Genomic DNA, 57,671 nt, shown 5'->3' with positions numbered 1-57,671 from the left:
ATTGGTATTGTGTGAAAAATGGGGTTTTCCTCCATTTTTTGATGTTATAGAAATCGACTGTAAAATTAGAGATTAATGTAAAAAATTTGCGGAGTTGTTGGATTTTTGAGAATATAATAGAGTAGTAATTATTTTGAGAGGGGATGGGGAGCATGAAACCAATATATAATTCAGCAAAAGATGCCGTTGCAGGTATTGAAGATGGCATGACGTTAATGGTAGGTGGTTTTGGACTTGTTGGTATTCCAGAACAGTTAATTTTAGCGTTAGTTGAAAAAGGGGTAAAGGATTTAACCGTAATTTCTAATAACTGTGGAGTAGATGACTGGGGTCTAGGCCTTTTACTTAAAAATAAACAGATAAAAAAAATGATAGGCTCTTATGTAGGGGAAAATAAAGAGTTTGAAAGACAAGTAATTTCAGGAGAGATTGAAGTAGAGTTGACTCCTCAAGGTACTTTAGCAGAAAAAATTCGTGCTGGTGGAGCAGGAATACCTGCGTTCTTTACTCCTGCAGGTGTAGGGACGGTTGTTGCAGAGGGGAAAGAGGTACGAATGTATGACGGCAAGGAATACGTTCTAGAAGAAGCACTTAGAGCAGATTTTGCGTTGATTCGCGCAGCTAAGGCAGATAAATTTGGTAACCTAATCTATAACAAAACAGCTCAAAATTTCAATCCAATGATGGCTGCTGCAGGGAAAATTACAATTGCTGAGGTAGAAGAAATCGTTGAGACAGGCGATTTAGATCCAGCTCAAATACATACGCCAAGTATTTATGTCCAAGGTCTGTTCCAAGCAGAACAGGAAAAAAGAATCGAACGTCTAACGACACGTTCATAAGGGGGAGATTCGGATGAATACACGAGAAAAAATTGCGAGAAGAGCAGAAAAAGAAATTGAAAATGGGAACTACGTGAATTTAGGAATAGGTATTCCAACCTTAGTTGCCAACTTTATATCTCCAGATAAAACAGTTGTGCTTCAATCAGAAAATGGTCTTTTAGGTATCGGACCATATCCAACTGAGCAAGAAGTCGATCCAGATCTTATCAACGCCGGGAAGGAAACAGTTACTACCATTCCGGGTTCTTCCTTCTTTTCAAGTGCTGAGTCATTTGCCATGATACGCGGGGGGCACGTAGACGTGGCGATTTTAGGGGCGATGGAGGTTTCTGAAAAGGGAGACTTAGCTAACTGGATGATTCCAGGTAAGATGATTAAAGGAATGGGCGGCGCAATGGATTTAGTGCATGGTGCCAAAAAAATTATCGTAATTATGGACCACTGCGCGAAGGACGGTTCTGCAAAAATTAAAAAACAATGCGAACTTCCTTTAACAGGTAAAGCCGTTGTGAATAAAATCATAACAGAACGAGCAATGATTGAAGTAACAGAAGATGGACTAGAATTAAAAGAAGTATTTGAGGGATATTCTGTGCAGGATATTATAGATGCTACGGAAGCGGATTTAATCATTAAAGACGTAAAAGAGAATGTAACTATTTAATTTACTAATTTCTACGATATTTGATGAGAGTGCATCTTGTGTTTTCTTTTCATTTCAATTAGAATTAATGCAATAACCATAAATAATTTTCGACTAAGACAAGGAATAGTAAATAACACTCGTTTCTAAAGAGAGCTAACGCATGGTGTAAGTTAGTGTTACGAATTATTGAACTCGCCTTTGAGTCTGTATAAGTGAACGATTAGTAGCTTATACCGTTTTCCGCGTTAAGGAGACAAGTTGAGTGGAATTTTCCACTAATTTGGGTGGTACCGCGTGAGTATATCTCTCGTCCCTTAAGTTTTTTAAGGGGCGAGTTTTTTTATTTGGTGTTGTTTTTATTGGTGAAATGACGGTTTAGACAACATCATTACTTGAAGGAGGAAGAAAAATGAGCTTTAATCATGAAGCAATTGAGCAAAAGTGGCAAAGGTATTGGAAAGAAAATAAAACATATAAAATGATTGACGACCCTTCCAAACCAAAATTTTATGCATTAGATATGTTCCCATATCCATCTGGAGTTGGACTACATGTTGGACATCCGCTTGGATATATAGCAACAGATATTTTAAGTGCATATAAACGCAAACAAGGATATAACGTACTTCACCCAATGGGCTGGGATGCTTTTGGTCTTCCTGCTGAGCAATATGCAATTGACACTGGTAATGATCCAGCGGAATTCACTGCAAAAAATATTGCAACATTCAAACGTCAAATGATGGATCTTGGATTCTCCTATGATTGGGATCGAGAAATTAATACGACAGATCCTTCATACTACAGATGGACTCAATGGATCTTTATCCAGCTTTATAAAAAGGGCTTAGCGTATGTAGATGAAGTGCCAGTAAACTGGTGTCCTGCGTTAGGTACAGTGCTAGCAAACGAGGAAGTAATAGATGGGTTATCTGAACGTGGGGGACATCCAGTAGAACGTCGTCCAATGCGTCAATGGGTGCTTCGTATTACTGCTTATGCAGATAGATTATTAGAGGACTTAGATGACCTTGATTGGCCGGAGAGCTTGAAAGAAATGCAGCGTAACTGGATTGGCCGTTCAGAAGGTGCAGAGCTTACATTTGAAGTTGCGGATACTGATCAATCATTCCAAGCATTTACAACTCGTCCCGACACGATTTTTGGTGCAACGTATGCGGTATTGGCACCTGAGCATAAATTAGTGGATACTATTACAACTCCAGAGCAAATGGAGGCAGTTCAAGCATATAAAGATCAAGTTAAATTGAAAAGTGATTTAGAGCGTACCGATCTTGCTAAGCATAAAACAGGTGTATTCACTGGTGCTTATGCAATTAATCCAGTTAGTGGTGAAAAAATGCCAATCTGGATTGCTGATTACGTTTTAGCGACATATGGAACTGGTGCTATTATGGCAGTTCCAGCACATGATGAGCGTGATTATGAGTTCGCAAAACAATTCGATCTTCCAATTGTAGAAGTAGTTTCTGGTGGAAATGTTGAAGAAGCTGCCTACACAGAGGATGGCGTACTTGTTAATTCGGATTTCTTAAATGGACTTAATAAACAAGACGCAATCGCTAAAGCAATTGAATGGTTTGAAGCAAATGGAAAAGGTGAGAAGAAAATTACTTACCGTCTACGTGACTGGTTATTTAGCCGTCAGCGTTATTGGGGAGAGCCAATTCCAATCATTCATTGGGAAGATGGAACATCCACTCCAGTAGACGAATCAGAGCTTCCACTTATGCTTCCTGTTACTACAGACATTAAGCCAAGTGGAACAGGAGAGTCTCCATTAGCTAATATTGAGGAATGGGTAAATGTAGTAGATCCAGTCACTGGTAAAAAAGGACGTCGTGAAACCAATACAATGCCTCAATGGGCAGGTAGCTGCTGGTATTATATTCGCTATATCGATCCACATAATGACGAAGCGCTTATTGACCCTGAGCTAGTAAAACGCTGGTTGCCAGTGGATCTTTATGTAGGTGGAGCAGAGCATGCTGTACTTCACTTGCTATATGCACGTTTCTGGCATAAATTCCTTTATGATATCGGTGTTGTAGCAACTAAAGAGCCATTCCAAAAGTTATTCAATCAAGGGATGATCTTAGGTGAAAATCACGAGAAAATGTCCAAGTCAAAAGGAAATGTAGTAAATCCTGATGATATTGTGAAAAGCCATGGAGCAGATTCACTTCGTTTATATGAAATGTTCATGGGACCACTGGACTCTTCTAAGCCATGGTCCACAAACGGCTTAGACGGCTCACGTCGATTCCTAGATCGTATTTGGAGACTATTCGTAACAGAGGAAGGAACGCTAAGCCCTAAAGTAAGCGATACTTCATCTGACAACATGGAAAAGGTATATCACCAAACGGTTAAAAAGGTAACAGAGGATTACGAAGGAATGCACTATAATACAGCAATCTCTCAAATGATGGTATTCATCAATGAAGGGTATAAAGCTGAGAAAATTTCTAAAGAATATGTAGAGGGCTTCATTAAGCTTATTTCTCCTATCGTACCTCATATTTCTGAAGAGCTTTGGAGCATACTAGGTCATGAGGGGTCTGTCGCTTATGAATCTTGGCCGACGTTTGATGAGTCGAAGCTAGTGGACAATGAAGTTGAAATCCCTGTCCAAATTAAAGGGAAGGTTCGTGCGAAGCTTGTCGTTTCAAAAGATGCTACGAAGGATGAGCTAGAAGCATTAGCCTTAGCATCTGAACAGGTTCAACAATGGATTGATGGCAATGAGATCAAAAAAATCATCGCAATACCTGGTAAAATGGTGAACATCGTAATTTAATAAATAATAAAGCTGCTTAGTCTCCTTGTGAGATAAGCAGCTTTTTTGTATTGGCTTGATAAACTAATTATCAATTACAATTTCTCCTTCACCTATTGGTACTTCGAATCCATTAAGGTAGGAAGTTAAAATTTCTTCTGTAATAGGAAAAGCATTAGCATCAAAGCGATTGTTTCGAATTTTAAGCCGTTGACGCAAATCATCAGCATGAACTTTTAAATAAATAAGCTTCCATTTACCACCGGACTTTTCAATTAGTTGCTTATATTCGTTCCTTCTTGCACGATCCCAAAAACTGAAGTCAATTACTACCTGCTGTTTATCGTGAATTAACTTAATTAAATAATTTCGCAGCTTCCTTTCAGCATCTTTCTTGTATTCTTCAATCTTTTCCATCGGGAAATCGATCCCATACCGACCATTAGTGGCCCATATTTCCTCATCAATAGAAAGACGCACAAAGCCTTCTTTTTCTAATTGTTGTGAGAATGTAGTTTTGCCGGAACCAGCTACACCACACATCATGACCACTAGAGGAGTGAAATCATCGCGTTCACTATAAATTAAATCGAAATTAAACTTCTCAAATATTTGAATGGTCCCCCTAACTTTTAGATATAGTTCAATAAGAAAAAGAGCTGTCTAAGCAACCAAGAGTTCAATAATTTTTATGCCTTTTTATTTTTATTGAGTTATTAGTAGCGAAGCTTTCTAAGTATTCAACAAAATTATCTGGTTGAAAACGAAAAACTTTCCATGTAAATCCTTTTTTTAACCTAACAAACACTGACTTTTGGTGCCAGCCTATTCTTTTAAATTCAATTAGCTTTATATTTTCTTTATTCACCTTTCTTTTGGAAAAATCTAAGCCAAATAGAGAAACTATAAAAGACAAGTTATGATCATTTATAACAAATTGGTATTTTATCTTTGTAAAAATAAGAAACATTAAAGCTAAAACCAAGAAAATCAACCATTTGGATATTATAAAAACAACTAACATGATAAAAAAATAAAAAAGTAATGGCACTTTTGAATCCACTGCATTAAATCGCATTATATATAAACCCCTTAAATATTATGGTTGTCCATCGTTTCTGTTTTATATATACGAATTACTTTCAAACAGACTTAGAAATATGAATAGATGCTATGAAATATTAAATGCTTTTATATAAAGGAAGTAGAATTGATTTTCGCTCTCGTCGGACGCTTTCCGCGGGGGGAGCGATAAGCCACCACCCATCGCTAACGCGCGTGGCTGTGATGTCTTATCTGTCTCCCTCCTCCCGCTGGAGCATTCCTGTATTATAACTTTAAAGGCACTTGAAAAAAAAAGAACCCTCTTATATGATGCTAGAGTAACAACCAATGAATACTCAAAACATATATAGGAGGGCCCCTTATGAATAATAGTACGAATCATAAAATTAATCAAGTGACTGAAAAGACGTTGGTCATCGGAATCGATATCGCCAAACGCAAACATTACGCATGTGCTGTAGACGACCGTGGACGAGTATTGCATAAGTCCTTTCCCATCAGACAGTCGGCAGAAGGATTTACGACCTTCTATGAACAGCTACTTGTATTACAAAACAAACATGAGAAATCAGAAATCCTTGTTGGGTTCGAACCAACAGGACACTACTGGATGAACCTAGCGGCCCATTTAACCGCGCATGACATCCGCTATGTGTTCGTGAATCCTAGTCACGTGAAGAAATCCAAAGAATTGGATGACAATCTGCAGACAAAGAACGATGTGAAGGATGCGATGGTCATCGCCAAGTTGATCCGCGATGGACGGTTCAGCTTCCCACGCATTTTAGAAGGCATCGAAGCGGAACTGCGCAATGGTGCATCCCATCGCGCCTCGCTTCAGAAAGAGCTTGGCATCATTACAAATCGAATCATTCGATGGACAGATCGGTTCTTCCCAGAATTCCAACATGTCTTTAAAGACATCGGGAAAACCGCCCTGGCTGTGCTGGAGAAAACACCATTACCAGAGGACCTTCGAGAAAAAGAAGTGGCGGAGCTACTCCCTTTCTACAAAGAGGTTGAAGGGTTAAAGTGTGTCTCTTCTCCCAAAATAATAAAACTCAAGGAAGCTGCCGAAATCTCGATTGGGTTGACCGAAGGCCTGGAAATGGCTCGATTTGAGATTCATTCCTTGGTGATGCAATATAGGCTCGTGGAACAACAGTATGAATTACTGGCAGAACGGTTACAAGAAATCGCTCAAGATATGCCCGATTATATATTTTTGTTATCTATCGAGGGGATCGGCTCCAATACAGCCATCGAGCTGTTATCAGAGGTAGGGCCCTTCACAAACTTTCGTAGTCCACGCCAAATCATCAAACTAGCGGGACTAACATTACGTGAAAACTCCTCGGGTGAGCAAAAAGGACAAAAGAAGATTTCTAAACGAGGTCGCAAAAGATTGCGTGCAGCCCTCTTCCGAGCCATCTTGCCTATGATTCGTTACAACCCTGCCTTTAAGGCACTATATCATTATTATATTGAACGCCCAGTAAACCCTTTAAGAAAGAAAGAAGCCATGATGGTCTTATGTGGAAAACTATTAAAAATCGCACATGGCCTCTGTACAAAAAAACAGATGTTTCAATCAGAACGCATGATACAAGACCTGACCGTTCTTCAAACGGCAGCGTGAACACTTTCATTAGCTTTTAACTTAGTTGGATGACATAGAGAGCTGGCACAACCGCGACATTCGACTTCAAGTCCCTGCTGGAGCATAGCCGGCCTCTGCCTTATGACTAGACCGAACGAAGGAATGTATGCGCGCGACGCAAAGAGATATGGGAGGGTACGTCATCATAAGTTCTGCAGAGAAACAGAGTGCATCCAAGAATAACATATTTATGGGATTTTTAACCAAATTATTTAGCGGAGCACAGCCTTTGTTTCCAATATTTTTAATAAGTGGTTTATTGAGGTATCGAAAGTCAATTAGATGAACTCAGAAAAAATTTTTTCACTTTAAAAATACGTAATGAACCATTGGTATGACTACATTTTAAGAGGGAGTCGCCGACTGCCGCTACAATCAATAATTAGAAAATGTGCGTTTTTAATCAGTAAATCGAAATTCCTATAAAATATTAGGACGCGCCTTCTTCATTTCGAAACATGAATTTCAATGAAAGTAAACCAACAACATGAACAATAATAATACCAATCGCAGCTACCATGAAAATCTCCCTTCGAAGGTTAATTTAACGTATCTATAAAACCTTTCATCAGTAGAGTCCCTTGCTCAGTTCCGATAGATTCTGGATGAAATTGAAATCCATACAGGGGGTAGTCACTGTGTTTAATAGCCATTATTTCCAGGTCGTCCTCAGCTCTAGCCAGTACCTCAAAGCAATCTAGTAAGCTGTTCTCTTCAATTACTAGAGAGTGATAACGCATGACGGAGATAGGTCCATCAAAGACGGAAAATAATTCATTTTGTGTATGCGATATAGTGGAGGTTTTACCGTGCATAATTGTTTTAGCCTGCACTATATTTGCTCCAAATGCAGCCCCAATAGATTGGTGACCTAGGCAGATTCCAAGGATAGGATACTTCTTATATAATGCTTGAATCACTTCAATAGAAACACCTGCATCTAATGGATTACCTGGACCAGGAGAGATGACAATTGCTTCTGGATGAAGCTCATCTATATCTGAAATGGTAATAGCGTCGTTTCTGACAACCATAACATCTTTCCCAAGCATTCCTAATTGTTGATAAAGGTTGTACGTAAAGGAATCATAATTATCTATTAGAAGGATCATCGAATTACCTCCAACAGTGCTTTTGCTTTGTTTAAGGTTTCCTCATATTCATTTTCCGGAATGGAATCATATACTATTCCTGCACCTGCCTGAACATGAGCCATCTGGTCTTTTACAATCATTGTTCGGATGGCCAAGGCGAGGTCCATATCTCCTGTAACGGAAATATAACCAACTGCTCCTGCATATACTCCGCGCTTTATAGTTTCTAATTCGTTTATAATTTGCATGGCACGGATTTTAGGAGCTCCTGAAACGGTACCAGCGGGTAAACAAGCAGCCAAAACGTCTAACGCATGAGTGTCTTTTCTTAAACGACCAGTTACTTCTGAAACTATATGCATGACGTACTTGTACAATTCAATCTGCATATACTTGTTTACTTGGACCGTACCAATTTCTGATATTTTACCTATATCATTTCTTCCCAAGTCAACAAGCATCCGATGCTCTGCTACTTCCTTTTCGTCTATCAATAAACTAGCAACATTTTGCTGATCTTCTTCGGGAGATTTTCCACGAGGCTTTGTACCAGCAATAGGGTTTGTCGTGACATATCCATTCTTTACTTTTACAAGACTTTCGGGAGAGGTGCCGAAAACGACGTACGTTCCGAAATCCATATAAAACATGTAAGGTGACGGATTAGAAGTTCTAAGCTGTCGATAAAGAGAGAAAGGATTTCCAGTGAAAGGGGAGCTAAAACGCTGGGAAATCACTACTTGAAATATGTCGCCTTGTACAATATGTTGCTTAGCTTTCTCTACCATTTGTTTAAATTCTTCTTTCTGAATCGAAGGCTTAAAAGAAAGCTTCTGTGCTAACTCCTCCTCTTGGTGGGAAGCACTTGCTTGAAGATCCTCATATATTTCATTAATCGAATCCATCATATTTTTAGAAGTGCGACCGTTCTGGAACAAATCGATTGCTGCAATAGTTATGGTTTGTTTCAAATGATCGTAAACAAGAAAGGTATCATAAAACAAAGCATGTATATCAGGCATATTTAAATCATCGGGTAGATACTCTCCAATCTGTTCACTGTAAAATGCGGTTTCATAACCAAAAAAACCTAGCATTCCACCAAAAAAAGAGAAGGGGTATTGCTCCTTGTGTTCAGGGAGAATGGTTTTTAGTTTTTCTAAAATACCATGTCCTGTGTGTTCCTTTCTGTGTTCATCTGTAAAGACATAGTGATACTGGTTACCTATTATTTCTGCAACCGGATTAAGTACGATAAACGAATACCGACCGCTCTCCTCATGCTTAGCAGAGGATTCAAATAGCATTTTCTTTTTTCCTTTTAGTGCATGGTAAATGGAGATGGGAGTCATCATATCTCCTTGGATTTCTTTCATTTCATAGCTTCTCGTCTCAACTGTCATTCTCTACACTCTCCTCTTTCTCAGCTCGGCTCATTTACAACAGAATACAAAAAGGCTCTCTATCCAAAAAGGACGGAGAGCCGTGGTGCCACCTTCATTGATTACTATTGTAATCCACTTGTTTGCAGCGATTAGCTGCTAGTCCTATAACGTAGACAAACGCCAAGGCCTACTGCCATTTCGGCCTTGGAACTCAGAAGCCCATTCATCATATGCGTTGCACTGACTTGCACCAATCGTCAGCTCTCTATGGCGTCACATATGATTACTACTCTTCGTCATCGCTCATTAAAGACCATTGTATTATAAATAATTTAAAAATTCAATGCATTCTTATAAAAGAATCCAAATTTTATCCAATTAATTTAGAAGGCTTTTTGCAGCACTCATCCCGGCTAGCTTCCCAGTAACAAGGGCAGAGGTGATATTGTAGCCACCAGTATATCCATGTATGTCTAATATTTCTCCACAGAAATATAATCCTTCTTTTTTCTTAGATGCCATTGTTTTTGGCTCAATTTCCTTGATGGAAACTCCACCGCCTGTAACAAAAGCTTTCTCTAGTGGCTGGGTGCCGTGAACGTTAACGATAAATTGTTTAAAAAGATGGGCAAGAGATCTTATCTTCTCGTGAGAAAGATTTTGGCCATCCTCACTTTCTTGAATTTTCGCTTGCTCTAACAAAAACAATAGCCACCTTTCAGGAACTAATCCTTTCCACACGTTTTTAACTGCTTTTTTAGGCTCGTCTTTAATAGAAGACAGAAGTGTTTGGAATGTTTCTTCCTCGTTCAAGTGGGGAAGGCTATCAATTCTTACAGAAACCGGGCCACCATTTTTCTTTATTTCCTTTACAACAAATTGGCTGCAACGTAGAATAGCAGGTCCGCTTAAGCCGAAATGTGTAAAGAGCATGTCCATTTGATGGGTAATGATTACTTTTCCTTTTTTATTTAGAACAGAAACAGCTACATCTCTTAAGGCTAAGCCTTGGAGCTCCTTCGATTTGATGAAGGTCTCACTAGATAAAAGAGGCACCTCCGTTGGATATAAATCAGTTACCGTATGACCAGCCTTCTCTGCCCACGGGTATCCATCTCCTGTAGAGCCGGTTTGAGGAACAGCTTTACCGCCGACAGCCACTACAACTGCTCCAGCAGTAATTTCTTCGCCTGTTGCCAATCGAATTCCGATTATCTTTTCTTCGTTCATTAATAATTTAGCAACGGGAGCGTTTAGCTTAATATCTACCTTCAATCTTTTTAATTCGTCCAGAAGGGCATTCACAACGTCCATTGCCTTGTTAGAGACCGGGAACATTCTACCATGGTCTTCCTCTTTTAATGGGACACCTAAATTCTCAAAGAATGCGATAATATCCTCATTATTAAAAACGGAAAACGGGGAAAATAAAAAACGACCGTTTCCGGGAATGTTCTTTACAATTTCCTCCTGAGGAAGCCTATTTGTAACATTGCATCGTCCTCCGCCAGATATTGCTAATTTCTTTCCTAGCTTGTTGCCTTTTTCAATCAATAAAACCTTTTTGTTTTCAGCACCTGCTGCAGCAGCGGCCATAAGTCCTGAGGGACCCCCACCAATTATTATTACGTCATACATAGTATATTCACACTTTCACTTTTTTCTTTATTATACATGATTGTAGTTTTGATGAGACAGTTGTAAACTGTAATATAGACATTTTAAAGGATTGGACGGGTTAGATGGCATCGAATTTACTAAAAGGGACAATGATTTTAACGGTTGGTCTCTTATTATCCAGGATTTTAGGAGTTCTTTATGTAATTCCTTTTTATCAGATAATCGGCGAAGAGTACATTGCCCTTTATCAATACGCTTATACTCCCTATTCAATCATGCTAGCAATAGCAGTTTCAGGGGTACCGGTTGCGGTTTCCAAGTTTGTATCGAAATACAATGCATTAGGGGACTATGCGACAGGTAGGAAGCTAATGAAATCCAGCATGCTTTTAATGAGTATCACTGGTATTTTAGGATTTCTACTGCTTTTCTTTTTAGCAGATCCTATTGCACATATGATTATTAAGGATGATGAAGCTGATTTTTCTGTAGGTGACGTAGCTTCTGTGATAAAATATGTCAGCTTTGCGGTTATAGTTGTTCCACTTATGAGTTTAATAAGAGGTTTCTTCCAAGGCTATCAGCGTATGACACCTACTGCGATTTCTCAGCTTTGGGAACAAATTGTACGTATTCTGTTTGTGTTAGCTGGAGGATTTTTTGTAGTATACATAATGAAGGGCACAGAAAAGACAGCTGTTTCCTTTGCGGTATTTGCAGCCTTCCTTGGTGCATTGGCGAGTATGGTAGTTCTATATTGGTATTGGAAGAAGCTGAAGCCCGAATTTAATGTGATGATGAATAATTCTGGTAAAACGAGCTCGGATGTTTCTCTTAGAAATATTTACAAGGAAATCTTAGTTTATACGGTTCCATTTGCTCTGGTTGGGGTTATTAACCCTCTTTTCCAATTCATCGATATGATCACCTTTAACAGTGCTATGTCTATTATCGGTATAAGCGGGGATATTTCCAATATTTTATTAGGAATGTTGAATTTCTCTGCACATAAATTGGTAATGATTCCCGTGATGTTGGCTACTGGATTTAGCATGGCTTTAATACCTTACATTACGAGTTATTATGCAAAACGAGATTTTCTTCAAGTGAGAAAATCGCTCGATCAGTCATTTCAAATATTATTATTTCTTACTGTTCCAGCAGCCCTGGGAATTGCTGTATTATCAGGGGAGTTTTATCATTTATTTTATGAACAGAGTGAAACCGGTTCAACGGTGTTAGCACACTATGCTCCGGTAGCCATTTTATTTGCCTTGTATCCAGTGACTACTGCAATCCTACAAGGTATTGATCGTCAAAAGCTGATCATTTTAAATCTTTTATTAGGTATTTTGACAAAGCTGTTGTTAAACACACCTTTCATCAAAGCATTTGAAACAGATGGTGCAATTATGGCGACTGCATGTGGTTATTTAGTAGCTATAGGATTGAACTTGTTTGCGATACGAAAAACGTTGCATTATAAGTCTACGATGGTAGCAAGAAGAATTCTTCTCATCCTCATCATCAATGCTGTTATGCTTGTACTTGTGTATGTAGTAAAGTCAGGGTTACAAAACCTATTTGTAATCGATAGTAAAATGGAGGCGCTGCTAGTTATTATAGTTTGTGCTGGTGTGGGAGCAGCCTTTTATGGCTATGTGACGCTTCGTCTTGGATTAGCTCAGAAATTACTAGGTGAGAAAGTTACACGTATTGCGAAAAAATTAGGCTTTAAGGAGAAATAAATGCGATTAGATAAATTTCTATCTCATATGGGATACGGTACAAGAAGTGAAGTAAAGGTTCTTATTAAATCAAAGGCAATTGAAGTAAACGATGTAGTTGCTAAAAATGGATCTAATCACGTCAATGAATTAGAGGATAAAGTAACAGTTTATGGAGAGATAGTGGAATATAGAGAGTTTATCTACTTAATGATGAACAAGCCACCAGGAGTAGTTTCTGCAACGGAGGATTCTAGAGATCAAACTGTAATTGACCTATTGGATGATGATGTTAAGCATTTTGAGCCGTATCCTGTCGGAAGACTTGATAAGGATACGGTTGGACTGCTGCTTTTAACTAATGATGGAGCGCTAACACATCGTTTGTTGTCTCCTAAGAAGGATGTCCCTAAAGTATATTATGCGAAAGTAGCAGGTAGAGTAACAGAAGAAGATATAGTGGCATTCAAAGAAGGAGTCATTTTGGATGATGGGTATCACACGAAGCCAGGCTACCTGACTATTTTAAAGAGTGATCAAATTTCTGAAATTGAGTTAACCATCACAGAAGGTAAATTCCATCAAGTGAAAAGAATGTTCCAGGCAGTAGATAAGGAAGTCGTATATTTAAAACGGTTGTCTATGGGGGCTTTGAAGCTAGATGAGTCATTGGAAGAAGGATCCTACAGAGAGCTAACGGAAGAGGAATTGTTAAGTCTATAACAAAAGAATGACCATGCCTAGGCGTGGTCATTCTTTTTCATATGGTGTATCTAAGATGTCATTTTAACTCGTTTGTTCGTCGTGGTCCATTTGCCTCTTGTTGGGCTAATGATTAAATCATTAAACGCAAGTACATTCAAATCTCTCTGAATAGTTCGAGGAGTGATGCCAAATTCATCGACCAGATCTTGTGTAGTAACAGTTCCGTTGTTTCGGATGAACATATACATATCTTTGATTCGAGTGAGCATCCGATCAGTAGTAGGTTTCAAAAATAACCACTCCTTCATCTTGATATCTCGTGGCAAGACTAGCGGACGACTTGGGCGAAAAGCAACAGTAGTATTGCAAATGACAGCCCCTTTACAATTTTGGTAGTCAGAATTATATTGTCTGACAATTTTATTATAGTAGAATTACAAAGAAATTTCTATAAAAATTACTGATTATTTACAAAAAAATACATGAAATTTATATGAAACTAGTAGAAAAAGCCGTTATAACTGAATTTTCTACATAACAAAATAAAATTATATTGATAAATGAATAACCACAAATAGGTGGAGTATTGAATGGTTCTATTGGTTAATGAGAACAAATAATGTAGTAACTAAACCGCAGTCAAAAAAACCTTCTTTTTACTGTGTGTTTGAATAAAATAAGTGTAAAATAAGAAATATGCAATAGTACATAGGAGGATTACAATGAACTGGTTAGATATAGCAGAACAAAGAAAGACGGATATTATAAAAGAGCTTCAAGCCTTAATTCAAATACCTAGTGTTTTAGATGAAAAAGAGGCTACAGAGCAAGCTCCCTTCGGTGTAAAACCACTAGAGGCACTACAATATATGTTAAACGAAGGGGAAAAAGAAGGTTTTGTTACAAAAAATATAGACAATATGGCTGGTCACATTGAAATGGGCAGTGGCGAAGAATTGTTAGGAATACTTTGTCATGTGGATGTAGTACCTGAAGGGACAGGGTGGACTTACCCTCCATTTGAAGGTGTTGTTGCAGATGATCGCATTTACGGTCGAGGAGCAATTGATGATAAAGGTCCTACGATTGCGGCGTGGATGGCGATGAAGCTAGTAAAAGAATCTGGGATTGAGCTTTCGAAACGTGTAAGGCTGATCATAGGTTCAGACGAAGAAAGTGGATTTAGATGTGTGACTCGTTATTTTGAGAAAGAAGAGATGCCTGACCTAGGCTTTGCTCCGGATGCGGACTTTCCGATTATCAATGCAGAAAAAGGAATTGCTAATTTAATCTTTTCTCAGACAGGTTCTTCTGAGACCGAAACAATCCAGTTTTTCCAGGCTGGTAAGCGTACAAATATGGTTCCAGATGAAGCATTCGCTTATATTTTTGGAGGGGTTCATTCTATTAAAGAAAAATTTAATAACTTTGCAAGTGAAAACGGAATTACTGGCGAAGTCCTTCCAGAAGGCCCAGTTGTTAAGGTGCCAGTTCGTGGTAAATCAGCTCATGCTATGGAGCCAGACCATGGAGTAAATGCTGGAATCCTCCTTGCTAAATTTTTGTTATCATTGCCTTTAACCGAACATTCTAAAGCATTCTGTGAGTTCCTTGTAATGGCTTTCGGGAAAGAAAGCAGAGGTCATGCATTAGGCTTAAACTATGCAGATGAAGTGTCTGGTGAAACTACATTAAATGCGGGAGTTATTCATTATGCACCTGCCCAAGGCTCTTGTACTCAAGTAAGTCTACGTTATTCAGTTAGCTATCCATTTGAGGAAAAACTAAGTGCTTGTAGAGAAAAGTTACAAAATACAGGTATGACACTTGATTTAGGCTCTAACTCTACGCCACATTATGTCGATAAAGAGGATATACTGATTCAAACCCTTCAAAAGGTATATGAGCGTCAAACAGGAGAAAAGGCAGAACTATTATCTATCGGTGGTGGAACATACGCGCGAGTGCTAAAAAAAGGCGTTGCGTTTGGGATGCTGTTCCCAGGCAGACCAGATATAGCTCACCAGGTAGATGAGTATGTGGACATTGAGGATTTGATAAAAGCCACTGCGATTTATGCAGATGCAATAGTGGAGCTTGCTGGTAAAAAATAAGGAGAGGATGAATAATTATGACAAAAATTTTGTGGAACGACCAAATCGTAGAAAAAAATGAAGTGAAGATTGGGTTTGAAGACCGAGGCTATCAATTTGGCGATGGTATTTATGAAGTTATTAAAATTTATAACGGAGATTTATTTACTGCGACTGAGCATATTGATCGTCTGTATTCCAGTGCTGATAAAATTAACTTAGTCATTCCTTATACGAAAGACAAACTTCATCAAATGATACATGAGCTAATTGAAACGAATGAAGTTCAAAATGGTCAAATCTATTTACAAGTAACACGTGGGGATAGCCCTCGTATTCATAATTTTCCTAATCCAGCAGTTAGCTCCGTGCTGACAGCTTATACGAAAGAAACAACACGTCCACTTGCTCAGCTTGAAAGTGGGATTAAGGCTTGTTTTGTAGAGGATGTTCGTTGGTTAAGATGTGATATTAAATCATTAAACCTACTTGGCAATGTACTCGCTAAACAGGAAGCTGTTACGAAAGATTGCTTTGAGGCTATTTTACATCGTGGTGATACGGTAACAGAGGGTTCTTCCTCAAACATGTACGGCATTAAAGATGGTGTTTTGTATACACATCCAGTGAGCAACCTGATTTTAAATGGTATTACTAGAAAAGTATTGTTAGATTGCTGTGAAGAGATTGGATTAAAGGTAGTGGAAGAGGCGTTTACTAAAGAAGAAGCACTGAAAATGGATGAATTCATCATGTCCTCAACTAGTGCAGAGGTGATGCCAGTTATCTCAATCGATGGGAATGTTATTGGAAACGGAAAACCTGGAGAGTTAACAAGAAAGCTTCAGAAAGCCTTTGAACAAAAAATTCCTACGACATTAAATGTATGAGCAACCATTATTTCGTAGGTATTAAAGTTCCCGAGGTAATAGGAAGGTCTATTATAGAGGCTAGAAAGGCAACCAATATGCATGAAACACATAAAACGTTGCCTCTTCTTGAGGACCTTCATATTACGCTGGCATACTTAGCTGCAGTAGATGAATCTATATTAGCTGACTTAATCGAATCCTTGAAAGAGATAAAGTGGGAAGCATTTACTTTAACAACAGCGGGACTAGCCCATTTTGGGAGTGCTAAAACCCCTAGAGTAGTTTATGTCGCTGTCGATGAAAATGAGGAATTGCAAAGACTTCAGCATGCAGTTGTGCAAAAAGTTCTGGGGTATATAGAGTTAAACGTTTCAAAGGACTTCCATGCCCATGTAACCGTTGCGAAAAAATGGAAGTCAACTGAGACCTGTATGTACGATTCGTTTAACCTGGAGAAACAGTCCTTTGAAGTTCGCGATTTTATCATTTACAAAATAAATCCTGCAAGCACTCCACGTTACGAGCAATTTGCCAGTATAAACGTGTGAGAGGGAGGTAATGGAATGGCTCAGTTAGTCAAATTACAGGATTATATATCCCGCTATCAAATTGATTTAAAGCGGTATCCTACTCAATTTGTTCGTTTAAAAAAACAACAATGGGAGCGAGTCAACGCTTCTTATGAAAGAGGAGCTCTAGATACATCGTGGATGGAGAAGGAGCAGGAGGAGGATTTAGAGGTAGAGGAAAAAAAATCCTTTATCTCTAAATTGTTTTCTCGAAACAAAGAAGAAACCTCTACAGAGATATTGGATGAAAAGGAGGTAGAGGATCAAGAAGTTCCAGAAGAATCTACTACTCTTTTTTTCGAACCTAATATTGTTTATAACCCGAGTTCTAAAGAAGAACTACGACGAATGTATTTAGACCAATTATTTCATTTTCAATTAAAATGGGCTAGCTCTACTTTAATGGAAAAATCCTATGTAGATCCAAAGTATATGAGAGATAGCTTGTTACGACTTCTCACACTACAATTACCTGATAATTATTTTCTGTTTTATTACCCAATCCTTAAACTGAAAAAAGCCCCTGTGGAATTAGATGTTATTATCGTTTTGCCTACTGAAATTATATGTATAGTCATGTTAGAAGGCAGAGACTTGGATGCATTTATCGGAAGTGGGGATCGTTTTTGGGTGAAAAAAAGTGGAAAGAGCGAAAGTAAGGTATTAAGTCCGATGATCAGTCTTAATAGAATGGAATCTATTCTATTGCAGGTTTTTAAAAAGGAAGATATTGATTTGCCTATCCGAAAAGTAGTTCTATCCAGAAATGGTTACATCGATTATCCAGGCTCTGCCTATCAGACTCAATTAGTAGATACTAGAAGCTTTCCTGCATGGTTTCAAGCTTTAAAATCGTCTCCATCTCCGATGAAGCATATGCAGTTTAAGGCAGCGCAGGCATTACTTAATCTGGTTCAGACAACCTCCTATTCTAGGGCAAGCTGGGAGCTGGAAAGCGAGATAGAAAATGAATGATGTACTAATTGTTGTTAATGAAATAGCAGGTCAGGGGAGAGCTAAAAAGCTTTGGGAGTCATGGCAAGACCATCTCCCTTTCGCTTTTACGCTTCTTAAAACTGAATATAGTGGGCATGCAACCGATATAGCGAAAAAATATGCAGAAGCTAGCCAAGACCCTCTTCTTATTATAGCAATCGGTGGAGACGGTACCGCGCACGAAATCCTCTCAGGTACTATAGGGTATAATCATGTTCGAGTTGGAGTTGTTTCTGCTGGAAGTGGAAATGATTTTGCTCGAGCTTTTTTTGTGTTTCAAACACTCGAGCAGCTAACAGAATATGTTTTAGAGTATCAGACAGCAGAACAGATGGACATCGGTGTATTACACACTAATTCAGATACGTTTCATTTCATAAATAATGCGGGCTTTGGCTTTGATGCACATGTTGTATACGCAGCCAATCAATCTAAATGGAAAAAGTGGTTAAATAGACTAGGATTAGGTAAATTAGTGTACATTCTGTATCTTGTGAAAGAGTTATTTAAGTTTAAAAAATTCTCTTTCTCTTTACTAAATCAAGGAGATACGATAAAGTTTGAAGATGTTTGGTTTATTACTGTGTGTAATCAACCCTATTTTGGAGGAGGCATGAAAATCTCTCCTTCCTCTATACCAAACGATGCTTTAATTGAACTAACCGTTGTGCATCATTTGAAGCGGGCTAAGCTGTTATTTATATTTGGCACAGTGTTTTATGGCAAACATACGGCTTATAAAGAAGTTAAACAAATTCAGGCAAGCGAGTTTGCCATTCAAATGAATGATCAAGTGTATGGGCACGTTGACGGAGAATTTTCCTGCATGACAATTCCGGGCAGCATCTATACATTTAGAGTAGAGCATCATTCATGGAAATTAGCAAAACCACCAAGTAAAAGGAGTTAAGGTAATGAGATTAAGAAACAAACCTTGGGCTGAGGATTTTATAAATTCTCATCCAGAAATAGTGATTCCAAATCCGGAAGAGCAAAAAGGAAAATGGAATTTAGTGTTCGATAACGAAAATCCACTTCATATAGAAGTAGGAACTGGGAAAGGCCAATTTGTAACTGGAATGGCAAAACAAAATCCCGACATCAATTATATAGGAATCGAGCTTTATGACAGTGTCATTGTCTCTGCATTAGAAAATGCATTAGAAGCTCAGCCATTACCAAATTTACGCCTATTAAAGGTAAATGGCGCTGATTTAGCAAAATATTTTCAAAAAAATGATGTCCATCGCGTCTATTTAAACTTCTCTGATCCATGGCCAAAAATTAGACATGCAAAGCGACGTTTAACTCATGAAGGCTTTTTAAAGCTTTATGAATCTATTTTAGTAGACAATGCAGAGATTCATTTTAAAACAGATAATAGAGGATTATTTGAATACTCACTTACAAGCATGTCTGCCTATGGAATGCTGTTAACATATGTATCACTTGATTTACATGCGAATATGCCAGAAGATAATATTATGACTGAATATGAAGAGAAATTCTCTGCAAAAGGTCAACCAATCTATCGTCTAGAGGCTAGATTTATTAGCCAAAAATAAAAGATCAATACTATTCAAAGGGGATGAAAGTATGGATACGTATAAATTTCACGAGATGACATTAACTTGGTTAAAAGGTGGTACGACACATATGGACGGGGGAGCCATGTTTGGAGTAGTGCCAAAGCCTTTATGGGAAAAGAAATATCCGGTCAATGAAAAAAATCAAATTGAACTTCCTTCCGATCCAATATTGATTCAACATAAAGGGAAGAACATTTTGCTAGAAGCGGGCCTAGGATTTGGAAAGTTCTCAGACAAGCAAATCAGAAATTATGGCATTACAGATGAGTCAGTGGTAGATGACAATCTGGTCGAGCTAGGTCTGCTTGCAGAGGATGTCGACATCATTTTAATGACTCATTTACATTTCGATCATGCTTGTGGACTAACTAAATGGGTAAATGGAGAATTAGTTTCCAGTTTTCCGAATGCTTCCATCTATGTTTCAGAGGTAGAGTGGAATGAAATGAAGAACCCAAATGTCCGTTCAAGCAATACATATTGGAAGGAAAACTGGGAGCCCATTCAATCACAGGTCATTACATTCAAGGATTCTATTAAGCTTTTAGAAGATATTGAGATGATTCATACAGGTGGTCATAGTGATGGTCATAGTATTGTGCTATTAAAGCAAAAGGATGAAACAATCATCCATATGGCAGACCTTATGCCAACACATGCACATCAAAATCCATTATGGGTATTGGCTTACGATGACTACCCAATGACCTCGGTATTTGCTAAGCAAAAATGGGTCCACGAAGCATTACAAAACAATTATTGGTTCAGCTTCTACCATGATGCCTATCACCGTATGATTAAATGGTCCACGGATGGCAAGGAAGTTCTAGAAAAATTAGAGAGAACGCGTTCCTAAAAATACACCAGCTATAAATGTCTATTGGCATTTATAGCTGGTTTTTTTGAGTGAAGATCTTATTCTCCTACAACTGTTTTTTCAGAAAATAGTTTTCCAAACAAAGAAACGGCAGAGAGAGTCAAACCAATTATAATGAACCCTGTGATTAAATTTGTTGTGTTTAAACCATAATGAGCAAATGCTGATGATAAAATGTAACTGATCACAAAACTCAGAAGGACTACAAAAATTATACTTGTACTTTTACCCATTTTGATAAATTCACCTCGCTTTCTAATAAGGGATACGTTATGAAGAGAAGGAATGTTTCAATTATTTGGATAATAATTCCCGGCGTAATAGCGTGCACTCCTCATAGAGGACCCTGCAACACTTCTTGCAATTAGCGCAACACTTTGTAGTAAAAGTGCAACACTTTTCGTATGTGCAACACTACATGTAATTAGCGCAACACTTGAAGCAATACTCGCAACACTTACCCAAATTAGCGCAACACTTCACTCATTTCTCGCAACACTTCACCCAATTCCCGCAATACTTCGCCTCATAGGCGCAACACTTCCACAATTAAAAAAAGGTGAGTTATTAAACTCACCTTTGCATTATTTATTCGATTCTTTTGTAATATGCTTTGTCACCTTATTTTTAGAGACTTCGGCAAAGTCTATCCCGAGTTCTGTGTCGGGGTTAACTGTAGGATTTTTGTATAGCTCCTGGCTGTTATGTGTTCTTTTATTCATGGTTTTTTTGTTGTTCTTACTACTCATGAAACATCACCTCCTACGGGTAATTTACACCTAATAAGAGGTTTTATGCTTTATTGCTAAAAGGACATGATTAAACCTTTGCTATGTCTACTACAGAACCTGTTTTAGAGTCAGCTGCAAATTCAAATTGCTCTAGTTCTCCATTTTTAATTCTAGATATTCCGCCCTTATACACTTCAAAACGGATAGCTTCTTTTTGGAACGGCTCTGGACTCATATAAATCCAGGACCCATCGATTGGACCTTCTTCTTTAAAGGAGTTCTTTATATTATTAAGCACTAGATCTGCTGGTTTGTTTGGATTTATTTTAGTGGCAGCCTGACTTGCAACAATACCTAATACAACTCCTGTACCTAATCCCATCATATAGTCTCTTAATTTCATTCTAATTCCTCCCTTGTGTTTATTTTAGTTTATCATATAAATGGAATTCGTAAAATTTTTCGTATGTCGAAATTTATTAGTAGTAAACCCTTCAATCTTTTATTACAATAGAGAGGGAATGTATTTAAAGAGTGAATATTAACTTTACGAGGCTTTAGGAGGCTTTAATAATGAATGAAGAAACACGCGCGTTATTTAAAACGTTAACTGAGTTACCAGGAGCGCCAGGAAATGAGCATGCGGTTCGTGCCTTTATGCGAAGTGAACTAACTAAATATTCAGATGAAATTGTACAGGATAATTTAGGTGGAATATTCGGGGTAAAAAAAGGTGACGAAAATGGACCGAAGATTTTAGTTGCTGGACACATGGATGAGGTAGGATTTATGGTTTCCGGTATTACGGATAACGGTATGATTCGTTTTCAGCCACTGGGAGGCTGGTGGAACCAAGTTTTACTTGCTCAACGTGTAGAAATCATTGCGTATAACCAAGCAATTCCAGGAGTAATAGGCTCCATTCCACCTCATTTGTTGAGTGATGAGGTTCGTAATAGACCAATGGATATTAAAAATATGCTAATTGATGTGGGTGCAGATGACAAAGAGGATGTTAAACGTATGGGTATCAAGCCTGGCGATCAAATTGTCCCTGTCTGCCCATTCACTCCAATGGCAAATGATAAGAAAATAATGGCGAAGGCTTGGGACAACCGTTATGGATGTGGTCTGGCAATCGAATTATTAAAAGAAGTTCAAAATGAACAATTATCGAACATGCTATACTCCGGTGCAAACGTAATGGAAGAGGTTGGACTTCGCGGTGCACAAGCATCGACAAATATGATTAAGCCGGATCTATTCTTTGCTTTAGACGCTAGTCCAGCTAATGATGCTTCTGGCAATAAAAATGAGTTTGGTCAATTAGGAAAAGGTACACTTCTACGTATTTTTGACCGATCTATGATTACTCATCGCGGCATGAGAGAATTTGTATTAGATATGGCTGAAACGAATAACATACCTTATCAGTACTTTATCTCTCAAGGTGGTACAGACGCAGGACGTGTTCATACTTCACTAGAAGGCGTTCCGAGCGCAGTTATTGGTATTTGTTCCCGTTATATTCATACATCATCGTCTATCATTCATACTGATGACTACGCTGCAGCGAAAGAATTAATCGTGAAGCTAGTTAAGGCGTGTGACCGCACGACTCTAGAAACGATTAAAGCAAACGTATAAAAAAATGCCCTCGTGGCATTTTTTTTTTAGAGTTATGGCCAAGACAGTTTCTGTTTTAAAGAAGGAGAAATGAAATGATGCATAAAATACTGATTGCAACTAATAATAGAGCTAAAACTAAGGCAGTAGAAACAGTAGGGAGATTATATTATCCCAATGCTATTTTTATAAATCAGGACGTGCCCTCTTTAGTGTCCGACCAACCAATGAGTAATGAGGAGACTAGACAAGGTGCTATCAACCGAGCCAAACATGCAATGGATATTTTAGATGGAACATTCAGTATTGGATTAGAGGGTGGAGTACAAGAAATCGATGGAACTATGTACATTTGCAACTGGGGAGCACTAGCAATCAAAACAGGGGAAGTGTTTACTGCTACTGGAGCTGGTGTACCATTACCCGTGGAAATTGCAGAGCAGCTGAGAGCTGGAGGGGAACTAGGTCCTATAATGGACGTCTATACCAACAAGCAGGGGATTCGTCACAACGAAGGAGCTATTGGCGTATTTACTAATGGTATAATAAAAAGAAATGATATGTTTGAGCACATCATGTTATTACTTATAGGTCAATATGAACTCTTTTTAAAGCTAAAACATGATAAAATAGATTTATATGAATGAAATCCTATCTAGAACAATAAGCTATACTAGTTGCAAGTAAATTAAATCATCGATAAAATATATAGCAGTTATGCTTTGAATGGAGGAACGAAATTGACGAGAAAATGGATGCGAGGAATTCTCGCGTCACTAGTTGTCATTTTATGTGCAGGCTGTGCATCTTTAGATGAACAAGCTGTTAAAGGCCTAGAAAAAGCAGAGAAGGCTTTTACGGAGGATGCTGAAGATCCTAACAAAGAAGTAAATGACATTAAACTATTTTTACCAAGTGGATATTCTGTTGAAGAAGATTCCGATGAAACTAATATTCTACTATCAAAAGGAAAAGACTCTTATATCTTGTTTATAAACCCAAATGAATTGTCTACGAGTAAATTGTATTACGACTTAATGATGTCTAATAAGAATATAAATATTATTAAGGAAGAGACCTTTGAAGCGGACAATCGTTTTGGTTATGCAGCGATTCTGAAGAATAGTGAAGATAGATATGAGTTGGTATCCAGTATAGGTGGAACTAAGTTAACTACGATTTCCAAAGAGAAAGACGTATCAGATAATCTAGAACAGATGATGACGATTGTAAGATCTATTCAAACGAAGTAGGAGGGCTAACATGGAAAATCTAAATTCTATAGAACAATTTAAACAATTGAGAGACAATGAAAGAGTTGTATTTAAATTTACAGCTGACTGGTGTCCTGATTGTCATTTTATTGATCCTTTTATGGGGGAAATAGAAGAACAATTTTCTGAATTTCAATTTATTTCAGTTGATCGGGACAAGTTTATAGATTTATGCGTGGAGTTAGATATTCTAGGTATTCCGAGCTTTGTCGCCTATGACCGTGGTAAAGAGGTAGGTCGTTTTGTAAGCAAGGATCGCAAAACAAGAGAAGAAATTGAATCATTTCTTCAATCTATTTAATAGAAAACGGTTCACATTTGTGAACCGTTTTTACATTTTGTAAATAGGAGTAGTACTTAGTACATAATAGTTGTTTTTATATGCTCCCCAAAGATAGAATGCACATAGGTAGCGAAAGAATTGTGAAAGGAAGGATACTTTGAAAGCTCTTGAGTTAATAAACATATTTAAAACAAAAATTTCAGAAGATAAATATACGTATGATTACAATCGTGAAACAAACAAACTGCGCCTAACGCATAAGGAACTAGGAAAAGGAATAGATCTATCCATTCCTCCGATTTTGGCAAGATATGAGACCAAAAAAGAAAAGGCAATAGATGAGGTAGTTTACACGATATTAGAAACGTTTTTAGCGATGGAAAAGGAGATGGAGGGACTGCTGGACCCGAATTTTGCTGTGTACCCAGTTATTCGTTCAACATCCTTTCCTTTAAAATCAAATGAGGGCAATCGTTTTGTTACGAAGGATCATACAGCAGAAACAAGAATCTATTATGTATTAGATTTAGGTAACACGTATCGTTTAATAGATGAGAAAATGTTATCAGGCTGGGGCTTGCGTGAGACTGAAATACGTGAGAGAGCTCTTTTCCAAGTCAGAAACTTAAAAACAAATTATAAGACAGATGAAGTTGCCGGTAATACTTTTTACTTTTTTAACAATAATGATGGCTATGATGCAAGCAGAATATTGAACGAATCGCTTCTAAAAGATATGAAAAAACAGATTTCTGGAGATATGACTGTTTCTGTACCCCATCAAGATGTTATGATTATTGGTGATATAAGAAATGAGACAGGCTACGATGTATTAGCTCAAATGACTATGCATTTCTTTACAGTAGGAACTGTGCCGATCACCTCATTATCTTTTATATACGAAAAGGGAGATTTAGAGCCTATTTTTATCTTGGCTAAAAATCGAGTAACAAAGGAGAAAGAAGACAAATGAATATTTTTTACAACGCAGCTGGTGTAGGTGACGTTTTGTTAATCCAAATCACGCCTGAAAAAACAGAAAAGGTTACTACTGACATTATTGGAGATGTGACGCTTGTCAAGGACGCGCAAACTTCTGAGATTCTTGCCATTAACATATTTGGCTTCAGTAAATATGCACGTTTAGAAGCAAACGGACAAGTTGATCTAAATGAAGCGCTTGTGGCTAAAATTCAAGAGGTATTGAATACTAATAATGTAAACTACCAATTAGAGGTCGATTTATCTCCTAAGTTTGTAGTTGGTTTAGTCGAATCATTAGAACAACATCCAAACGCCGATAAACTAAAGGTGTGTCAAGTAAACGTGGGCAATGAAACGCTACAAATTGTATGTGGAGCTCCAAACGTGGATGCTGGACAAAAGGTAGTAGTAGCTAAAGTAGGAGCAGTCATGCCGTCTGGTATGGTGATCAAAGATGCAGAGCTTCGTGGCATCGCTTCTAGTGGTATGCTTTGCTCTGCAAGAGAGCTAGCTTTACCGAACGCTCCAGAAGTAAAAGGGATTCTTGTTTTGGAAGATAACAATGAAATAGGAAGTGCCTTTGTATCATAAAAGTAAGAAGAAGTTCTTAAGCATGCCTAATAGGTATGCTTTTTTTCTACTATCTTTTATTTTTTAACAGACGTATACCTTAATTATTGGTAAAATAGAGGTATCGAGTAGAAAGAGTGATGTAAATGAATTGGTTTAAAAAGTTATTTTCTAATAATGAGGAAGAACATATAGAAGAACAGGAAGTAGAGGAGATATCTCCAAGAGAACCACGTACTCCTTTCCGTTTTCCATTAATATCGGACAGCGAAAAAAATGAATTTTTGTACGGGTCAAAGGAAGAAAAGGAAATTATAGAGCCTGAGCCGATAAAGCCTGAGAAGAAAATATATGAAGCACCTCCCATTTATGAGGGATGGCAGCAACGAAAATTACAACCAACTACTAAAAGAGTGGAAAAAGTAATAGTGGACGAGCCTATTATAGAAAAGAAAAAACGGCCTTTCACTCCTACGCAGGTGCCTTCTCCTGTGTACGGCTATAATAAGCCAAAAGGTAATCTTCGTAACAGCTACCAGCAGGAACAAGTTGATAAAGAAGAAGTTACTATTTTAACGAATAAAAAAGTAGAACCAGTTGTTCCTATTTTGAAAGAAGAAAAACCGGAACAATTAGTAACGACTACAGAATTATACGAGCCAAAAGGTGATGTGATCGTAGAGCCAGAAGTTCCTATTTTAAACGAACTTACTATAAAAGAAGAACCAACGTCAACGAGTATAGAAGTAGAAAGTTATGTACCTACACCAAAAGAAAAAGAGCAAGCGGTGGAAATGATAACAACATCAGACGAAATATTGGAGAAGGAAACCGACAATATAGAAGAATATGCTGTTTCTGATCTAGAGCAGCAAGGTAAAAAAGAAGAACTGGAGCCGATGAATAACGAAATAGAAAGCTATGTTCCTAGCTTAAAAGAAGAACAAACGGTGGAACTGATAGTAGCTACAGAAGTATTAGAGAAAGAGGACGCTGTTGAAATACTAGATTCTTCTCCTTCATCGGTTATAGAAGGTCCATTAGAGGAAGTGCGAGAACAAGCAGTTGAAGTAGAGGACCTGAAAGAACAGGTATTAGAGGACGAAAATCAGCCACAATATATGGAAGTAGAGAAACTGCAACCACAACAAGAAGACGTTAAAGTCACTGAAACTAAGTCAAAAGAAAAAATTAGACCTTTTAACGTATTGATGCTGAAGTCAGATAAGGAAAAGTTGAATAAACTAGAAAATAAAATAATCCCTCTTTATCAAAGTCCAACATCTAACCGTTCTGTCGTGGAAGAAAAACCAATGGAAGCTCCTACACAGGAGAAAGTAGTCATTGAGGAAACAATTGCTGTTAATCCACCATTAGAGGAGGAACCTCAATCTACGTATGAAAAACCTTCCTTTAGTTACCTGTTACCACCCGAAATTAAGGATGAGGATAAAGAATGGATGGAAAATCAAGCTTTTACATTAGTAGAAGCACTTTCGTACTTTCAAGTAAGTGGAGAGATTGTCCAAATGGTCCAAGGTCCAGCAGTTACACAGTTTGAAATCACAGTTGGACATGGTACGAAGGTTAGTAAAATCCGTAATCTGGCAGATGATTTAAAGCTTGCACTAGCTGCTAAGGATATTCGTATACAAGCTCCTATTCCGGGGAAGCGTTCTATTGGTATTGAAATACCTAATAGAAAATCACGTGCTGTTCGAATCTCGGAGGTACTTAATACAGATGTCTTTAAGGAATCAGATTCTCCTTTAGAATCAGCGCTTGGTTTAGATTTGACTGGTAAACCAGTGACTATTGATTTAAGAAAAATGCCACATGGTTTAATTGCAGGTGCAACAGGATCAGGGAAATCTGTATTTATTAATTCCTTACTTGTAAGCCTCCTTTATAAAGCAACACCTAATGAGCTTAAGTTATTGTTAATTGATCCAAAAATGGTAGAGCTTGCTCCATTTAACCATATTCCTCATTTAGTGAGCCCTGTTATTACAGATGTTAAGGCAGCAACAGCAGCACTTAAATGGGCAGTCGAGGAGATGGAACGACGTTATCAGTTATTTGCTCATATTGGTGTGCGTGACATTAGCAGATATAATACTTTGGCGACTGAAAAAAGACAGTTTGCTCAAAAACTGCCATACCTAGTAATTGTTATAGATGAGTTGGCTGATTTAATGATGATGGCGCCAACAGAAGTCGAGGATGCTATATGCCGTATTGCACAGAAAGCTAGAGCCTGTGGTATTCATCTCGTTTTGGCAACTCAACGTCCTTCCGTGGATGTCATTACAGGTCTGATCAAAGCGAATATACCGACTCGAATTGCTTTTTCGGTATCTTCTCAAATTGATTCACGTACTATTTTAGATCAACAGGGTGCCGAACGATTGCTTGGTCGCGGGGATATGCTATATCAAGGAAATGGTATGTCAAGTCCAGTCCGTATTCAAGGTACCTATGTAACGGATGAGGAAATTGAAAGTGTTATTGAATTTGCTAGAAGTCAAGGTACTCCTGAATATATATTTGAGCAGGATGAGTTAATTCAAAAGTCTGAGGTTGCAGCTGAGCAAGATGATTTATTTGAGGAAGCCTGCCGATTTGTTGTAGAACAGGGCACTGCTTCGACGTCCTTGCTTCAAAGAAAATTCCATTTAGGCTATAACCGAGCTGCTAGACTAATCGATGCTATGCATGAGGCTGGATTCATTTCGGAGCAAAGAGGCAGTAAGGCGAGAGAAGTGTTACTGAAAAACGACACTTTAGACCAAATTTTTAGTTAAATATATTTATTAATATTACGTACTAAAAAGTGATATAATGGGGAATACGTCTAATAGACGAACGTTTAGACAATGTATATAAGTGGGAATAATCCCAGGAGGTTTACAACGTATGACAAAGTATCATTTTACAGGGATTAAAGGATCGGGTATGAGCCCGTTGGCACAAATCCTTCATGATGAAGGTCATGAAGTGCAAGGATCAGATATTGAAAAGTACTTTTTTACAGAAAAACCATTACATGAACGCAATATAAATGTGTTGCTTTTTGATGAGAATAACATTTCAGAAGATATGACAATCATCGCTGGGAACGCATTCCCTGATACTCACCCAGAAATCGTCAAAGCGAAGGAATTAGGATTGGAAGTAGTCCGTTATCATAAATTCTTAGGGGAATATATGAACCAGTTTACATCCATAGCTGTCACTGGTGCTCATGGGAAAACATCAACTACAGGGCTTTTGGCGCATGTTTTAAGTGGATATAGTCCAACAGCGTATCTAATTGGTGATGGTACAGGTAAAGGGATTGAAAACGCCTCTAATTTTGTATTTGAAGCTTGTGAGTATCGCAGACATTTCTTGGCATATAGCCCAGACTATGCCATTATGACCAATATCGATTTTGATCATCCAGATTATTTTAGCGATATTGAAGACGTATTTAATGCTTTTCAGGAAATGGCTATGCAGGTTAAAAAATGTATTATAGCGTGTGGGGATGATGCTCATCTTCAACGTATTAAAGCATCTGTGCCAGTAGTCTACTACGGATTTGGCGAACACAATGATTTTGCTGCTCGTAATATTGAAAAGACGACAGAGGGAACTTCCTTTGACGTATTTGTAAGAAACGAGTTCTATCATCGCTTCACCATCCCAATGTACGGAGATCATGTTATTTTAAATACACTATCAGTTATTTCTCTATGTCATTATGAAGGAGTACCTGCAGAGGTAATTCAGAGCGGCTTGGAGTCATTTGAAGGTGTAAAACGCCGTTTCACTGAGACTGTTATAGAAAATCGTGTGATAATTGATGACTATGCTCATCATCCTACAGAAATTTCAGTAACGATCCAAGGAGCTCGTCAAAAGTATCCAGACCGAGAGCTTGTAGTAATATTCCAGCCTCATACGTACACTAGAACACAAAAGTTCTTAAATGAATTTAAGGAAAGCTTAAGCCTGGCTGATGAAGTATACCTATGTGACATATTTGGCTCTGCTAGAGAAAATACTGGTACATTAACGATTGAAACGCTGGGTGATCTTATAGAAGGTAGTCATATCCTTCAGGAAGACAACGTGGAGCAATTACTTAATCATGAAAATGCGGTGTATATGTTTATGGGCGCAGGAGATGTCCAAAAATATCAACAAGCATTTGAAAAAAAACTAAATAATTAATAAAAATGCTTAATCTCTTATGTAGATTAAGCATTTTTTAGAGGAGTTTTCAAAAAAAAGTAGTATAGTATATAGAGTAAGAAGTTTAGTTTGATTCATTTGGGGTAAAAATATTACATAACAAGAAATGGGGAGTGTCCACATGGAAAATCTTTTATACATAGCGGCAATTGTAGCAGCCATTGCTTTTTTAATCTTATGTATAAGCCTGGCGGTAACTTTGTCTTCCGTGAAAAAGACCTTAAACAATGTTGCAGAAACATTGGATGGCTTAGAAACGCATTTACAAAATGTGACAAAAGAAACAGCAGAGCTTTTGCATAAAACGAATGAATTAGCTGTAGATATTCAAGATAAATCTGAAAAGCTAAATACTGTGGTAGACGCAGTTAAGAACGTAGGAGTATCTGTTAATGGCTTCAACAATTCGATTCAACGTTTATCTACTTCTGTTACAACAGAGGTAGAAAAAAACGAAGATAAAATCGCTCAGGTTGTTCAGTGGAGTAGTATTTTCTTAGGTATCCGCGACAAATGGAAAGAGCGAAAAGCAATGGAGCAAGCAGGCTTTTATACATTTGAAAAAGATAATGTAAAATAATCTTACTGGAGGAATGGAATATGACAAATTACGAATCAAACAAACCGAATTACAATGATGCAAAATTTAATCAAGAGTACTATGCAAACCAATCTTCATATGATCGACAAGGACAGCCTAGCTATCCACCAATGCCTTCCTATAACGAGAGTCGTCACAATGTTTATAAGGACGAAGAAGTAAACGGTAAAGACTTTATCATGGGTGTAGTAATTGGTGGTATTATCGGTGCTACAACTGCTCTATTATTAGCACCAAAGACTGGGACTGAGCTTCGTGGTACGTTAAGCACACAAGCAGGTCAGTTGAAGGATAAAACAATGGATCTTTCTTCTACTGCTAAAGAGAAAACAACTCAGCTATCTAAACAGCTACAGGAGCAATCTGGACAGCTTGTAGAAAAAGTGAAAAATATTAAAGGTGCTCCTGCTTCTCCACTAGATGATGGTACTGCTTCTTCCGAGGGTGAAGAGCCAATGGAATTCATGGAAACCATTTCTAAAACGACAGAAGAGCTAACAGATGAAGAAGAAAATGCGACAGCTGTAGCGGAAGCTATTAAAGAAGCAATTGCAGAAGAAACTTCCGATTCTAAAACTAATACAACAAAATAAAGATAGGCCGGAGATTTTTATCTCATGCCATACAAAAAGTGAAATTGCATATTGCAGTTTCACTTTTGTGTTTTTATAGGGTTTATGCCATCCATTATATTTCTTCTTTAATTAAAGCGTATTTCTAAATGATCCCCACCGAAGATTTCTTCATCAAATCGAGAGTGCTGTCCATTTCTTAAGATTTGAAAAGAACCGGCATTCTCGGGAAGGGTCCACTCCGAGAATCGAAAAACGTCCTGGAAAATCCATGGTGTAGTATTTATTTCTTCCCATACAAGTATTGAACCCGTACGCACAACCTCATTTGCATGAATTGTGACTTCACCGATCTTAACAATTGAGCACTCCTTATAAAGTTTTACTTTTTCGTTTTGAAAGGTGATTTCTATTTGAGCATCTAATTTTTTATCTAATGCATTAGCAAGCATTTCTAAAGTCGGAGCTTCACTAGAGCTAATTGTGATTACATCATTGTCCTTTATGGGACTTTCCAGTTTTCCTTTTACTCCGTTAATGAGAAGTGTAGGAGTTAAAGTAGGGATATAATGATTCTTTTCATTTATCGTTATGGTGTATGGTTTTAACTTATGAATATACATTTCTTTGCCAATAGAATGTAAAAGCTGTTCGACTGTTTGAACAGTCTCTATAGTAATTTTGTCTCTTTCCTTCAATTCAGTGTCAGCGGAAGATGGTACCCCGTTGATAAAAATCCTTGGCTCTACTATATGAGTTTCACCTTCAAAGCTAAAGGATTGAGCTACTGCCTCATCCAGTAGGTCTCGTACCGTTGCAGTTCCTGGAGTTCCATCCTTACCTTCCATTAGTTCTATGATGTCCAAATTTTTAATAATTGTTTTCGTATTAGCTTCCATGCCATTCACTTTGACTATTGCAGCCTGACCATGACCACCAGGAATATGGATTGTTTGGTTGTTCAGCTGAATGGATAAGGCCACCCCTGGTCTCCCATAAAGCTTTCTCGTAGAGATATTAGCGGCTAAAAGTGCATCACCCACTGTCATTTCCTTTAGTTCAAATAAACGAACAACCTGCTCGTTCACTTTTACTGACATATACTGAATAGGAGACTTTTTGGCAGCAATAGCAATTCCAATAGGTGTAACTAGCTCAGGAGAGACAGGGATATGTTCTTCCTTCGTTAAATTTTGTATCGCATCAATACCTCTTACAGCAACTCGGTTAGTTGGCAGACTCAAAGCCTGTTCCAGCGAAGTGGTAATGGTAGGTGTTAAGCTACCACCCCCTACAAGCATGACAGCCTTTGGTGATCGATTATTATTTAACCTTAAAATTTCTTTTGATATTTCACTAGCAAGTTCTGTGATCGTTGGTTTTAAGGCTGCAATTACCTCATCTTTTGCTACGTCCTGTTCAAAACCAAGTATGTCCTGAATTTGTATGTATTCATTATTATTAATCGCTCGTTTAGCTTTTTCAGCAAGAGGGAAGTCTAACAAATAATGCTCACTTAATGCTTCCGTGATTTCATCTCCAGCATACGGAACCATGCCGTAAGCAACGACAGTTCCAAAATCAGTTATAGCGATATCTGATGTTCCTGCCCCAATATCCACTAGTGCTACGTTCAGTCGTCGCATAGAAGGGGGGATTAAAACATTAATAGCAGCAATTGGCTCGAGTGTTAATGCTTCCATCTCAAGATTTGCACGCTTTAAAGCTGATATAAGGGACTCTACAACTACTCTGGGTAGGAAGGTAGCAATTACTTCTACTGAAGCCTCATCGCCTTGCTGGTCTACGAGGCTGCCAATTTCATCACCATCTAACCTGTAATAAAGTACACTGTAGCCAACACAATAGTAATGGCTGGATTGTTTATCGATATCAGGATGAACCAAACTATTCTGTGCATGCTGCACTGCAGAGAGTTCCAGCCTGCTCACGTCCTCTTCAGAGAAAATTGGACGATTTTTTATATCCATTTTCACTTCAGCTTGTTCTGTTTTTAGAGCACGTCCAGCAGCGGCCACACTTACCTTCTCTAGAGGACCATGCTTTTCTTCTAGCTTTTCTTTTATAGATTGTATAACTTCAGCAACTTTGAGCACATTATGTATTTGACCATCCAGCATCGCACGATCCTTATGTTCTTCTACGAGGATGTCTACCACATGGAAAGACCCATCTCGTTCCTCTAAAATAATACCTACTACCGAACGGGTTCCAATATCTAATGCAAATAGGGTTGATGACAAGTTCTCACTTCCTTTGTTGGATAAAACACTTTAGCGAGTTGAATCGCTAAAATAAAAAGCGTGACATTCTTAGATTAATTGATTATAATATATTTTATATCTTAAAATGTATCACAATTTTCAGGCGATAGAAAGAGTCGTAGCTGAAACGAAAGGAGAAATATCTATGAATCAAATGGATTTAGAGGCTTTACGAAGCCGAGTTGATGAGGTCAATGTAGAAATTTTACGTTTGATCAATGAAAGAGCTGGAGTAGTACAAGAAATAGGTAGAGTAAAAGAAAAGCAAGGTGTTAATAGATATGATCCTCTTCGTGAAAGACATATGCTAGATCATCTTAAAGAACATAATGATGGTCCTTTACCACAATCTACTGTGGAGCATATTTTTAAAGAAATTTTTAAAACGGCTCTAGAATTACAAGTCGATGATCAGAAAAAAGCGCTTCTTGTTTCTCGTAAAAAGAAATCAGAGGACACGATCGTAACGATTAACGGTGAACAAATTGGTACAGGAGCACCATCATTTGTATTTGGTCCATGTGCTGTAGAATCATATACACAGGTTGCAGAGGTTGCTGCTGCAATCCAATCTAAAGGTCTTAAGCTAATTCGCGGTGGAGCATACAAACCACGTACATCTCCTTACGACTTCCAAGGGCTTGGATTAGAAGGATTAAAGATCTTAAAACAAATTTCTGAAGAATTTGGTTTAGCGGTTGTTTCTGAAATTGTGACTCCAAGTCATTTAGATGAGGCACTTGACTATGTAGATGTCGTACAGGTCGGAGCACGTAATATGCAAAACTTTGAACTATTAAAGGCAGTTGGACAAATTAATAAGCCAATCCTTTTAAAACGAGGAATTGCAGCTACGTTAGATGAGTTTATCCATGCTGCAGAATATATTATGTCACAAGGAAACGATCAAATCATCCTATGTGAACGTGGTATCCGCACATATGAAAGAGCTACTAGAAACACCTTAGATATCTCAGCAGTGCCAATCTTAAAACAAGAAACGCACTTGCCAGTATTTGTAGATGTAACACATTCCACTGGACGTCGTGATATTCTTTTACCAGCCGCTAAAGCAGCAATTGCCATTGGTGCAGACGGGGTAATGGCTGAAGTACATCCAGATCCAGCGGTAGCATTATCTGATGCTGCTCAACAGATGAACTTAAAACAATTTGATGAGTTTTACGATTCCATCCAAAAATTCATGAAAAATCATGAGATTCATGCATAAATTGACACAAAACCGACTCTAAATAAGAGTCGGTTTTATTATATAATTGAAAGTTATTAAGGATATAAAGTATTATTTACATATATACTATAAATTAGATAAGTAAAGGAGGGAATACAATGACTATCACTATTTATGATGTAGCCAGAGAAGCAAACGTATCGATGGCCACTGTTTCCCGTGTAGTTAATGGCAATCAAAACGTAAAACCAGCAACTCGACAAAAGGTGTTGGCTGTGATTGAACGATTAGATTACCGACCAAACGCAGTGGCAAGAGGCTTGGCAAGTAAAAAAACAAAAACGGTAGGGGTTATTATTCCTGATATATCAAACGTGTTCTATGCCGAGCTTGTTCGAGGGATAGAGGATATTGCTACGATGTATCGCTATAATATTATCTTAACCAATTCGGATCAACAGGAAGAAAAAGAAGTTCAGTTATTGACGACCCTCTTAAGTAAACAGGTAGATGGTGTCGTTATGATGAGTGACTATATTTCAGAGGAAATGCTACATGAGATGAACCGTTCCAATGTGCCAGTTGTTTTGGCAGGCACCGTGGAGCATTCTAATTCTTTCCCTTCTGTAAATATAGAGTATCGTGAGGCAGCTATCGATGCAGTAAACCGACTAATACAAAATGGACACAATAGAATCGCTTTTATATCGGGTTCCATTTCTTCTCCTATTAATCGTGACTTTAAGCTAGCAGGTTATGAAGAGGCGTTAGAAAATGCAGGTATCGATGTAGATGAGGATTTAATAGTAGGTGTCGATAACACGTATGACGATGGTTTAATAGCGTGGGAGCAACTAAGGAAATTAGAGAATCCACCAACAGCATTTTTTGCTGGAAGTGACGAACTCGCAATCGGGCTTATTCACGGAGCGCAGGATAGTGGGTTTAATGTTCCTAATGATATCGAAATTATTAGCTTTGAGAATTCTAAGCTTGCTCGAATGGTTCGTCCACAACTAACTAGCGTTGTGCTTCCTTTGTATGATATAGGAGCAGTTTCTATGAGACTCCTTACGAAGTTTATGAATAAGGAAAAAATCGAGGAACAAAATGTAGTGCTTCCTTATCGGATTGAAGAAAGAAAAACAGTAAAATAAATATAAGGAGGAAGAGTCATGAATTTCATGGCTCTTTTTTGTGGGAAAAAATAGGTTGTTTTTTTGAAAAGTGATACACTAAAGGTAAAATAATACTAGTTGAGAATAATATATTTTAAGTTAAAAGCTTTGTTAAAGGAAGAGCAGTTATATACGGACTGTTTTGGAAAAAGGAATAATATTTTTTGTATTAATCTTAAACAATTAATGGAGAGAAATGAGGTATTGGCAAATGAATATTAAAGAAATAACGATAGAAAATAGAGAAAAGGTTGTCTCATTTTTTAAGGAAAATTGGGGAAGTACTGAGATGGTAGTTTCAACAGGTGTCTATCTATGTGATCAATTGGATGGCTTCATTTTCGAGGACAATAATCAGATTGTTGGTTTAGTTACCTATGTTTTGAAAGATAATGAAATTGAGGTTATTTCATTAGATAGTCTCCAAGAAGGAAAGGGCATTGGCTCTTCATTAATGGAAAAGGTCGAATACATAGCAATGCAAAAGAAGCTACATGTAGTAAGTCTAGTAACGACAAATGATAATTTGAACGCTTTGAGATTTTACCAAAAAAGAAATTATAGAATTACATCTATTATTCCTAATGGTGTAAACAAGGCACGAAATTTAAAACCTTCCATACCTTTAATTGGACATGATGGGATCCCATTGAATGATGAATTAGTATTAAAGAAAATATTGTAGTACATAAAAATTGGCTTTTTGGACTATTCCAGCCCAATCATGGTCTGGATAATCCTCAATTATAGTGCCAGCTCTGTCATAGAATGCAACTCTAAATTTCTATGCCCCTTACAGGTTGATACTAATTAAACTACACTACACTACACCCTTAGTTGAAAAACAATATACTTATTTATTTCTTATAAAAAATATATCGATTTGTGAATTTTTTATTGTTATAGAAAATTAATATTATTGGAATCAGACTAAGAGAGAGAAAGATTGTTAAAAAAAGTAGTGTTGGTATATTTAATGTATTTTCAATCATTCCCATACAAATCATAATCGTACCTAATAATACAAATGGAAAAACCAAACCTCTTTGATAGGATTGGAATTTTTCGTCACCTAAAAAAGTCCTTATATCCTCCCCTATGAAATAGTCACTTTTCTTTAGATGACTTATCCATTGAATTATCATAAAAATCCCCCAAGCTATACTACCAAACGACAAAATACCCTCCCCCTTATTGGTAACACATAACGATCCTCTGTCTGATTCAACTAAACGGTTGCATTAGTTTAAGTGTAACATTTCACAATGAAAATCTAGGATCACCTTGATATTTATGATATAAAAATAAACAACCGAAATGATGGCCATATTTTGATAAAGGACGCGTTAGTTGAAGAACAAATATTTTAGTTGGATAGTTATACATTTGATTTTTGATTATTACTTTTAGATTTTATAAACTTAATAATGAATAGAATTATAACTAAAACCATAAGAAACTGACCTAAAAGGAGCAGCCCTGTTCCTAAGGGATAGTTGATTGCATATTCTTTTTGATATTCCAAAAGTTCTTTATTACTTATAAGATCGATATCTTGTAAAGGGATAAGGATGGTTTGTAATATAAATCCAATTACTATTAAACAAATTGATATAAAGCTTATGCTAAAAAGTGTTATTTTATTGAACATAAATACCATAATATCACTCCATTTTTTTGTTACTTCTTACACAGACGTTTTCACATAATAAAAGTTGTACGATATAAAGCAGTCGTGAAAATCCAAGTAGTCAAAAAATTGGTTAGTGGTTTTATACTTCCAAGTCTTCATATTATTAGACTCCTTAAATAAAAAATCATTAATAAATATAATATGGTATTATTTAGGTGAAAAGGAGTTGGTTCAGATAGGGATTATAATTCTTTTAATATTCTTCATTGTCTTGGGTATTACAAACTTGATGGCATTCAAAATTGCTGGAAAAAACAAAAGGAAAAGAATCTGGGCTGGAATAATTGTCTTACTTTTAACGCCTTTAGTTTTTTTTATTACATATGCAAGTGTGAGTCCCTTTGACCCTGGTGGGTTTGCAACTGGGATGCTTATGGTGTTTTTCAGTTTTTTGTTTGCGCTTAATGGTACGATCATCATAGTAATTGGTATATTTACGCAGAGGTCTAGAAACATCTAAGTATGGGCAAAGTATGCGAAGATGATTAGGTAAGATGCTCTTATTTGCTTGGTGCAAAAGAGTTATAGTAAAAGTCTTTGTTTTTAAAATTTATTTCCTCTATCACTAAACCAATAGAAAGCACCTACGATAAAACAAAAAACAAAGAATAACAAACCAATAAACATTAAAATGGTAAAACCCAAATGTATACCTCTTTTCTCGGCAATCTTTAATAGTATTAGCTATGAATCTTACGAAATTATATTTAACTCAGTAGTTAAAAATAACGTTTTCTTACAGCTTATTATAATTTAATCTCTATAAATTAGAAATCTATTATGTTTAAAGTGAAATGAATGTCAGAGGTAAGCGTATGTCAAAAATATAAAGTGGGGGGAAGCAAGTCATGAATAAGGAAACGGTAATGCAGGAGCTTGAAGCGTTAGGAAAGGAACGGACTAAAAAAATATACCTTTCTAATGGTGCCCGGGAACCGCTTTTTGGGGTAGCTACAGGGGCAATGAAGCCAATTGCAAAGAAGATTAAAATTAATCAGCAGTTAGCGGAGGAGCTTTATGCGACAGGCAATTACGATGCGATGTACTTCGCAGGGATTATTGCAGATCCTAAAGCGATGAAGGTGTCTGATTTTGAGCGTTGGATAAAGGGGGCATATTTTTATATGCTGTCTGATTACGTTGTAGCCGTTACATTGTCCGAGTCTGATCTTGCACAAGACGTTGCCAATCAATGGATTGCAAGTGATGAAGAGTTAACAAGCTCAGCTGGTTGGAGCTGTTATTGTTGGCTATTAGGAAATAGAAAAGATGAGGAATTTTCTAAGAGTAAGATATCTAATATGTTGGATATGGTGAGTAAAAGTATACATGATTCGCCCGAGCGAGTTAAATCCTCTATGAATAATTTTATTTACACCGTAGGGGTTTCCTATTTGCCGCTTCATGAAAAGGCTATAGAAACTGCCAAATCAATAGGAACAATAGAAATAAATCAGCATAAGAAAAAAAGTAGCCTTCTGGACGCATATAGCAATATACAAAAAGAAATAGATAGGGATAGACTTGGTTTTAAAAGAAAATATGTAAGATGCTAATTTATAAAAATCCTTCTTGAGTATTCATTAATAAGATGATGACTTCTAAAAAGTATAGAGAGAAGGCGTTCTGTGAAGAAAATTGCATGGATAGCGGTTATTGTCGTAACTATAGGTATAATTCTTATGAGATTTGGAATGGGCAACCAGGAGTACTCTGCGACAGACATATTAGAAAATGCAAACTTTAATGTAGATAACCAATTCTTAAATGTTCATAGTATTGATATAGAAAGAGAAAATATATTTGAAGAAGTTGAAATTCCATTAGAAAGACAGCACGATCTCATAAAGATTTTTAAGAATGCAAAATTTATACCAGCCGAATCAACTGCTGATCATGATTATCGAATTAATATCACACTAAATACAGGCTATGCGATGTTCCTTGATTCAAAGAGGAGTTCCCTTTATGTTATCAGTTCAGAGAAAAATTATGAGATGAAGGGTGGGGAAGAGTTCTTTGCCATTTTAAATAATGCAGAGAAATAAAAACAGAGTGGAGTTAATAACCACCCTGTTTTTTTATGATTAAATTATTAGTCTAGCTTTTTGTATGACTTTTGGCTTCGCAGCTGATACAAAGCTTTATCTAGCATTTGCTTGTTCTTTTCCGTTATCTCTAGCTTTCTAGGTATAGGCTCATATAGTGGATTTGGATCCATCCACGTTGGGATAAAGGGAATAGGTGACTCTGCGCTCCATCTATCGAGCCAGGCCTTTGGAAGATTCCCAGTTGGCGATGGAATGTCATTCATCTCCATCCAAAGTAAAGACCAAGCCCTTGGGACGACTCTCCAAATATCATATCCACCACCACCAACCGCTATCCAACGACCTTCACAATACTTATGTGCTAGCTCGTGGGCAAGTTTAGGTATTTCTCTATAGATATTCATCGTTCCATACAAGTGCGTGAGGGGGTCAAAAAAATGAGCATCGGCACCATTTTGACTTAAAATAACATCAGGCTTAAACCATTCGACAATCTCCGTTAAGCTTGTCCGATAAATATCCAGAAAAGAATCATCCTCTGTAAAGGCATCGATGGGGAAATTAAAAGAAGTTCCATAGCCTTCACCAGTTCCTCTTTCGGTAATATTTCCGGTTCCAGGGAAAAGGTATCTTCCGGTTTCGTGAATAGAAACAGTACAAACATTAGGGTCGTCATAGAAGCTCCATTGCACGCCATCACCGTGATGAGCATCCGTGTCTATGTAAAGTACACGAGCATTATACTTTTCCTGCATATATTTAATCGCAACGGAACTGTCATTATAGACACAAAATCCAGAGGCTCTGCCTTTAAATCCATGATGCAGTCCACCACCTAAGTTTACCGCGTGGTTGGATTTTCCCTCCATTACATAGTCTACAGCAGTCAGTGTGCCTCCAACTAAGCTGGCACTTGCTTCATGCATTTGGGGGAAAATTGGGGTATCTTCCGTTCCAATCCCATAACTCTCATATTTGGAGGTGCTCTCTGTCTCTTGACTAGCTTTTTTAACAATATCAATGTAACCAGGGTCATGCACTAAACATAGTTCTTCATCCGTTGCTATACGGGGTGCCACAATATCCGAAGGTGATAGTGAATTCATTTCCATTAAAAGGTCAACAGTAAGTGTCAGGCGTTTTTGGTTAAAGGGATGAGTTTCTGAAAATTTATAACCAAGCTGATTTTCTGAGAAGATAAAAACAGCATTCTTTTTCATACATTCAATCCCGGCTGGCTTGGCCATAAAACCTCAAAGCCGGCATCTCTTACTGCTTGAACCAATTTGAGAGGATTCATCGTTTTGACACGTAGAACGAGAATCTTGTATTCACTATCATTTTTATCGGGATATACTAAGACGCTAAGTAAATTCACTTTTTGCTCATAAATTACTTTAGATATTTCAAATAAGACGCCTGGTCGGTTGGGTACCCGTATTTCCATCTGAGATCCCGGCTGATGCACACCTGTCAGCTCGATAAATTTATAGAGAAGATCCGATTCTGTAATCATGCCGACTAGCTTCCCTTGACTCACTATAGGTAGGCAGCCTATACGATTATCGTAGAAAATACTAGCTGTTTCTTCTACAAAATCAAGAGGGTGCCCAGTAATAGGGTTTTTAGTCATAATTTTTTCTAATGGCATATCTAAAATCTCCGCATCCTTTCTATCCTGTAGAGAGGAGGGAGTTGCTTCCTTTAAGTCACGGTCTGTTACCACCCCTAAAACTTCACGTTCCTCATTAACGATCGGTATGTGCCTAATACGTTTCTCCTTTAATACTTTTAAAGCATCATTTATAGTATGTGATGGTGTTAAAGTAGGTACTGATGTATTCATGATTTCTTCTACAAGCATAAAACCAAACCCCTTTGTGAGAAATTTAAAACATCTTCCTTAATACATGAAACGATTCATAAAGCGTAATTGATCAAATTGCTGGATGGATTCATTGTCCACACGGCTACCTATTTTGGCCATCAAGCAATTGGCTGGATGGGAGCTGATCTCTGGATCATCTGTTGCAAAATATTCTAGGCCACCAGCCATCATCATTTTTTCCATCATCTTTCGGTACTCCCATACATTTAAACCGGTTCCTTTTAAATCCCAATGCCAATAGTATTCAGTTGTAATCGTTATATAATCTTCCATCGCATCGTCCATCATAGAGACTCTGAGTAATTCTTTTCCGACTCCAGTTCCACGGTATTTTGGAATAACTTCAATAGCCCCTAATTCTATTAAGTTTTCCATGTTCCCTTGGGACCAACGTTCTAGTGGGTCTGGGTGAAGAAATGTACAGTACCCAACAATCATGTCCTTTTCTCTAACAATGATAATCCGACCCTCTGGTAACTTTGCAATTTCGATAATTGCTTTATGTTGTTGCTGAGGATTTCGAAATGCTATTAAATCCTCATGGAAAGTCAACTTGGCTAATTCTTCAGATGCTACGGGTCCTTCAATAGTAATTGGACCATGCTTTGTCTCTTTCTCTATCGAATAAAATACTTTTTTATGTTCCACATATTCACCACCTATAATTTAGTTACAGTTGCCACTATTATACATGATTTTTTAAGAAGAAAGCGATTACTTCCGTTATGTAACAAAACATTCAAAAAAGTTAAAACATTAGCATTACTTTGTGAGAGTATTGTAGAATATAAGAGAGTATATTTAGAAAGGGTGAATTGGGATGAAAATCGAAGCGTTACCAGTAGTACAAGAGGAGTATCAATTAAAGGACTATGAGAAAACTGCTCAGGATTTTCAATGGGAGGAAGCTGAAAAGTCTTTTTCCTGGTATGAGACAGGCAAGGTGAATATGGCATACGAAGCGATTGACCGTCATGCAGCATCAGATATTAAGGACAAGGTAGCCTTATATTATCAAGATGTTGATCGCAAGGAGTCATATACATTTGCTAACATGAAAACCTGGACAGACAAAGCTGCAAACGTTTACAAAGAGCACTCTAATTTAGCAAAAGGGGACCGCCTATTTATTTTTATGCCAAGATCTCCGGAATTATATTTTGCTTTATTAGGGGCAGTAAAAATGGGCGCAATTGTTGGTCCATTGTTTGAAGCCTTTATGGAAGGGGCAGTGTATGATCGTTTACTAGATAGCGAAGCGAAGGCAATTGTCACTACACCTGAATTGCTAGGAAGAATACCTTTAGATCGTCTACCAGATTTGGAAACTGTTTTTCTAGTGGGAGACAATATTCAAGAGGATGATAAATTTGTAGACTTTAATAAGGCGTTAAACAATGCCTCTGATGAATTTGAAATAGAATGGGTAGATAAAGAAGATGGACTTATACTGCATTATACTTCTGGCTCTACTGGTAAGCCTAAAGGAATATTACATGTTCATTACGCGATGGTACAACACTATCAGTCCATGAAATGGGTTATGGATATAAGAGAAGATGATATCTATTGGTGTACGGCAGACCCAGGTTGGGTTACTGGAACTTCCTATGGAATATTTGGACCTTGGCTTGCTGGAACAACTTCCTTAATCTTAGGTGGACGTTTCTCACCAGATGCTTGGTATAAAGCAATAGAAGAATATAAGGTTACGGTTTGGTACAGTGCTCCAACTGCTTTTCGTATGCTAATGGGTGCTGGGGATGGCATCGTGAAGAAATATGATCTAACCTCCCTGCGTCATGTATTATCAGTTGGTGAGCCACTTAACCCTGAGGTTATTAAGTGGGGAATGCAGGTATTCAATAAACGAATTCATGATACTTGGTGGATGACTGAAACAGGCGCTCAAATGATTTGTAACTATGGCTGCCTTCCGATTAAGCCCGGTTCCATGGGGAAACCATTGCCAGGCATTAAGGCTGCAATTATTGATAACAATGGAGTAGAGGTCCCGCCATTCACAATGGGTAACCTTGCCATCAAAAAAGGATGGCCATCTATGATGCGTCAGGTTTGGAAAAACCAAGAAAAGTTTGAATCCTATTTTATTAATGATGAATGGTACTTCTCAGGAGATTCCGCATATATGGATGATGATGGTTATTTCTGGTTTCAAGGAAGAGTAGACGACGTAATTATGACCTCAGGTGAGCGTGTAGGTCCATTCGAAGTGGAAAGTAAATTGTTAGAGCATCCTGCAATTCTTGAGGCAGGAGTAATAGGGAAGCCAGATCCAGTCCGTGGAGAGATTATTAAAGCATTTGTTGCTTTAAATGAAGGGTATGAGCCTTCTGATGAGCTCATTGCCGATATTCAGCAATTTGTGAAGAAGGGTCTTGCCGCTCATGCAGCTCCTAGAGAAATTGAGTTTAAGGATAAGCTACCTAAAACTAGAAGCGGTAAGATTATGCGCCGAGTATTAAAGGCATGGGAATTACAGCTTCCAACTGGTGATTTATCTACGATGGAAGATTAGTAAGGAAAGCCGCAGCAATAAAATGCTGTGGCTTTTTTATTGATCACATATATATTAATGCAATTAACTTCAGAAAGAGAGATTAATAATATCTTAGGAATAAAACAACCTTAGGTAGGAGCGAAAGATATTTTATTATGCATTTTCTAATAAAAGAATCTATGAAACGAGGGAGATGAATTGAAGAAAACTTTATTATCTGCACTTTTGTTGTTTATTCTAATAACTGGTTTAATAACTTTAAGATTCGGAAGTGCTTTAGTTCAAGAAGGGAATCCTTTACCTATTCTTATCTCCATAATGCGTCTCGAACTTTCTGATAGTGAATATGAACAAGTCGAAGAATCAAAGAGTAGTCACCAGCATGTATCCTTGAATACAGGAGATTCTTCTTACGATGTCATAAAGGATTTTATGGATGAAAAGGGATGGTCTTATAAAGAGCAAATTGGTTCAGGATATATTTTTGAAAATGGTGAAGAAACCGTAGTTATATCTACCAGACAATATTCAAGAAACTATTTTTTATGGGATATTCCAAGTGAATTGTTTAACTAATGAAGTTAAATTCAAAAATGCAATTTACTCATTTACACAACCGTTTACAAATCATTGATTGTAGCGGAAGCCGGCGACCCCTACGGGAAGAGGGATACAGAAAATGAGCTAGGATATTTTTTCCTGGCTCGCTTTACTTTGATATTGTTTTTTTACTAACGCACCAGTTAGTTGAATAAGTTTTGAATTTACTCTGTTACTTCTTTTGGATTACGTCTGCCAGTTAAGAACCCTAAAATAAGTCCGGTTAAAAGTAAGCTAAACCCATTTGGAGAAAAATCCTTCGTAAAAATTCCCCATATAAGCCATCCTATCAAAGATCCCAATAGTAAATAAAATAGATTCTTCATTCTCCTGCCTCCTGAATATATTTATTAGTTAATTTCTCTAATCTTCTTCTGAACTCCTTCTTTCATAGCCCCAAAATCAATATTTGAATGAAGGATTTTCTCTAATATTTAAAAATGTTTCCTCTAAATCCGATGGCTTTAAGTGGGTTGTATTATAGAAAAATCGTTTATCTTTTACTTTGATTTTAAATTCATTCGCTAATTCTAAGCATCTAGCTCCCATTTGAGATTCTTTCTTCCTCAAAGCATCTCTTCTCAACAATTCGTCTAGATCGACCCATAAAACAACATATATAATTTCTACATGTTGTACTGCAGCATAAATCTTTTGAGAAAATCTTTCTACTTCCTCTGGAAAAGCAACATAATCAATGATTACATTCTTATTTGCTTGGACAAAATTGATACTTAAATCCGCAATATTATCCCAAACTAGCGAAAGTGACTCATCACTTTTCCAAGGAGGGAGATAACCGCCAACGACCATATGATTTATTAAATCACCTTCAATATAAGCACTTTGATCAAACTGTTCTGCAAGACCTTTTGTAGTGGTAGATTTACCTACTCCAGTGGGACCCGATATGATATAGATTTTATTCATTGTTTTCATCAACTTTCTATTATTAATAGGTGAGCTTGCAATATACTTCCTCTTTGAATTTGCTAAAATTACAATTTTTTCATTAGAATTTCTCCTGGAAGCCCGTCAATTTCAACAATCATCTCAGATATAAATCCTTCATTGATTAAAATTTTCCTAGAAGCAATATTGTCTGGGTCGATAATGGCCTTAATGGATTTTAATTCTACTTTCTTAGCTTTTTCAATTAATAGTTTTGCTATCTTACCACCATATCCCTTTCCCCAATACTCTGGTTTTATCATATAGCCAATTTCAGCTACTTCATTGTTGTCTTCATCCAAAGTTAAATGTCCAAGTCCGATAAATTCATTTTTTGAACTAGCGTATATTTTATATGAACCATAGTGATCATACTTATTATTTCTTATTAATAACTTTTGATAATTCAATTGAGCCTCTTCAAAAGGAATAGCATACTCTGTAATTTGAGCCATCACCTTTTCATTAGACACAAGGCTGAAATAATCATCAAAATCATCCTCTATAAATTTAATTAAATTTAATATTTTCATCGTATTCCTCCTAAGCTTCTTAATTATATAATACCTGAATTTGGAAAAGATATTTTTTGTAGTCTAGGATCTTACACACTTGTCTTAAGCAAAACCTTATAGAAAAAAACGTGAAATCGATGAGGACCTTTGGCGTCCATACGATTTCACGTTTTTTATTTTATGGTGTAGATTCTTCTTCCGGTGGTGGGGTAGGCTCGACTGGAGGTGTAATGATTACCTCACCCCCACCGCCATTACCATCACCTGGGACAGGCTGTTCAGGCACTTCTTCTACCGGTTCCTCCGGGGGAAGAACTGGTATCACAGGCTCTGGAGCATTAATAGTAGCTATGTTAGATGCACCAGATTGTAATCCGGTTATATCAACTGTTACTACTACATATTGACCTGGAGAGGTGATTTGATAGCTATAATTTTCTGCCTCTTTCTTAGTTGCCATCAGAACTCTGTTACCATTAACGACTTGGTATACACGATATCCGACTACATCACTAGAAGCCGATTTTGTCCATGTCATTGTATTTCCTGTCAGAGAGGTTGTTACTGGAGCAGGGGGAGTACCGTCTGCCTCAAATACCTTTTCTGAAACTACATTGCTAGCAAATGATGAATCATTCGGGAATAGCTTACTAGCGTCTCCACCAAATCGTCCAAGCATTCGTTTTATAAAGTCCTCACTTACTCCGTGACCACCTGCAGTAACAAATTCGCTTGGAGTAGAATCCAATGATCGGTATTTACTACCGTTGATGACTACATAAGATGAGGATACTAGACTATCGTCTGCCTGCGTAGGAAGCATAACCTTCGCATTAAATAAATCCGATTTTACAAGACCTGCCTGCTCACAAGCAGTAGAAGGTGCTAGACCGGAAATACCACAGAAAGATCTGGAAACGACTCCTTCAGGTGCTTGGAAAGCATTTGGTGCATCCATTAGCTCAGGGTTAATGTCATACATCGCATTCATCATGTTCGACCAAAGTGTATTGATACGCACACTTGGGTGCCCATAACGATTGTTCATATGGAATAATGTAAGCTTTTGCTCGTCATAACCAAGCCAAACACCCAATGAAACATTTGGATTGTACCCTACTAACCATGAATCACTATGACCTTGTGTTGTACCAGTTTTCGCGCCAAAATCAGATTGGAATTTTAGACGAGAGTTTGCCAGCTTAGCAGTACCCTGTGTCATCACATCTCTTAAAATATCAGTCATAATATATGCCGTTTGCGGGCTAAATACATCCACAGGCTCCACTTTATGCTGGTAAACGACATTGCCTTCCACGTCTACAATTTTCTCAATCATATATGCATCAACAAATTGACCATTATTCGCAAAAGTTCCGTATGCATTTGTATTTTCTTCTAAAGAAGCACCTTTTCTCATGCCTCCAATAGAAAGGGCAAGGTTAGCATATTCATCTTCTTCAATGCTTTCAAAGCCCATTTTCATCATGAAATCAGTTGGCTTTTTATCTTTTATTTGATCATAAAGTCTAATGGTCGATAAGTTTTGGGAAGTTGTTACTGCTTGTCGAGCAGAAATAATCCCAAGCTCCTGTTCAGTCGTATAGTTAGAAGGAGACCACTTATTTCCATTGTCATTTATATTAAATTTAACGTCTGCAAGAGGACTTCCTGCTCCAATTACACCGTATTCAATAGCTGGTGCATAAACTACCAATGGCTTAATCGTAGAACCCATGGAGCGTACTGCCTGAGTAGCATGATTATATTGCTCTACATTATAATCTCGACCACCTAAGAACGAGAGAATACGGCCAGTTCCATTTTCTATTAGCATACTTCCAACTTGTACAGGGAAATCCTTTGTGACTGTTTCTCCAGTAATAGGATCTTTAACACTAATATTCGTATACGTATGTCCATAAGACTCAAACGCATCTCTTACTTGAAGCATTTTTTCATACATATCCTTGTTAATAGTAGTATGAATACGATAACCGCCTGTACTAGCAGCACGCTGTGCCATAATATTATACTTTTCAATTAGAGGATCATCTTTTTCTAGAGCTTCTAAATCCACTCCGTCTTTTTCAGCTAGCTGAACACTTAAAATATCTCTAACTCTCTTTTCAATTTCAAAGGTAAGCCATGGATACTTTTCCTCTGGCAACGTTTCCTTTTGTCTAAAGTCTTTTGTAATATCATAGTTAACTGCAGCTTGGTATTCCGCTTCTGTTATATATCCGGTTTCTTTCATCCGATATAGTACGACTTTCATGCGGTCTATACCATGCTTTAACGATTCGCCTTCCTTTAATACTCCACCATTACTAAAAGGGGTGTATTTAAAAGGGGCTTGTGGAATACCTGCAATGTAAGCAGCCTGTGGGAGAGTCAGGTCTTTAGCCTTCACATTAAAAATTCCCTGTGCTGCAGTTTCGATTCCAGCGATATTACGACCGTTTGCATTTCTACCATACGGTATAATATTAAGATAAGCCTCTAATATTTCGTCCTTGCTCATAAACTCTTCTAGTCGCATTGCTAAAAGAATTTCCTTAGCTTTTCGTTCATAAGAAACTTCATTTGTAAGGATTTGATTTTTAATCAGCTGTTGGGTTAATGTAGAACCGCCCGTTTGAGTATCTGAGTTCGTCATATCCTGTAATAGACCTCTGAAGATGGCTTTAGGAACAATCCCGTTATGGACTTTAAAGTATTCGTCCTCGGTAGCTAACACTGCATCAATGACATAAGGGGAGACATTTGCAAGATCTGTTTCAGTTCTTTCTAAATCAGTTCTTAGCTTCCCAAGGTAGACATCCCCTGCAAAGTAAATTTCAGAAGTCTCTTCATAATTAAACACGGCTGCTCGCATTTCTTCTTTCTTTCTTAAAGGTTCATCCTTTATTAAAGAAGTGAAATAGCCTGCTCCCACAGCTGTGGCAAATGCTCCAAGTATGAGGCCGACTACTAAAAATATTAAGCATAAATTCCATACGACACTTGAAGATATACGTAACCTTCTTGCCCACTTGGTTGATTGCCAGGCATCTACTTTCTCTTTATATAAGTGGAATTTCTCCATCCATTTATTCATTTATTTCTCGACCTCCAAATCATGAATATTATATCATAGTCCAATATGTTAGACGATACTTATTGACATCCGAAACAAATTAGGTAAAATAGGTATATCATTTAACGAAGAAAAGTCCGAAGTAGTGATTATACATACTGTTTAGAGAGCTAACGGTCGGTGAAAGTTAGTCAGTGTATAAAAGCGAATTACAGGCTTGGAGTTATACGTTTTCACAACGTTACATGTGAAAAAGCGGAAGGATTGATCCTTCAAGCTGGGTGGTACCGCGCTAATGACTAAGCGTCCCTGCATGATTTTTATCATGTAGGGACTTTTTTGTTTATAGGCAATTTGTTTGGTATTGCTCAATCCAATAAAAGGAGGAAACAAAATGACAAACTCATTAATTGAAGACCTACAATGGAGAGGTCTTTTGTATCAACAAACGGATGCAGAAGGAATGGATAAACTACTATCTACTGAAAAAATCTCTCTATATTGTGGAGTTGACCCAACTGCAGATAGTATGCACATTGGGCACATCGTTCCACTCCTAACACTTCGTAGATTTCAAATGCACGGACATCGCCCAATTCTTTTAGTAGGAGGAGCTACCGGAATGATTGGAGATCCTTCAGGTCGTTCGGAGGAAAGACAACTGCAAACTACTGATCAAATTGATTTAAATGTCCAAGGGATTAAAAAGCAGATGGAACGAATCTTTGATTTTCAATCTGAAAATGGAGCACAGATGGTAAACAATCGGGACTGGATTGGACCAATGTCTGTTATTGAATTTTTAAGAGACTACGGCAAACTTATTAATATCAATTACATGCTTGGGAAGGATTCTATTGCTTCACGTTTAGATTCAGGACTGTCATTCACAGAGTTTACCTACACATTAATCCAAGGTATCGACTTCAACCACTTATTCAATCATTATGGCTGCCGTGTTCAAGTAGGTGGATCCGATCAATGGGGGAATATTACGACTGGTTTAGAAATGATTCGCAAAACACATGAAGAGGAAACTAAGGCATATGGTATTACAATTCCTTTAGTTACGAAAGCGGATGGTACGAAGTTCGGTAAATCTGCCTCTGGTGCTGTGTGGTTAGATGCTCAAAAAACTTCACCGTATGAGTTTTACCAATTCTGGATTAATACAGCCGATGCAGATGTGATTAAATACTTGAAGATTTTCACTTTCCTAGAGAGAGCTGAAATTGAAGCATTAGAAGTAACCGTGCAAAATGAGCCGCACTTACGTAAAGCCCAAATAACACTTGCAGAAGAAATGACTCGCCTAGTACATGGTCAAGAATCATTAGACCAAGCAGTGAGAATCTCTCAGGCGCTATTTAGTGGAAACTTAAAAGCACTTACAGCAAGTGAAATGAAAGATGCTTTTAAGGATGTTCCAACCGTGGAAATGGAAAAAGAGGATAAAAACATAGTTGACTTTATAGTGGAAGCCACAGTGTCTCCATCTAAAAGACAGGCACGTGAAGATGTAACAAATGGGGCTATCTCGATCAATGGAGAGCGAATTACAGAAATTGGTTATGTTGTAGGGCAAGAGGATAGACTGGAAGATGAATTTATGATTATTAGAAGAGGAAAGAAAAATTATAAAATGATTAAATTCGTATAATTTTTAAGTTACTTCTCATACTATTGAGAAGTAACTTTTTTTGTCAAAAAACGTCTAATTTATAATGTCTTAGTCAACTTTTTATAAAAGATAACAAATACTTAAAGAAAATAGAAAAAATTTCTTCTGTTTCATTAAAAAGGTGGAATTATGAACGTTTTAAAAAGTTTATATAAATAGTAGACAAAATAGGTGAAAATAAGTAAGTATATAGTATAGAATAAGATTTAGGAACTTTACTCTGAAATTAAATAAAATAAATTCTTATTATTTTTAAATACATAAGCTTTTTAAAAAAGGGGGTTAGAATACATGGAAGCGAAAAAATATATACTTGATCATTTCGACGATTTTTTTGTTATTCTTTTTGGTAAGAATGATAAATCGGACAAGCTAGTTATTTTAAAAGAAAAGTTTACAATTGACGCTAAAGAAGGAGATCTTCTAGAGATTTCAATTAATGAAGAAAAGACTGGCTATGAATTTAAAATCATTCATGAAGAAGCCGATGACAAAAGACAAAGATTATTAGACTTAATCGAGAATATGGAAAAGAACTAAAAAACTTGAAGCTGATATTTAACAGCTTCAAGTTTTTTTTCTTTCACGAAAGGTTATCAAATAAAGAAGGAAAATCCAGTGAGCCACCGAATAGTTATACAGAAGAAGTGAGAGGAGGATACAACTTGAACAAGTCATTGCTTAAGGGTGTAGAGGGGATTTTTATCCCTGTGAGGGACTCTAAGGTTTCAGCGCGCTGGTACGAGGAGGTACTAGGTTTCCAGCTAAACTATATAGAGGAAGAAGCTGCAGTCATGAAAATATCAAGTGATTCACCGACTGTCGTTTGTTTAGTCAAAGTAGAATATCATACTCCTATGAAATTTCCTTCGAACCATTTTGGCGTAGGGAAATATATTAACTTTATACCCGAGGATATAGAGACACTTTATGATGAGTTAAAATCTAAAGGAATTGCGGTAAATTCACTAGACGGAGATGGGGATAAGAAGTACTTTACGTTTTTTGATCCGGATGGTAATCCACTTGGCGCTTGTCAGTAATGGAGGAGAACAATAGTATGTACTCATCAATAAAGGACGTAGAAATCTATTATGAAATATACGGAGAAGGAACCCCTATTTTAATGCTTCATGGGTTTTCGCCTGATATGGAGCTGATGAAGGGATGTATGGAGCCTTTCTTTCAAAAGTCAGGAGCTTCCTATAAAAGAATATACATAGACTTACCTGGAATGGGTAAATCCAAGCAATTCGCTCATCTAGACAATACCGATGATATGTTAGATATAGTGATTGGTTTTATAGAAAAGGAAATCCAAAAGGAGCCATTTTTAATAGCAGCAGAGTCATATGGAGGTTATTTGGCACGCGGAGTAATCGCTAAGGAAAGTTTTTCTATTCTAGGTGCTTTCTTTATTTGCCCCGTTATTTATGCCGCTCGTGATAAAAGAACACTTCCTGTTAAACAAACAGCAGCAAAGGATGAGCTATTCTTAAAAAGCTTGGGAAGCGATATAAAAGTGGCATTCGAGGAGAACTGCGTCGTATTAAATGAATACACCTACAATCGTTGGATGAAAGAAATTGTCAGTGGAATGAATCGAGCAAATCAACCATTTCTAGAGAAAATTGCAGGTAACTATTCTTTTAGTAGCTGGTTTGAAGAACCAAACTTTGAACAACCGTCCGTTTTCTTACTTGGGAGGCAGGATGATGTAGTAGGATTTGAGGATGCGTTCCATTTAAAAGACAATTTCCCTCAGGCAACCTACGCCATTCTAGATGGTGCTGGACATAACCTACAGATTGAAAGGCCGATTTTGTTTGATGCCTATTTAGATGATTGGTTAAAACGCATTCACGATAGAAAGCTTAGATGAAAAGACAAGCAATGAACCATTTCGGAGATGTTCGAGATGGTTCATTACTTGTCTTTTTTTGATTAGTTATGACAAGTGTCATCTTATACTTCTGACTGCTGTGAATGTTAGCATCCGTGATTTCTCTTTATTATTTTATATAAGGGAATGAGTTTTTACAGAAGAAAGAGGGGGTTATTTGATGACAAATGAAAGATTGCGCTTAATAGATATTCTTCGTGGTTTTGCTGTGCTAGGAACACTAGGGACTAATATATGGATTTTTGCTTATTTGGGAGACTTGGCTTATACAACGACTTCAAACTATACCGGGTGGTGGACATTGGAGGACTTTCTTAGAATGGCAGTTCTCTTTTTTGCAAACGGAAAGTTTCTAGGGTTACTAACCATCATGTTTGGAGTGGGTCTAGAGATAAAATACCAGCAGGCGAAACGTAAAGGGAATGCATGGCCTGGCGTGTATGTATGGACATTATTATTTTTACTTCTGGAAGGGTTTATTCATTTTATGCTCGTAATGGAATATGACATCTTGATGAGCTATGCCGTCACCGGTTTAATTGTAGCTTTTATTTTAAGACGAGGAGATTCCTTTATGAAAAAAATAATGATTGGAGTCGGAAGTTTTCATGCAGTCATTATTCTATTAATCTTAGTAGCAGCTCTAGTGGGGGCATTAAACATGTCATTGGGTACTTATGAGGGAGCGGCACTCTATGAAAGTGGTACATGGCTCGAGCAGGTTAAAAACCGTTTGGTCAATTTTATTTATTATAGATTAGAAGTGATTTTAATCGTACCAATGAATATATGCTTGTTTTTACTAGGTGTATTTCTTATGCAATCTGGTACTTTTTCTAAAACAGAGATTGGTAAAAAGAAGCGTAAAAAACTATTTAAATTAGGTATGTATATAGGTGTTCCATTAAATCTACTTATATTTGTACCAGGTGGTGCATTTGATTTGCCTATTCGTTATTTATTTGCACCTATTATGTCTCTTGGCTATATAGGATTATTTGGTATATTAGTAGAATATAGAAAGGTAGAGTGGCTTTGGTCTCGATTAGAAGAAGTCGGGAAAATGTCACTAAGCTGCTACGTCTCACAAAACCTTTTAGCTTCTATTATATTTTATGGCTGGGGTCTAGGATTAGGTGGGAAAATAGGTAGCTTTACTATAGTCGCTATATGGCTCTGCATTACTTTATTTCAATTCTTATTTGCCTATGTTTGTATACGGACATTGCAGACCGGACCATTGGAGTGGCTTAGGAGAAGAGCTGTAGCAGCTGTCTCCAAATAATTAGTGAATAGAGGTGACAAATATAAAATTTTATCCCGAGGATCAGGCGACCAAATACTTGATCATTGATGTAGCCTCCATCATTTTTCTTTTTACCTTAGTAATGCTATCTGATTCAGCCTTGCATCCCGGAATACAGCTCATCCTTCTATTACTCATTGTTATTTCCTATTATATTGCATTGTGGAATAAGGATTGGCTCCTTCTATGTGCTGTACTTGTTGGTTACTCGCTTCTTATAATATTAAGCTTTTTCGAGGGCTCTGTAATTATTACTTTTGGTTTTTTGTTTGCAGATTTGTTAGGGAGAGCTAAGTCTAAGTTTCATATAGGGCTTGGAATAGCAGGAGTTGCCTGCCTTTTTATCCTTTTTCTTTGGAAGGAGCAGCTCCATGGTTTAGATTTTTCTGTCTTAGTAGCCTTCATGATTATTCAGCTTGCATTGCCCATACTAAGGTATTTTCTTTTGAAAACATCCAATCTACAAACCAAATTACAGGAAGTAAATAAACAGCTTGTTCAGCAAGAAGAAAGACAGAGAATTGCGAGAGATCTACATGATACAATTGGCCATACTTTAACGATTATTAAGCTGAAGACAGAGCTTGCTTCCAAATTAGTAGGCACGGAACAAGCTAAGGTTAAGAGTGAGTTAGATGATATTTTAGCAACTACAAGAACTGCTATGAAGCAGGTAGGTGAACTGGTGACGGATATGAAATTTATATCTCTCGAAAGAGAGCTAGAACGTTCGGAGCAAGTACTAAAATCTGCGGGAATTAATGTTCAATCTAATCATGATTGTCGCCAACCATTATCTAATGTAGAGGAAACCATGATCTCTCTTTGTGTGAGAGAGGCGACAACAAACATACTTCGACATAGTCAGGCGAAATGTTGTGAAATCTATACAGAGTTTAAAGATAAGGTATTCTACGTACATATCAAGGACGATGGAATTGGTTTAGAGATGAAGCGATTTGGAAATGGTCTAGTCTCGATAAAGGAGCGGATGCATTCTTTACAAGGCGACGTACTTGTAAAAGAGGGTTCCTCTGGAGGCACTATCATAACGATTACATTACCAATTCATTCGTAAGGAGGATACATCGTGATAAGAGTAGTAATTGCTGAGGATCAGAAAATGCTTCTAGGTGCATTTTCTTCTTTATTATCCTTTGAAGCAGATATAGAAGTCGTTGGAGAGGCACAGGATGGTCAGACAGCCTGGGAACTAATTGTGAAGGAAACACCTGATGTATGTATTTTAGATATTGAAATGCCACATATGACGGGACTGGAGCTCGCTCGAAAAATAGAAGAGGAACAGATTCCAAGCAAAGTTATGATTGTCACTACTTTTTCACGAGTGGGATATTTACAAAAAGCGATTGACAGTAACGTAACTGGATATTTACTGAAGGACGAGCCAATTGATTTGTTAATAGAGTCTATTCGAAAGGTGGCTGCTGGCGAAAGGGTTGTGAGCAGAGATTTAGCAGCCACTCTTTTCATGAAAGTAGAGAATCCTCTGAATGACCGAGAAAGGGACGTCCTCCGTCTTGTTAAAGAAGGGTTAACTACTTCAGAAATCACAAAGCGATTATTTTTAACGAAGGGTACTGTCCGAAATTATTTATCCTCGTCTATCCAAAAGCTTCACGTGGAAAGCAGACAACAAGCAGTAAACAAAGCAAATGAAAACGGTTGGTTGGAGTGAAATAGAGTTTAAATGTGATAGAAATGTGGTAAGGAATAATGGTATGAAATGTCGTTAAGTAAAAACGTAGAAGGGGGATGGGAACGTGAATTATGAAGTGCTAGAGGGTGCAGAGGAATTTTTCTACGAGGGAAATCATGTAGGGGTGTTAGTGATACATGGATTTACAGGATCCACTCAAAGTATGCATTATTTAGGGGAAAGGTTTGCCGAAGCTGGTTTTACGGTTTTTGGACCGAGACTCACCGGCCATGGAACAGCACCAGAGGATATGGAGCGTGCAAGCTATGAGGATTGGATGAAAGACGTAGAAAAAGGATTGACCAAGCTTCAGGAAACATGCTCAGACATATTTGTTTGTGGACTATCAATGGGTGGTACGCTTACTTTATACTTGGCTGAAAACTACCCTGAAATTAAAGGCATTATGCCGATTAATGCTGCCGTCTATATGCCGGACATGATTGAAAATTATGAAACCCTTTCTCAAAGTGAGACTCGATTTGTAGAGGGGATTGGTTCAGACATTAAGAAGGCAGGGATAAAGGAGTTAGCTTATTCAAAAACCCCTGTAAAGTCTATGTCTGATATTCTTCTGCTATCTAGGCTAGTACGTGATAATCTGTCTAAAATTACTGCACCTGCTCTAATATTTAAATCTACAGAGGATCATGTAGTTCCACCAGAGAATTCCTTTCAAATATATGAAGCAATTTCCTCTGTTGGGAAGGAAATTGTGGAGTTAGAAAATAGCTACCATGTTGCTACGTTAGACGCCGATAAGGAGCTAATCGCAGATAGAAGTATACAGTTTATAAATGCAAGAATATAACTTGCTAGTCTCGGAGCCATTGGTTTCGAGACTTTTTTCATTTAGGCAGATTATAAATAAGTTAGATTAAATGATTTTAAATCTCCAATACAACCATTTAAAGGTATTAATATCCACTTTATGGTCAATAATTTATTGTAATTGGAGGGGACGTATAATGCTATTAGATGAAAAAGAAATTTATTGCTATAATTGCCGTAAAAAAACGTTATTTACATGTAGGGATTTGCGCAATAATAAAGGTGTCGAAAGCCATTGCAGCGAGTGCCCGACCTTTTGGTTCGAATGGCAAAACAAAGCGGTAGAGCGAGAAATGAAGAAATGGGTAGAATATAATCAAGGATTGTTAAGTACACTAAATAGCACAACAAATATGTGGACATAGAAATGCCTACTAAATAATGATATTTAGCATATATAAAAATGAAGATTACTCAAATGAGTGATCTTCATTTTTTGTTTTTGTTATTTGTGTAGTTAGAAATTTTCGTAAGTTCTACAATCTGGCAAAGAAGTTGTTTTCCGTTGCGGCGAACGCTTTCCGCGGGCACGGCTTAGGCCAACAGGATGTTGGTCAGGAAAACGTTGTCACACGATGTGACGTCCTTAGTTTTCTCTCCTTGAAACTCCCTCGCTGTGCTCGGTCCAGGGTCTTCAGCTCGCGCTATTCCCGCTGGAGCATTCCTGTATGATTACTTTACAGGCTCTTGAAAAAAAAAGAACCCTCTTATATGATGCTAGAGTAACAACAACCAATTGAATACTCAAAACATATATAGGAGGGCCTCTTATGAATAATAGTACGAATCATAAAATTAATCAAGTGAGTGAAAAGACGTTGGTCATTGGGATCGATATCGCCAAGCGCAAACAT

At 37.4% G+C, this 57,671-nt stretch carries 58 protein-coding genes and 3 other annotated features; of the genes, 40 read left to right on the top strand and 18 right to left on the bottom strand.

The window, feature by feature from the left end; genetic code table 11:
* The first annotated feature begins 152 nt into the window (after positions 1–152).
* The 3 genes from M3627_RS14890 (at position 153) to leuS (ending at position 4,312) form a co-directional block, all read left to right on the top strand.
* A complete protein-coding gene (locus M3627_RS14890) occupies positions 153–842 on the top strand; it encodes a CoA transferase subunit A (RefSeq protein WP_169359998.1) in 690 nt (229 codons plus the stop codon).
* A gap of 13 nt (positions 843–855) precedes the next feature.
* Complete coding sequence (locus M3627_RS14885) at positions 856–1,509, top strand: 3-oxoacid CoA-transferase subunit B (RefSeq protein WP_251556337.1); 654 nt, start codon at positions 856–858, stop codon at positions 1,507–1,509.
* A gap of 86 nt (positions 1,510–1,595) precedes the next feature.
* Positions 1,596–1,809 (top strand) — a binding site (T-box leader).
* A 91-nt stretch (positions 1,810–1,900) separates the two neighbouring features.
* The gene (leuS, locus tag M3627_RS14880; protein WP_251556336.1) at positions 1,901–4,312 is read left to right on the top strand and encodes a leucine--tRNA ligase; all 2,412 of its coding nucleotides are present in this window, start codon (positions 1,901–1,903) and stop codon (positions 4,310–4,312) included.
* A gap of 63 nt (positions 4,313–4,375) precedes the next feature.
* On the opposite strand, the gene M3627_RS14875 is transcribed toward leuS, so the two are convergent.
* Together M3627_RS14875 and M3627_RS14870 are read right to left on the bottom strand one after the other, a co-directional pair.
* Positions 4,376–4,903 (bottom strand): P-loop nucleotide/nucleoside kinase family protein, encoded by a 528-nt coding sequence (locus M3627_RS14875; RefSeq protein ID WP_251556346.1) that lies wholly within the window; start codon positions 4,901–4,903, stop codon positions 4,376–4,378.
* A 67-nt stretch (positions 4,904–4,970) separates the two neighbouring features.
* A complete protein-coding gene (locus M3627_RS14870; RefSeq protein WP_251556335.1) occupies positions 4,971–5,369 on the bottom strand; it encodes a hypothetical protein in 399 nt (132 codons plus the stop codon).
* 348 nt (positions 5,370–5,717) lie between these two features.
* Here M3627_RS14870 and M3627_RS14865 point away from each other — a divergent pair, with 348 nt between their 5' ends.
* Complete coding sequence (locus M3627_RS14865) at positions 5,718–6,995, top strand: IS110 family RNA-guided transposase (protein ID WP_251556334.1); 1,278 nt, start codon at positions 5,718–5,720, stop codon at positions 6,993–6,995.
* Between the two features lie 560 nt (positions 6,996–7,555).
* Here the strand turns inward: M3627_RS14865 and M3627_RS14860 are convergent.
* The 3 genes from M3627_RS14860 to M3627_RS14850 all read right to left on the bottom strand — a co-directional run bounded on the left by M3627_RS14860 (position 7,556) and on the right by M3627_RS14850 (position 11,133).
* Positions 7,556–8,128, bottom strand: coding sequence for an anthranilate synthase component II (locus M3627_RS14860; RefSeq protein WP_251556333.1), 573 nt, complete (start codon positions 8,126–8,128; stop codon positions 7,556–7,558).
* Positions 8,125–9,513 (bottom strand): anthranilate synthase component I, encoded by a 1,389-nt coding sequence (gene trpE, locus M3627_RS14855; protein WP_251556331.1) that lies wholly within the window; start codon positions 9,511–9,513, stop codon positions 8,125–8,127. The genes M3627_RS14860 and trpE overlap by 4 nt, the downstream gene beginning before the upstream one ends.
* 65 nt (positions 9,514–9,578) lie before the next feature.
* Positions 9,579–9,804 (bottom strand) — a binding site (T-box leader).
* Between the two features lie 69 nt (positions 9,805–9,873).
* Positions 9,874–11,133 carry a BaiN/RdsA family NAD(P)/FAD-dependent oxidoreductase gene (locus M3627_RS14850; RefSeq protein WP_169360004.1) on the bottom strand — a complete coding sequence of 420 codons (1,260 nt, stop codon included), beginning with the start codon at positions 11,131–11,133 and terminating at the stop codon, positions 9,874–9,876.
* Between the two features lie 104 nt (positions 11,134–11,237).
* Here M3627_RS14850 and M3627_RS14845 point away from each other — a divergent pair, with 104 nt between their 5' ends.
* Entirely contained in the window at positions 11,238–12,863 is a 1,626-nt protein-coding gene (locus M3627_RS14845; RefSeq protein ID WP_251556329.1) for a putative polysaccharide biosynthesis protein, read from the top strand.
* The gene (locus M3627_RS14840; protein ID WP_169360006.1) at positions 12,864–13,565 is read left to right on the top strand and encodes a pseudouridine synthase; all 702 of its coding nucleotides are present in this window, start codon (positions 12,864–12,866) and stop codon (positions 13,563–13,565) included.
* Positions 13,566–13,615: 50 nt separating this feature from the next.
* Here M3627_RS14840 and M3627_RS14835 read toward each other — a convergent pair whose 3' ends face one another.
* Entirely contained in the window at positions 13,616–13,837 is a 222-nt protein-coding gene (locus tag M3627_RS14835; RefSeq protein WP_169360007.1) for a DeoR family transcriptional regulator, read from the bottom strand.
* A 432-nt stretch (positions 13,838–14,269) separates the two neighbouring features.
* Here M3627_RS14835 and pepV point away from each other — a divergent pair, with 432 nt between their 5' ends.
* The 7 genes from pepV to M3627_RS14800 are packed head-to-tail and all read left to right on the top strand — an operon-like array spanning position 14,270 to position 20,522.
* Entirely contained in the window at positions 14,270–15,661 is a 1,392-nt protein-coding gene (gene pepV, locus M3627_RS14830) for a dipeptidase PepV (protein WP_251556328.1), read from the top strand.
* A 17-nt stretch (positions 15,662–15,678) separates the two neighbouring features.
* The gene (gene dat, locus M3627_RS14825; RefSeq protein ID WP_169360009.1) at positions 15,679–16,530 is read left to right on the top strand and encodes a D-amino-acid transaminase; all 852 of its coding nucleotides are present in this window, start codon (positions 15,679–15,681) and stop codon (positions 16,528–16,530) included.
* Positions 16,527–17,060 carry an RNA 2',3'-cyclic phosphodiesterase gene (thpR, locus tag M3627_RS14820; protein WP_251556327.1) on the top strand — a complete coding sequence of 178 codons (534 nt, stop codon included), beginning with the start codon at positions 16,527–16,529 and terminating at the stop codon, positions 17,058–17,060. Before dat ends, thpR begins: the two co-directional genes overlap by 4 nt.
* Before the next feature lie 15 nt (positions 17,061–17,075).
* Positions 17,076–18,056 (top strand): nuclease-related domain-containing protein, encoded by a 981-nt coding sequence (locus M3627_RS14815; protein ID WP_251556326.1) that lies wholly within the window; start codon positions 17,076–17,078, stop codon positions 18,054–18,056.
* Positions 18,049–18,987: a diacylglycerol/lipid kinase family protein gene (locus M3627_RS14810; protein ID WP_251556325.1), complete on the top strand. Its 939-nt coding sequence runs from the start codon at positions 18,049–18,051 to the stop codon at positions 18,985–18,987. Before M3627_RS14815 ends, M3627_RS14810 begins: the two co-directional genes overlap by 8 nt.
* 4 nt (positions 18,988–18,991) lie before the next feature.
* On the top strand, positions 18,992–19,642 hold the full coding sequence (gene trmB, locus M3627_RS14805; protein ID WP_251556324.1) for a tRNA (guanosine(46)-N7)-methyltransferase TrmB: 651 nt from the start codon (positions 18,992–18,994) through the stop codon (positions 19,640–19,642).
* A 31-nt stretch (positions 19,643–19,673) separates the two neighbouring features.
* Entirely contained in the window at positions 19,674–20,522 is an 849-nt protein-coding gene (locus tag M3627_RS14800; RefSeq protein ID WP_169360014.1) for a YtnP family quorum-quenching lactonase, read from the top strand.
* Between the two features lie 59 nt (positions 20,523–20,581).
* Here the strand turns inward: M3627_RS14800 and M3627_RS14795 are convergent, their stop codons facing one another.
* From M3627_RS14795 to M3627_RS14785, 3 genes are all read right to left on the bottom strand, one after another.
* On the bottom strand, positions 20,582–20,776 hold the full coding sequence (locus M3627_RS14795; RefSeq protein WP_251556322.1) for a hypothetical protein: 195 nt from the start codon (positions 20,774–20,776) through the stop codon (positions 20,582–20,584).
* A 351-nt stretch (positions 20,777–21,127) separates the two neighbouring features.
* Positions 21,128–21,292 carry a hypothetical protein gene (locus tag M3627_RS14790; protein ID WP_169360016.1) on the bottom strand — a complete coding sequence of 55 codons (165 nt, stop codon included), beginning with the start codon at positions 21,290–21,292 and terminating at the stop codon, positions 21,128–21,130.
* Between the two features lie 70 nt (positions 21,293–21,362).
* Positions 21,363–21,677 carry a hypothetical protein gene (locus tag M3627_RS14785; RefSeq protein WP_251556320.1) on the bottom strand — a complete coding sequence of 105 codons (315 nt, stop codon included), beginning with the start codon at positions 21,675–21,677 and terminating at the stop codon, positions 21,363–21,365.
* Between the two features lie 170 nt (positions 21,678–21,847).
* Between M3627_RS14785 and M3627_RS14780 the strand changes: the two genes are divergently transcribed.
* The 10 genes from M3627_RS14780 to M3627_RS14735 all read left to right on the top strand — a co-directional run bounded on the left by M3627_RS14780 (position 21,848) and on the right by M3627_RS14735 (position 31,444).
* A complete protein-coding gene (locus tag M3627_RS14780) occupies positions 21,848–22,921 on the top strand; it encodes a M42 family metallopeptidase (RefSeq protein WP_251556318.1) in 1,074 nt (357 codons plus the stop codon).
* Between the two features lie 77 nt (positions 22,922–22,998).
* A complete protein-coding gene (locus tag M3627_RS14775; protein WP_251556345.1) occupies positions 22,999–23,547 on the top strand; it encodes a DUF84 family protein in 549 nt (182 codons plus the stop codon).
* A gap of 93 nt (positions 23,548–23,640) precedes the next feature.
* Positions 23,641–24,153 (top strand): hypothetical protein, encoded by a 513-nt coding sequence (locus M3627_RS14770; protein WP_240949727.1) that lies wholly within the window; start codon positions 23,641–23,643, stop codon positions 24,151–24,153.
* Between the two features lie 10 nt (positions 24,154–24,163).
* A complete protein-coding gene (locus tag M3627_RS14765; RefSeq protein WP_169360019.1) occupies positions 24,164–24,475 on the top strand; it encodes a thioredoxin family protein in 312 nt (103 codons plus the stop codon).
* A 139-nt stretch (positions 24,476–24,614) separates the two neighbouring features.
* Complete coding sequence (locus M3627_RS14760) at positions 24,615–25,430, top strand: DUF1444 family protein (protein WP_169360020.1); 816 nt, start codon at positions 24,615–24,617, stop codon at positions 25,428–25,430.
* The gene (gene ytpR, locus M3627_RS14755) at positions 25,427–26,032 is read left to right on the top strand and encodes a YtpR family tRNA-binding protein (protein WP_251556317.1); all 606 of its coding nucleotides are present in this window, start codon (positions 25,427–25,429) and stop codon (positions 26,030–26,032) included. The genes M3627_RS14760 and ytpR overlap by 4 nt, the downstream gene beginning before the upstream one ends.
* Positions 26,033–26,157: 125 nt before the next feature.
* Positions 26,158–28,815 (top strand): DNA translocase FtsK, encoded by a 2,658-nt coding sequence (locus tag M3627_RS14750; protein ID WP_251556316.1) that lies wholly within the window; start codon positions 26,158–26,160, stop codon positions 28,813–28,815.
* 112 nt (positions 28,816–28,927) lie between these two features.
* Positions 28,928–30,229, top strand: coding sequence for a UDP-N-acetylmuramate--L-alanine ligase (gene murC / locus M3627_RS14745; protein ID WP_169360023.1), 1,302 nt, complete (start codon positions 28,928–28,930; stop codon positions 30,227–30,229).
* Between the two features lie 142 nt (positions 30,230–30,371).
* Complete coding sequence (locus tag M3627_RS14740; protein ID WP_169360024.1) at positions 30,372–30,830, top strand: DUF948 domain-containing protein; 459 nt, start codon at positions 30,372–30,374, stop codon at positions 30,828–30,830.
* Between the two features lie 20 nt (positions 30,831–30,850).
* Positions 30,851–31,444 carry a YtxH domain-containing protein gene (locus M3627_RS14735; RefSeq protein ID WP_251556315.1) on the top strand — a complete coding sequence of 198 codons (594 nt, stop codon included), beginning with the start codon at positions 30,851–30,853 and terminating at the stop codon, positions 31,442–31,444.
* A 107-nt stretch (positions 31,445–31,551) separates the two neighbouring features.
* On the opposite strand, the gene M3627_RS14730 is transcribed toward M3627_RS14735, so the two are convergent.
* Positions 31,552–33,687, bottom strand: a complete 2,136-nt coding sequence (locus tag M3627_RS14730) for a cell division protein FtsA (RefSeq protein WP_169360026.1) — start codon at positions 33,685–33,687, stop codon at positions 31,552–31,554.
* 166 nt (positions 33,688–33,853) lie between these two features.
* Here M3627_RS14730 and M3627_RS14725 point away from each other — a divergent pair, with 166 nt between their 5' ends.
* The 3 genes from M3627_RS14725 (at position 33,854) to M3627_RS14715 (ending at position 36,763) form a co-directional block, all read left to right on the top strand.
* Positions 33,854–34,939, top strand: a complete 1,086-nt coding sequence (locus M3627_RS14725; protein ID WP_169360027.1) for a bifunctional 3-deoxy-7-phosphoheptulonate synthase/chorismate mutase — start codon at positions 33,854–33,856, stop codon at positions 34,937–34,939.
* 119 nt (positions 34,940–35,058) lie between these two features.
* Positions 35,059–36,057 carry a catabolite control protein A gene (ccpA, locus tag M3627_RS14720; protein WP_251556314.1) on the top strand — a complete coding sequence of 333 codons (999 nt, stop codon included), beginning with the start codon at positions 35,059–35,061 and terminating at the stop codon, positions 36,055–36,057.
* Between the two features lie 232 nt (positions 36,058–36,289).
* The gene (locus tag M3627_RS14715; protein WP_251556313.1) at positions 36,290–36,763 is read left to right on the top strand and encodes a GNAT family N-acetyltransferase; all 474 of its coding nucleotides are present in this window, start codon (positions 36,290–36,292) and stop codon (positions 36,761–36,763) included.
* A 172-nt stretch (positions 36,764–36,935) separates the two neighbouring features.
* Here M3627_RS14715 and M3627_RS14710 read toward each other — a convergent pair whose 3' ends face one another.
* Positions 36,936–37,256 (bottom strand): hypothetical protein, encoded by a 321-nt coding sequence (locus M3627_RS14710; RefSeq protein WP_251556312.1) that lies wholly within the window; start codon positions 37,254–37,256, stop codon positions 36,936–36,938.
* A gap of 744 nt (positions 37,257–38,000) precedes the next feature.
* Between M3627_RS14710 and M3627_RS14705 the strand changes: the two genes are divergently transcribed.
* From M3627_RS14705 to M3627_RS14695, 3 genes are all read left to right on the top strand, one after another.
* Positions 38,001–38,231 (top strand): hypothetical protein, encoded by a 231-nt coding sequence (locus tag M3627_RS14705; RefSeq protein ID WP_251556311.1) that lies wholly within the window; start codon positions 38,001–38,003, stop codon positions 38,229–38,231.
* A 388-nt stretch (positions 38,232–38,619) separates the two neighbouring features.
* Positions 38,620–39,327: a DNA alkylation repair protein gene (locus M3627_RS14700; RefSeq protein WP_251556310.1), complete on the top strand. Its 708-nt coding sequence runs from the start codon at positions 38,620–38,622 to the stop codon at positions 39,325–39,327.
* A 72-nt stretch (positions 39,328–39,399) separates the two neighbouring features.
* Positions 39,400–39,819, top strand: a complete 420-nt coding sequence (locus M3627_RS14695) for a hypothetical protein (protein ID WP_251556309.1) — start codon at positions 39,400–39,402, stop codon at positions 39,817–39,819.
* Positions 39,820–39,866: 47 nt separating this feature from the next.
* On the opposite strand, the gene M3627_RS14690 is transcribed toward M3627_RS14695, so the two are convergent.
* From M3627_RS14690 to M3627_RS14680, 3 genes are read right to left on the bottom strand one after another with little or no spacing between them, the layout of a single operon-like run.
* Positions 39,867–41,069 carry an acetoin utilization protein AcuC gene (locus tag M3627_RS14690; RefSeq protein ID WP_251556308.1) on the bottom strand — a complete coding sequence of 401 codons (1,203 nt, stop codon included), beginning with the start codon at positions 41,067–41,069 and terminating at the stop codon, positions 39,867–39,869.
* Positions 41,039–41,686, bottom strand: a complete 648-nt coding sequence (locus M3627_RS14685; protein WP_169361287.1) for an acetoin utilization AcuB family protein — start codon at positions 41,684–41,686, stop codon at positions 41,039–41,041. Before M3627_RS14685 ends, M3627_RS14690 begins: the two co-directional genes overlap by 31 nt.
* 39 nt (positions 41,687–41,725) lie before the next feature.
* Positions 41,726–42,358, bottom strand: coding sequence for a GNAT family N-acetyltransferase (locus M3627_RS14680; protein WP_169361288.1), 633 nt, complete (start codon positions 42,356–42,358; stop codon positions 41,726–41,728).
* Positions 42,359–42,530: 172 nt separating this feature from the next.
* Between M3627_RS14680 and acsA the strand changes: the two genes are divergently transcribed.
* Together acsA and M3627_RS14670 are read left to right on the top strand one after the other, a co-directional pair.
* The gene (gene acsA, locus M3627_RS14675) at positions 42,531–44,249 is read left to right on the top strand and encodes an acetate--CoA ligase (RefSeq protein WP_169361289.1); all 1,719 of its coding nucleotides are present in this window, start codon (positions 42,531–42,533) and stop codon (positions 44,247–44,249) included.
* A 180-nt stretch (positions 44,250–44,429) separates the two neighbouring features.
* Complete coding sequence (locus M3627_RS14670) at positions 44,430–44,807, top strand: hypothetical protein (protein ID WP_251556306.1); 378 nt, start codon at positions 44,430–44,432, stop codon at positions 44,805–44,807.
* Between the two features lie 188 nt (positions 44,808–44,995).
* Here the strand turns inward: M3627_RS14670 and M3627_RS14665 are convergent, their stop codons facing one another.
* The 4 genes from M3627_RS14665 to M3627_RS14650 form a co-directional block, all read right to left on the bottom strand.
* A complete protein-coding gene (locus M3627_RS14665) occupies positions 44,996–45,157 on the bottom strand; it encodes a tRNA U-34 5-methylaminomethyl-2-thiouridine biosynthesis protein (RefSeq protein WP_251556304.1) in 162 nt (53 codons plus the stop codon).
* 76 nt (positions 45,158–45,233) lie between these two features.
* Complete coding sequence (locus M3627_RS14660) at positions 45,234–45,770, bottom strand: AAA family ATPase (protein ID WP_251556303.1); 537 nt, start codon at positions 45,768–45,770, stop codon at positions 45,234–45,236.
* Between the two features lie 59 nt (positions 45,771–45,829).
* On the bottom strand, positions 45,830–46,315 hold the full coding sequence (locus M3627_RS14655) for a GNAT family N-acetyltransferase (RefSeq protein ID WP_251556302.1): 486 nt from the start codon (positions 46,313–46,315) through the stop codon (positions 45,830–45,832).
* A 160-nt stretch (positions 46,316–46,475) separates the two neighbouring features.
* Positions 46,476–49,397: a transglycosylase domain-containing protein gene (locus M3627_RS14650; protein ID WP_251556301.1), complete on the bottom strand. Its 2,922-nt coding sequence runs from the start codon at positions 49,395–49,397 to the stop codon at positions 46,476–46,478.
* Positions 49,398–49,495: 98 nt separating this feature from the next.
* Positions 49,496–49,690: a binding site (T-box leader), on the top strand.
* Between the two features lie 80 nt (positions 49,691–49,770).
* Here M3627_RS14650 and tyrS point away from each other — a divergent pair.
* From tyrS to M3627_RS14605, 9 genes are all read left to right on the top strand, one after another.
* On the top strand, positions 49,771–51,036 hold the full coding sequence (gene tyrS, locus M3627_RS14645; RefSeq protein ID WP_251556300.1) for a tyrosine--tRNA ligase: 1,266 nt from the start codon (positions 49,771–49,773) through the stop codon (positions 51,034–51,036).
* A 312-nt stretch (positions 51,037–51,348) separates the two neighbouring features.
* Positions 51,349–51,597: a hypothetical protein gene (locus M3627_RS14640; RefSeq protein ID WP_169361292.1), complete on the top strand. Its 249-nt coding sequence runs from the start codon at positions 51,349–51,351 to the stop codon at positions 51,595–51,597.
* A gap of 125 nt (positions 51,598–51,722) precedes the next feature.
* Positions 51,723–52,100: a VOC family protein gene (locus M3627_RS14635; protein ID WP_169361293.1), complete on the top strand. Its 378-nt coding sequence runs from the start codon at positions 51,723–51,725 to the stop codon at positions 52,098–52,100.
* A gap of 17 nt (positions 52,101–52,117) precedes the next feature.
* Entirely contained in the window at positions 52,118–52,939 is an 822-nt protein-coding gene (locus M3627_RS14630) for an alpha/beta fold hydrolase (protein WP_251556299.1), read from the top strand.
* Between the two features lie 181 nt (positions 52,940–53,120).
* Positions 53,121–54,245 (top strand): DUF418 domain-containing protein, encoded by a 1,125-nt coding sequence (locus M3627_RS14625; RefSeq protein ID WP_251556298.1) that lies wholly within the window; start codon positions 53,121–53,123, stop codon positions 54,243–54,245.
* 13 nt (positions 54,246–54,258) lie between these two features.
* Positions 54,259–55,344: a sensor histidine kinase gene (locus tag M3627_RS14620; protein WP_251556296.1), complete on the top strand. Its 1,086-nt coding sequence runs from the start codon at positions 54,259–54,261 to the stop codon at positions 55,342–55,344.
* A gap of 12 nt (positions 55,345–55,356) precedes the next feature.
* A complete protein-coding gene (locus tag M3627_RS14615) occupies positions 55,357–55,965 on the top strand; it encodes a response regulator transcription factor (RefSeq protein WP_251556294.1) in 609 nt (202 codons plus the stop codon).
* Positions 55,966–56,050: 85 nt separating this feature from the next.
* The gene (locus M3627_RS14610; RefSeq protein ID WP_251556292.1) at positions 56,051–56,797 is read left to right on the top strand and encodes an alpha/beta hydrolase; all 747 of its coding nucleotides are present in this window, start codon (positions 56,051–56,053) and stop codon (positions 56,795–56,797) included.
* A 157-nt stretch (positions 56,798–56,954) separates the two neighbouring features.
* Positions 56,955–57,182, top strand: coding sequence for a hypothetical protein (locus tag M3627_RS14605; RefSeq protein WP_169361298.1), 228 nt, complete (start codon positions 56,955–56,957; stop codon positions 57,180–57,182).
* Positions 57,183–57,671: the final 489 nt, after the last annotated feature.

Origin of the sequence: Psychrobacillus sp. MER TA 171, from assembly GCF_023713305.1 — a bacterium.
Taxonomy (GTDB): domain Bacteria; phylum Bacillota; class Bacilli; order Bacillales_A; family Planococcaceae; genus Psychrobacillus.
The sequence above is the reverse complement of the archived record's forward strand: the minus strand, read 5'-3'. Positions and strand labels throughout refer to the sequence as shown.

Bases quoted from the DNA above. Each gene is read 5' to 3' on its own strand.
- M3627_RS14890 (WP_169359998.1), top strand. From the start codon at position 153: ATGAAACCAATATATAATTCAGCAAAAGATGCCGTTGCAGGTATTGAA.
- M3627_RS14885 (WP_251556337.1), top strand. From the start codon at position 856: ATGAATACACGAGAAAAAATTGCGAGAAGAGCAGAAAAAGAAATTGAA.
- leuS (WP_251556336.1), top strand. From the start codon at position 1,901: ATGAGCTTTAATCATGAAGCAATTGAGCAAAAGTGGCAAAGGTATTGG.
- M3627_RS14870 (WP_251556335.1), bottom strand. From the start codon at position 5,369: ATGCGATTTAATGCAGTGGATTCAAAAGTGCCATTACTTTTTTATTTT.
- M3627_RS14865 (WP_251556334.1), top strand. From the start codon at position 5,718: ATGAATAATAGTACGAATCATAAAATTAATCAAGTGACTGAAAAGACG.
- M3627_RS14860 (WP_251556333.1), bottom strand. From the start codon at position 8,128: ATGATCCTTCTAATAGATAATTATGATTCCTTTACGTACAACCTTTAT.
- trpE (WP_251556331.1), bottom strand. From the start codon at position 9,513: ATGACAGTTGAGACGAGAAGCTATGAAATGAAAGAAATCCAAGGAGAT.
- M3627_RS14850 (WP_169360004.1), bottom strand. From the start codon at position 11,133: ATGTATGACGTAATAATAATTGGTGGGGGTCCCTCAGGACTTATGGCC.
- M3627_RS14845 (WP_251556329.1), top strand. From the start codon at position 11,238: ATGGCATCGAATTTACTAAAAGGGACAATGATTTTAACGGTTGGTCTC.
- M3627_RS14840 (WP_169360006.1), top strand. From the start codon at position 12,864: ATGCGATTAGATAAATTTCTATCTCATATGGGATACGGTACAAGAAGT.
- pepV (WP_251556328.1), top strand. From the start codon at position 14,270: ATGAACTGGTTAGATATAGCAGAACAAAGAAAGACGGATATTATAAAA.
- dat (WP_169360009.1), top strand. From the start codon at position 15,679: ATGACAAAAATTTTGTGGAACGACCAAATCGTAGAAAAAAATGAAGTG.
- thpR (WP_251556327.1), top strand. From the start codon at position 16,527: ATGAGCAACCATTATTTCGTAGGTATTAAAGTTCCCGAGGTAATAGGA.
- M3627_RS14815 (WP_251556326.1), top strand. From the start codon at position 17,076: ATGGCTCAGTTAGTCAAATTACAGGATTATATATCCCGCTATCAAATT.
- M3627_RS14810 (WP_251556325.1), top strand. From the start codon at position 18,049: ATGAATGATGTACTAATTGTTGTTAATGAAATAGCAGGTCAGGGGAGA.
- trmB (WP_251556324.1), top strand. From the start codon at position 18,992: ATGAGATTAAGAAACAAACCTTGGGCTGAGGATTTTATAAATTCTCAT.
- M3627_RS14800 (WP_169360014.1), top strand. From the start codon at position 19,674: ATGGATACGTATAAATTTCACGAGATGACATTAACTTGGTTAAAAGGT.
- M3627_RS14795 (WP_251556322.1), bottom strand. From the start codon at position 20,776: ATGGGTAAAAGTACAAGTATAATTTTTGTAGTCCTTCTGAGTTTTGTG.
- M3627_RS14790 (WP_169360016.1), bottom strand. From the start codon at position 21,292: ATGAGTAGTAAGAACAACAAAAAAACCATGAATAAAAGAACACATAAC.
- M3627_RS14785 (WP_251556320.1), bottom strand. From the start codon at position 21,677: ATGAAATTAAGAGACTATATGATGGGATTAGGTACAGGAGTTGTATTA.
- M3627_RS14780 (WP_251556318.1), top strand. From the start codon at position 21,848: ATGAATGAAGAAACACGCGCGTTATTTAAAACGTTAACTGAGTTACCA.
- M3627_RS14775 (WP_251556345.1), top strand. From the start codon at position 22,999: ATGCATAAAATACTGATTGCAACTAATAATAGAGCTAAAACTAAGGCA.
- M3627_RS14765 (WP_169360019.1), top strand. From the start codon at position 24,164: ATGGAAAATCTAAATTCTATAGAACAATTTAAACAATTGAGAGACAAT.
- ytpR (WP_251556317.1), top strand. From the start codon at position 25,427: ATGAATATTTTTTACAACGCAGCTGGTGTAGGTGACGTTTTGTTAATC.
- M3627_RS14750 (WP_251556316.1), top strand. From the start codon at position 26,158: ATGAATTGGTTTAAAAAGTTATTTTCTAATAATGAGGAAGAACATATA.
- murC (WP_169360023.1), top strand. From the start codon at position 28,928: ATGACAAAGTATCATTTTACAGGGATTAAAGGATCGGGTATGAGCCCG.
- M3627_RS14740 (WP_169360024.1), top strand. From the start codon at position 30,372: ATGGAAAATCTTTTATACATAGCGGCAATTGTAGCAGCCATTGCTTTT.
- M3627_RS14735 (WP_251556315.1), top strand. From the start codon at position 30,851: ATGACAAATTACGAATCAAACAAACCGAATTACAATGATGCAAAATTT.
- M3627_RS14725 (WP_169360027.1), top strand. From the start codon at position 33,854: ATGAATCAAATGGATTTAGAGGCTTTACGAAGCCGAGTTGATGAGGTC.
- ccpA (WP_251556314.1), top strand. From the start codon at position 35,059: ATGACTATCACTATTTATGATGTAGCCAGAGAAGCAAACGTATCGATG.
- M3627_RS14715 (WP_251556313.1), top strand. From the start codon at position 36,290: ATGAATATTAAAGAAATAACGATAGAAAATAGAGAAAAGGTTGTCTCA.
- M3627_RS14705 (WP_251556311.1), top strand. From the start codon at position 38,001: ATGGCATTCAAAATTGCTGGAAAAAACAAAAGGAAAAGAATCTGGGCT.
- M3627_RS14700 (WP_251556310.1), top strand. From the start codon at position 38,620: ATGAATAAGGAAACGGTAATGCAGGAGCTTGAAGCGTTAGGAAAGGAA.
- M3627_RS14690 (WP_251556308.1), bottom strand. From the start codon at position 41,069: ATGGCCAAGCCAGCCGGGATTGAATGTATGAAAAAGAATGCTGTTTTT.
- M3627_RS14685 (WP_169361287.1), bottom strand. From the start codon at position 41,686: ATGCTTGTAGAAGAAATCATGAATACATCAGTACCTACTTTAACACCA.
- acsA (WP_169361289.1), top strand. From the start codon at position 42,531: ATGAAAATCGAAGCGTTACCAGTAGTACAAGAGGAGTATCAATTAAAG.
- M3627_RS14665 (WP_251556304.1), bottom strand. From the start codon at position 45,157: ATGAAGAATCTATTTTATTTACTATTGGGATCTTTGATAGGATGGCTT.
- M3627_RS14660 (WP_251556303.1), bottom strand. From the start codon at position 45,770: ATGAAAACAATGAATAAAATCTATATCATATCGGGTCCCACTGGAGTA.
- M3627_RS14655 (WP_251556302.1), bottom strand. From the start codon at position 46,315: ATGAAAATATTAAATTTAATTAAATTTATAGAGGATGATTTTGATGAT.
- M3627_RS14650 (WP_251556301.1), bottom strand. From the start codon at position 49,397: ATGAATAAATGGATGGAGAAATTCCACTTATATAAAGAGAAAGTAGAT.
- tyrS (WP_251556300.1), top strand. From the start codon at position 49,771: ATGACAAACTCATTAATTGAAGACCTACAATGGAGAGGTCTTTTGTAT.
- M3627_RS14640 (WP_169361292.1), top strand. From the start codon at position 51,349: ATGGAAGCGAAAAAATATATACTTGATCATTTCGACGATTTTTTTGTT.
- M3627_RS14630 (WP_251556299.1), top strand. From the start codon at position 52,118: ATGTACTCATCAATAAAGGACGTAGAAATCTATTATGAAATATACGGA.
- M3627_RS14625 (WP_251556298.1), top strand. From the start codon at position 53,121: ATGACAAATGAAAGATTGCGCTTAATAGATATTCTTCGTGGTTTTGCT.
- M3627_RS14605 (WP_169361298.1), top strand. From the start codon at position 56,955: ATGCTATTAGATGAAAAAGAAATTTATTGCTATAATTGCCGTAAAAAA.